The sequence below is a fragment of the Nitrospirota bacterium genome (assembly GCA_026387665.1).
Classification (GTDB): domain Bacteria; phylum Nitrospirota; class Nitrospiria; order Nitrospirales; family Nitrospiraceae; genus Palsa-1315.
On record JAPLLG010000005.1, the window covers coordinates 57,672 to 115,342 of the forward strand.

General features: G+C 59.0%; 52 protein-coding genes (1 of these 52 only partly in view). 26 read left to right on the top strand and 26 right to left on the bottom strand.

Annotated features, from left to right (window positions below):
* The 9 genes from NT179_03550 to NT179_03590 all read right to left on the bottom strand — a co-directional run.
* Window positions 1-197, bottom strand: partial view of a hypothetical protein gene (locus NT179_03550; protein MCX5721090.1) — the 5' end (the start) only. It extends 586 nt beyond the left edge of the window; the window shows 197 of its 783 coding nt (coding positions 1-197); it begins with the start codon at window positions 195-197; the stop codon falls past the left edge of the window.
* Window positions 198-261: 64 nt separating this feature from the next.
* Window positions 262-1,623 (bottom strand): DNA repair protein RadA, encoded by a 1,362-nt coding sequence (gene radA, locus NT179_03555; GenBank protein MCX5721091.1) that lies wholly within the window; start codon window positions 1,621-1,623, stop codon window positions 262-264.
* 155 nt (window positions 1,624-1,778) lie between these two features.
* On the bottom strand, window positions 1,779-2,471 hold the full coding sequence (locus tag NT179_03560; GenBank protein ID MCX5721092.1) for a hypothetical protein: 693 nt from the start codon (window positions 2,469-2,471) through the stop codon (window positions 1,779-1,781).
* A gap of 251 nt (window positions 2,472-2,722) precedes the next feature.
* On the bottom strand, window positions 2,723-3,586 hold the full coding sequence (locus tag NT179_03565) for a hypothetical protein (GenBank protein MCX5721093.1): 864 nt from the start codon (window positions 3,584-3,586) through the stop codon (window positions 2,723-2,725).
* 47 nt (window positions 3,587-3,633) lie between these two features.
* Window positions 3,634-4,101, bottom strand: coding sequence for a thioredoxin-dependent thiol peroxidase (gene bcp / locus NT179_03570; protein ID MCX5721094.1), 468 nt, complete (start codon window positions 4,099-4,101; stop codon window positions 3,634-3,636).
* A gap of 111 nt (window positions 4,102-4,212) precedes the next feature.
* Entirely contained in the window at window positions 4,213-4,689 is a 477-nt protein-coding gene (locus NT179_03575; protein MCX5721095.1) for a hypothetical protein, read from the bottom strand.
* The gene (locus NT179_03580; protein ID MCX5721096.1) at window positions 4,676-4,951 is read right to left on the bottom strand and encodes a DUF507 family protein; all 276 of its coding nucleotides are present in this window, start codon (window positions 4,949-4,951) and stop codon (window positions 4,676-4,678) included. Before NT179_03580 ends, NT179_03575 begins: the two co-directional genes overlap by 14 nt.
* Window positions 4,952-5,048: 97 nt before the next feature.
* Window positions 5,049-5,330, bottom strand: coding sequence for a DUF507 family protein (locus tag NT179_03585; protein ID MCX5721097.1), 282 nt, complete (start codon window positions 5,328-5,330; stop codon window positions 5,049-5,051).
* Between the two features lie 2 nt (window positions 5,331-5,332).
* Complete coding sequence (locus NT179_03590) at window positions 5,333-5,716, bottom strand: cyclophilin-like fold protein (GenBank protein ID MCX5721098.1); 384 nt, start codon at window positions 5,714-5,716, stop codon at window positions 5,333-5,335.
* 107 nt (window positions 5,717-5,823) lie between these two features.
* Between NT179_03590 and NT179_03595 the strand changes: the two genes are divergently transcribed.
* From NT179_03595 to NT179_03630, 8 genes are all read left to right on the top strand, one after another.
* On the top strand, window positions 5,824-6,630 hold the full coding sequence (locus NT179_03595; protein MCX5721099.1) for a ribonuclease H-like domain-containing protein: 807 nt from the start codon (window positions 5,824-5,826) through the stop codon (window positions 6,628-6,630).
* Window positions 6,627-7,385, top strand: coding sequence for a protein phosphatase 2C domain-containing protein (locus NT179_03600; GenBank protein ID MCX5721100.1), 759 nt, complete (start codon window positions 6,627-6,629; stop codon window positions 7,383-7,385). Before NT179_03595 ends, NT179_03600 begins: the two co-directional genes overlap by 4 nt.
* 156 nt (window positions 7,386-7,541) lie before the next feature.
* Window positions 7,542-8,375, top strand: a complete 834-nt coding sequence (locus NT179_03605) for a nuclear transport factor 2 family protein (GenBank protein MCX5721101.1) — start codon at window positions 7,542-7,544, stop codon at window positions 8,373-8,375.
* Between the two features lie 77 nt (window positions 8,376-8,452).
* Window positions 8,453-9,454 carry a hypothetical protein gene (locus tag NT179_03610; protein MCX5721102.1) on the top strand — a complete coding sequence of 334 codons (1,002 nt, stop codon included), beginning with the start codon at window positions 8,453-8,455 and terminating at the stop codon, window positions 9,452-9,454.
* Between the two features lie 342 nt (window positions 9,455-9,796).
* Window positions 9,797-13,972: a PAS domain-containing protein gene (locus NT179_03615; protein MCX5721103.1), complete on the top strand. Its 4,176-nt coding sequence runs from the start codon at window positions 9,797-9,799 to the stop codon at window positions 13,970-13,972.
* Between the two features lie 205 nt (window positions 13,973-14,177).
* Window positions 14,178-15,356 (top strand): ATP-binding protein, encoded by a 1,179-nt coding sequence (locus tag NT179_03620; GenBank protein MCX5721104.1) that lies wholly within the window; start codon window positions 14,178-14,180, stop codon window positions 15,354-15,356.
* Window positions 15,357-15,380: 24 nt separating this feature from the next.
* A complete protein-coding gene (locus NT179_03625; GenBank protein MCX5721105.1) occupies window positions 15,381-16,796 on the top strand; it encodes a sigma-54 dependent transcriptional regulator in 1,416 nt (471 codons plus the stop codon).
* Between the two features lie 195 nt (window positions 16,797-16,991).
* Window positions 16,992-18,143, top strand: a complete 1,152-nt coding sequence (locus NT179_03630) for a response regulator (GenBank protein ID MCX5721106.1) — start codon at window positions 16,992-16,994, stop codon at window positions 18,141-18,143.
* A gap of 166 nt (window positions 18,144-18,309) precedes the next feature.
* Here NT179_03630 and recN read toward each other — a convergent pair whose 3' ends face one another.
* The 10 genes from recN to moaC form a co-directional block, all read right to left on the bottom strand.
* A complete protein-coding gene (gene recN, locus NT179_03635; GenBank protein MCX5721107.1) occupies window positions 18,310-19,989 on the bottom strand; it encodes a DNA repair protein RecN in 1,680 nt (559 codons plus the stop codon).
* Window positions 19,990-20,022: 33 nt separating this feature from the next.
* Window positions 20,023-20,370 (bottom strand): thioredoxin, encoded by a 348-nt coding sequence (gene trxA / locus NT179_03640; protein MCX5721108.1) that lies wholly within the window; start codon window positions 20,368-20,370, stop codon window positions 20,023-20,025.
* Window positions 20,371-20,553: 183 nt separating this feature from the next.
* Window positions 20,554-23,004: an LPS assembly protein LptD gene (gene lptD / locus NT179_03645; protein MCX5721109.1), complete on the bottom strand. Its 2,451-nt coding sequence runs from the start codon at window positions 23,002-23,004 to the stop codon at window positions 20,554-20,556.
* Window positions 23,005-23,020: 16 nt separating this feature from the next.
* Entirely contained in the window at window positions 23,021-24,316 is a 1,296-nt protein-coding gene (locus NT179_03650; GenBank protein MCX5721110.1) for a bifunctional folylpolyglutamate synthase/dihydrofolate synthase, read from the bottom strand.
* A gap of 99 nt (window positions 24,317-24,415) precedes the next feature.
* Window positions 24,416-25,252 carry an acetyl-CoA carboxylase, carboxyltransferase subunit beta gene (gene accD / locus NT179_03655; protein MCX5721111.1) on the bottom strand — a complete coding sequence of 279 codons (837 nt, stop codon included), beginning with the start codon at window positions 25,250-25,252 and terminating at the stop codon, window positions 24,416-24,418.
* Between the two features lie 113 nt (window positions 25,253-25,365).
* Complete coding sequence (locus NT179_03660; protein MCX5721112.1) at window positions 25,366-26,073, bottom strand: urease accessory protein UreH; 708 nt, start codon at window positions 26,071-26,073, stop codon at window positions 25,366-25,368.
* A 49-nt stretch (window positions 26,074-26,122) separates the two neighbouring features.
* Window positions 26,123-27,190, bottom strand: coding sequence for a GTP 3',8-cyclase MoaA (gene moaA, locus NT179_03665; GenBank protein ID MCX5721113.1), 1,068 nt, complete (start codon window positions 27,188-27,190; stop codon window positions 26,123-26,125).
* A 56-nt stretch (window positions 27,191-27,246) separates the two neighbouring features.
* Window positions 27,247-27,699 (bottom strand): molybdenum cofactor biosynthesis protein MoaE, encoded by a 453-nt coding sequence (locus NT179_03670; protein MCX5721114.1) that lies wholly within the window; start codon window positions 27,697-27,699, stop codon window positions 27,247-27,249.
* A 205-nt stretch (window positions 27,700-27,904) separates the two neighbouring features.
* Complete coding sequence (locus NT179_03675; GenBank protein ID MCX5721115.1) at window positions 27,905-28,171, bottom strand: MoaD/ThiS family protein; 267 nt, start codon at window positions 28,169-28,171, stop codon at window positions 27,905-27,907.
* Window positions 28,172-28,177: 6 nt separating this feature from the next.
* Entirely contained in the window at window positions 28,178-28,669 is a 492-nt protein-coding gene (moaC, locus tag NT179_03680; protein MCX5721116.1) for a cyclic pyranopterin monophosphate synthase MoaC, read from the bottom strand.
* 758 nt (window positions 28,670-29,427) lie between these two features.
* On the opposite strand from moaC, the gene NT179_03685 reads away from it, so the two are divergent.
* The 5 genes from NT179_03685 to NT179_03705 all read left to right on the top strand — a co-directional run bounded on the left by NT179_03685 (window position 29,428) and on the right by NT179_03705 (window position 33,058).
* Window positions 29,428-29,895 (top strand): hypothetical protein, encoded by a 468-nt coding sequence (locus NT179_03685; GenBank protein ID MCX5721117.1) that lies wholly within the window; start codon window positions 29,428-29,430, stop codon window positions 29,893-29,895.
* Window positions 29,896-30,055: 160 nt separating this feature from the next.
* Window positions 30,056-30,790, top strand: coding sequence for a hypothetical protein (locus NT179_03690; GenBank protein MCX5721118.1), 735 nt, complete (start codon window positions 30,056-30,058; stop codon window positions 30,788-30,790).
* Window positions 30,791-30,954: 164 nt separating this feature from the next.
* Window positions 30,955-31,260 carry a hypothetical protein gene (locus tag NT179_03695; protein ID MCX5721119.1) on the top strand — a complete coding sequence of 102 codons (306 nt, stop codon included), beginning with the start codon at window positions 30,955-30,957 and terminating at the stop codon, window positions 31,258-31,260.
* A 2-nt stretch (window positions 31,261-31,262) separates the two neighbouring features.
* Window positions 31,263-32,213 (top strand): dihydroneopterin aldolase, encoded by a 951-nt coding sequence (folB, locus tag NT179_03700; GenBank protein MCX5721120.1) that lies wholly within the window; start codon window positions 31,263-31,265, stop codon window positions 32,211-32,213.
* Complete coding sequence (locus NT179_03705; protein ID MCX5721121.1) at window positions 32,210-33,058, top strand: PHP domain-containing protein; 849 nt, start codon at window positions 32,210-32,212, stop codon at window positions 33,056-33,058. Before folB ends, NT179_03705 begins: the two co-directional genes overlap by 4 nt.
* An 81-nt stretch (window positions 33,059-33,139) precedes the next feature.
* Here the strand turns inward: NT179_03705 and NT179_03710 are convergent, their stop codons facing one another.
* From NT179_03710 to NT179_03720, 3 genes are all read right to left on the bottom strand, one after another.
* Window positions 33,140-35,407 (bottom strand): diguanylate cyclase, encoded by a 2,268-nt coding sequence (locus tag NT179_03710; GenBank protein MCX5721122.1) that lies wholly within the window; start codon window positions 35,405-35,407, stop codon window positions 33,140-33,142.
* Between the two features lie 449 nt (window positions 35,408-35,856).
* Window positions 35,857-36,870 (bottom strand): hypothetical protein, encoded by a 1,014-nt coding sequence (locus NT179_03715; GenBank protein ID MCX5721123.1) that lies wholly within the window; start codon window positions 36,868-36,870, stop codon window positions 35,857-35,859.
* A 128-nt stretch (window positions 36,871-36,998) separates the two neighbouring features.
* A complete protein-coding gene (locus tag NT179_03720) occupies window positions 36,999-37,412 on the bottom strand; it encodes a secondary thiamine-phosphate synthase enzyme YjbQ (protein ID MCX5721124.1) in 414 nt (137 codons plus the stop codon).
* Between the two features lie 112 nt (window positions 37,413-37,524).
* Here NT179_03720 and NT179_03725 point away from each other — a divergent pair, with 112 nt between their 5' ends.
* The 6 genes from NT179_03725 to NT179_03750 all read left to right on the top strand — a co-directional run bounded on the left by NT179_03725 (window position 37,525) and on the right by NT179_03750 (window position 43,964).
* A complete protein-coding gene (locus tag NT179_03725) occupies window positions 37,525-39,294 on the top strand; it encodes an adenosylcobalamin-dependent ribonucleoside-diphosphate reductase (GenBank protein ID MCX5721125.1) in 1,770 nt (589 codons plus the stop codon).
* A 120-nt stretch (window positions 39,295-39,414) separates the two neighbouring features.
* Window positions 39,415-40,164 carry a hypothetical protein gene (locus NT179_03730; protein ID MCX5721126.1) on the top strand — a complete coding sequence of 250 codons (750 nt, stop codon included), beginning with the start codon at window positions 39,415-39,417 and terminating at the stop codon, window positions 40,162-40,164.
* Between the two features lie 51 nt (window positions 40,165-40,215).
* A complete protein-coding gene (locus NT179_03735) occupies window positions 40,216-40,911 on the top strand; it encodes an HAD family phosphatase (protein MCX5721127.1) in 696 nt (231 codons plus the stop codon).
* Window positions 40,912-40,923: 12 nt separating this feature from the next.
* Complete coding sequence (gene hpnD / locus NT179_03740; protein MCX5721128.1) at window positions 40,924-41,793, top strand: presqualene diphosphate synthase HpnD; 870 nt, start codon at window positions 40,924-40,926, stop codon at window positions 41,791-41,793.
* Window positions 41,790-43,115, top strand: a complete 1,326-nt coding sequence (locus NT179_03745) for an FAD-dependent oxidoreductase (GenBank protein MCX5721129.1) — start codon at window positions 41,790-41,792, stop codon at window positions 43,113-43,115. The genes hpnD and NT179_03745 overlap by 4 nt, the downstream gene beginning before the upstream one ends.
* A gap of 210 nt (window positions 43,116-43,325) precedes the next feature.
* A complete protein-coding gene (locus tag NT179_03750; GenBank protein MCX5721130.1) occupies window positions 43,326-43,964 on the top strand; it encodes a uracil-DNA glycosylase in 639 nt (212 codons plus the stop codon).
* Window positions 43,965-43,989: 25 nt separating this feature from the next.
* Here NT179_03750 and NT179_03755 read toward each other — a convergent pair whose 3' ends face one another.
* The 4 genes from NT179_03755 to tldD are packed head-to-tail and all read right to left on the bottom strand — an operon-like array spanning window position 43,990 to window position 47,966.
* A complete protein-coding gene (locus NT179_03755; protein ID MCX5721131.1) occupies window positions 43,990-44,439 on the bottom strand; it encodes a hypothetical protein in 450 nt (149 codons plus the stop codon).
* Window positions 44,440-44,455: 16 nt separating this feature from the next.
* Window positions 44,456-45,163 carry a dienelactone hydrolase family protein gene (locus NT179_03760; GenBank protein ID MCX5721132.1) on the bottom strand — a complete coding sequence of 236 codons (708 nt, stop codon included), beginning with the start codon at window positions 45,161-45,163 and terminating at the stop codon, window positions 44,456-44,458.
* Window positions 45,164-45,171: 8 nt separating this feature from the next.
* Window positions 45,172-46,539, bottom strand: a complete 1,368-nt coding sequence (locus NT179_03765) for a metallopeptidase TldD-related protein (protein ID MCX5721133.1) — start codon at window positions 46,537-46,539, stop codon at window positions 45,172-45,174.
* A complete protein-coding gene (tldD, locus tag NT179_03770; GenBank protein MCX5721134.1) occupies window positions 46,536-47,966 on the bottom strand; it encodes a metalloprotease TldD in 1,431 nt (476 codons plus the stop codon). The genes NT179_03765 and tldD overlap by 4 nt, the downstream gene beginning before the upstream one ends.
* 198 nt (window positions 47,967-48,164) lie before the next feature.
* Between tldD and NT179_03775 the strand changes: the two genes are divergently transcribed.
* The 7 genes from NT179_03775 to NT179_03805 all read left to right on the top strand — a co-directional run bounded on the left by NT179_03775 (window position 48,165) and on the right by NT179_03805 (window position 57,502).
* A complete protein-coding gene (locus NT179_03775; protein MCX5721135.1) occupies window positions 48,165-48,953 on the top strand; it encodes an isoprenyl transferase in 789 nt (262 codons plus the stop codon).
* A gap of 20 nt (window positions 48,954-48,973) precedes the next feature.
* Window positions 48,974-49,846: a phosphatidate cytidylyltransferase gene (locus tag NT179_03780; protein ID MCX5721136.1), complete on the top strand. Its 873-nt coding sequence runs from the start codon at window positions 48,974-48,976 to the stop codon at window positions 49,844-49,846.
* A gap of 10 nt (window positions 49,847-49,856) precedes the next feature.
* A complete protein-coding gene (locus NT179_03785; protein MCX5721137.1) occupies window positions 49,857-51,017 on the top strand; it encodes a 1-deoxy-D-xylulose-5-phosphate reductoisomerase in 1,161 nt (386 codons plus the stop codon).
* Window positions 51,018-51,042: 25 nt separating this feature from the next.
* Window positions 51,043-52,428: an RIP metalloprotease RseP gene (gene rseP, locus NT179_03790; GenBank protein ID MCX5721138.1), complete on the top strand. Its 1,386-nt coding sequence runs from the start codon at window positions 51,043-51,045 to the stop codon at window positions 52,426-52,428.
* 106 nt (window positions 52,429-52,534) lie between these two features.
* The gene (locus NT179_03795; protein ID MCX5721139.1) at window positions 52,535-54,235 is read left to right on the top strand and encodes a proline--tRNA ligase; all 1,701 of its coding nucleotides are present in this window, start codon (window positions 52,535-52,537) and stop codon (window positions 54,233-54,235) included.
* A gap of 206 nt (window positions 54,236-54,441) precedes the next feature.
* Window positions 54,442-56,769 (top strand): ATPase, T2SS/T4P/T4SS family, encoded by a 2,328-nt coding sequence (locus NT179_03800; protein MCX5721140.1) that lies wholly within the window; start codon window positions 54,442-54,444, stop codon window positions 56,767-56,769.
* A gap of 448 nt (window positions 56,770-57,217) precedes the next feature.
* The gene (locus NT179_03805; GenBank protein ID MCX5721141.1) at window positions 57,218-57,502 is read left to right on the top strand and encodes a hypothetical protein; all 285 of its coding nucleotides are present in this window, start codon (window positions 57,218-57,220) and stop codon (window positions 57,500-57,502) included.
* Window positions 57,503-57,671 lie beyond the last annotated feature (169 nt).

The following is a 57,671-nucleotide window of genomic DNA, read 5'->3' on the forward strand; positions in this document are numbered from 1 at the left end:
GTGCCTTCCACCCGCGACGCGATCGGGAGGATCCCGCCCCGCACCTTCGCGCTGAAGAGGCCCTTCATCGTCTGAAGCGCCGCTTCTCTCTGACTCAACAAGGCCGTCAGCCCCTCCACCGTCGCCAGCGGAGGACGAACCTCCTCCCGCGGCGCAATCAACGCGCAACCCGCGAGGAGCGCGAATGTACAATTCAAAATGAAAAATGCAAAAAGACTCCGCCCAACCATTTTGCATTTTGCATTTTGCATTTTTATTTGGCTACGCCAACACAACATCTAACGCCTCTCCCACTTCCCTGATCCCGATCAATTCAATCCCATCGATCGGTTCCAGTTTGGCCAAGTTCCGTTCCGGCAACAGGCAGCGTTTGAATCCCATTTTGGCCGCTTCACGAATCCGCATCTCTGCCTGACTAATCGCGCGCACTTCGCCCCCAAGGCCGACTTCGCCCAAGACCAACAGGCCCGGCTCGATCGGCACTTCACGCAAACTCGATGTGACCGCCGCCACAATGCCCAAATCGATGGCCGGCTCGTCAATATGCATCCCCCCGACGACGTTCACATAGACGTCTTGCCCGGACAGATGCATGCCCAGCCGCTTCTCCATGACCGCAAGCAGGAGTGAGACTCGATTCTGCTCCACGCCATTTGCCATGCGTTTCGGCATCGCATAACTCGTGGAAGAGACCAAGGCTTGCAACTCCACCAGAATCGGCCGCGACCCTTCGAGGCTCGACACCACCACCGACCCTGTCGTGCGCTGGGACCGTTCCGCCAAAAATAACTCGGAGGGATTGCTCACTTCCTCCAGGCCTGAGTCTTTCATTTCGAAGACGCCGATCTCGTTGGTCGACCCGAAGCGATTCTTCACCGCTCGGAGGATACGGAAACTGTGCCCCTTGTCCCCTTCAAAATAGAGCACCGTATCCACAATGTGCTCCAGCAACCGCGGCCCAGCGATGGCCCCTTCTTTCGTGACATGGCCGATGATGAAGACCGGCACGCTGCTGCGCTTCGCGTACCACATCAGTTGGCCTGCCACCTCCTGCACCTGGCTGATGCTGCCTGGCGCGGACGTAATCTGTTCTGTGTAAACCGTTTGGATTGAATCGATGACCACTGCGGCAGGCTGGATCTCCTGCGCCGCCTTGAGGATTTGTTCGAGGGAGGTTTCCGCCAGGATCAGCAAATTCGGATGTTCGATGCCGAGCCTCTGCCCGCGCATCTTGATCTGCCTCGGAGATTCCTCCCCCGAAACATAGAGCACCGGTTCGTCCTTCGACGAGAGGCGCGGGAGAGCCTGGAGCAAGAGGGTCGTCTTCCCGATCCCAGGATCGCCGCCGATCAGGATGACCGAACCGGGAATGACTCCCCCGCCCAACACCCGATCAAACTCGCCGATATGGGTCAGCCGCCGGTCCTCACCCACCACTTCAATCTCGGCAATTGGGGTGGCCTTGGCCTGGGCAATCTTCATCGCAGCAGGCCGGCCCTTGCCGGTCGGCGCCTGCCGCTCCTCTTTCATGGTATTCCAGCCGCTGCAATCAGGACAGCGACCAAGCCACCGAGGCGCCTGATGCCCGCAAGCCTGGCAGGAAAAACTCGTTTTCGCTTTCATTCAGCGAAGCCTCGATTAAAGGAAAAGTCGAAGGTCCAAGGTCCAAAGTCTGAAGGCTTATAGTAAAGGATAGAGGGGGTGAATGGAAGATACGGGAGTCGCTCAGTCCGACCCCTTCTACTTTCTCTCCGTCGCCTGAAGCGAAGGGTTGTGAGTCATTTTGTTGTATCAGCTTTCATCATCGCAATGAGCTCGGCGGAGAGCCGCTCCAACTTTCCTTTGACTTCCTGGTAATCGGGATCTGATATCTGGAGACCATTCCTTGCATCCAAGACACGATCAAGCTCGGCGTACTTTTCGGAGTACTTGCGGGCCTCCGCTGCTTCAGCGGGAGAGAGTTCCAGGACATCGACCAAAGCCTGGATCTTTTGCCGATACCACTCGCGCTTGGCTTCCCAAGTCTCTTGACTGCCCATGCGACCCTCGGAGGCACCAGTAAAAGCAATCACTTGGGCCAGAGGCAAAGCAATGGCTTTCAGCTTTTCTTCCCGGACGAACAACTCCTTCTTGGTGTCCTGCAACTCGCGCAGAACAAGACGAAGATTCTTCAGGTCGAGCTCCTGCAGACGACCGAAACCGTGAAGAACGATTCCAAGAAGGGCGACCGCGGCTACAAGAAAGCAATAGGACGCCTCACCAATGAGACCTAGGTAGAGCAAGGCGGTGAAGACAATGAATGCTATGGTAGAAATTACTAGCGGCATGCTTTTCATTATGACCCCAAACTGTAAATTCGGCTGATCCGCATAAAATGAGGAGTTGTGATTTTTATCCGTATAGCACGCATTGGGATTTCTTGTCGAAGATCTGCTAACCCCTCTGCCTTCCAAGGCCTCTTCATTTTCCATTTCCTCCCCCCACCAAAGTGGAAGGCATCTCAACAAGCGGGTGACCGGGTTGCCCTTTACTGCGCGCGTCGGGAAAGAACTTGGACTGTCACTCCTCAAGGGGAGCAGCCGGACGGTTCTTCACTGCGCGCATTGAGGGACCACCCTTTCATCGTGGGGCCTCAGCGAGCAAGAAGAATGGTCCGGCTGCTCCCCTCCTCCCCTTCTGAGGCCGCGCGTTGCGCGAGCAAGAAGGGCAATCCGGTCGCCCGCTACAACTTCCGCCGCACGTCCTTCCACTCCTTCACCACCTTCGCTTTGCGCGGCGCCTCTCCCTTGGCCGGCTCCGGCACCATCACGGCATCGAGACGCCTTTGCAGGAATGTTTCGGCAAAGGCCTTCGTGCGCCCCACTCCGACTTTCAACGTCTTCCAGCCGTCCGCATGCAAAGCATCGAGCTTCACCCCAAGCGCTGCCGGATCGGATGGCAGCACGAGAATATGGCCGACCGGAAACTTTCGATCCTTGAGCCATTGTCTGGCTTGGGCGCTCGCCTGGCTGGTGGAACCAGCCGCCTGATCCTGCGTCACCACATAGAGCAGGCTGTAGTAGAACTGCGTGACCTTGCCGAGCTCCTCCGCTGCATCTGGCATCGGGCTCCTGCCCTCCGCTTCCTTCCCTGGCCAGATCAGGGAAGGCCCCTGCCCGACGGGATCCTCCATGAGCGATGCCATCTCCACCGCCATGATCGGACCGCGCCGTTCCCATACGGCCAGATTTCCATCAGCCTCGATCGCGGCGACTCTCGGACTATTTCCGATTCGCACGGTGAAAGGGACCGACCCTTTGGCCTTCGGGGTATAGGAAAAGATGGCTCGCCCATCTCCACCAGTCACTGCAGTCGCGACGACCTTGCCCGCGATAAGCAACTCCAGTGGCTCCCCCCCCAGAACAGCCTCCGTCTTGAAGCCCTTCCAGGTAAGCGTCGCTTCAATGGTGGCCGATTGATTGGGAGATGTGAGGCGATCCTGAACCGTCAAGGTTCCGGGAATCTTCTCGGCAGCAAATAGGGTGGTGGTCGCAGTCCAAACGAGGAAGAAAATGAAAAGACCGGCTCTGCGGAAGAATACGCTCATATGCCGCATAGCCATTCTGACATGAGGAGGAAGGGAATCGATCCGACTTAGGCCTTGAGGGCAGCCAGCACCTCATCGACATGCCCCGTGACCTTCACTTTTCTAAAGATCGCCTTCAACTTGCCGGTCTGGTCGATCACAAAGGTGCTGCGTTCGATGCCCCAGTACTTCTTGCCGTACATGCTTTTCTCTTTGTAGACCCCGTAGGCCGTCGCCACAACCTTGTCCTCGTCGCAGAGCAACGTGAACGGCAAGGTAAATTTCGCGATGAACTTCTGGTGGGATTTCTGGCCGTCGAAACTCACGCCCAGGACCACGCCCCCCGCCTTTTTGATCGGCGTGATGTTATCGCGAAAGTCGCAGGACTCCTGCGTACAGCCTGGCGTACTGTCCTTGGGATAAAAATACAGGACCACCTGCTTGCCAAGGAAGTCCTTCAGCTTCACCGGCTCTCCCGATTGATCGGGAAGCGCGAAGGCGGGCGCCTTACCACCGATTTCAAGTTCTGTCGCCATCTCAGTTCTTTCCCTTTGACTAGCGTCACACGTCATTCGCAGACGATCATACTGGCTGACTTACGAAATACGTTTCACGCTTCACGAACGACGGCCCCTTCAAGCAAAAGATTATCGAGGGCCGCTGCCAATGCCAGGCCTGCCTGTCGCGATGGGATGTTCTTTGTGCGCCTTGGGAGCGTCCGGGCTGCCGAAGGGGCGGAGCGCAGGCGAATCCCAGATCACTTTGTCGCCAGGAGCCAGGTTGGCCGCTTCCAGAAACTGCTGGCGCGCTTGCTCCGTGTCGCCCAGGACATTCAACACCAAGGCGTAGTTATAATGCGCCGGCCCCGATTGAGGCGCCGCAGCGATCGCTTGAAAGAAATACTTCTTTGCATCCTCGAACTGGCTCGCTTGATAAGCCTGCGTCCCCTGTTCCGTCAGCGTCACGGCTTGCGGCTTCACCCCTGACTCGAGCGCCAGCGGGGCCAACGGCTTCACCTTGGGCTTGGCGCAGGCCACAGCCCCGACGAGTAAGAAGACCACGCCCAACAGGGACAGGAATTTCATCGCGCCTCGACGGTCCATCAACACCTCACGGTTTTGCATATTTCCGCATCTCTTCTTCGAACGTTTTTCGATAGAGCACGTCCCACTCAGCACTGCCCTCGACGATCCCCCGCGAGTAGGAGGCCAGCTTGGCCTTAACCCTTCGATCAATCTCTGCCTCTTGCGCCAACTCGGAGGCCAGCACCTTCTTAATCTCTTTCAGGACCCGCCCATCCTCGGTCTGAACCGTCACAAGCGGGCTTTTCTTCACCACCTGGAGAATGACGTGGGAGAGATGGCTGATCTTGTCTTCGCTCAACATACAGAACCCGTGAGACGTGAGACGTGAAAGGTGAGAGGTGAATCGTACGGAGTTGGACGGCCGCGCATGTTACGTTTCACATTTTACCTTTCACGGCCTAGAGAATGATGCCCCGCTCCCGCGCCAGCTTGGTCTTGACCATCGTGAACATCCGCTGAAAATCCACTTGCCCCCGCTCGATATCTTGCTCGTAGGCTTTCAACAGCTGCCGCACTTCGGCGTTCAAACGGTCTTCGACCGACAGTTCCTCGACGATGGCATGATCGATCTGCTCGACGAAGGCCTTGCGATCCCCGACGATCGCCACCTGCCCCTCCTGCTGCAATCTGGTGGCCACCGATTCGGAAATGTGTCGCACCCGTTCTTTCGAAAGTCTCATCGTTAGATCTTCTCGATCTTGATAGTCGGCACGTCCATCACCCGCCGCAGCACCGAGGCATCTCCGACAATACGACCGATCACATTGACCCGGTCGGCCGGGACCGGATCCTGCCCCATGCTCATCGGGGTGCGTCCGAAGAAAATCGCCAGGACCTGCCCCGCGCCCCAGAAGGCGACATCGCCGACTTTGACTTGATTCGTCGCCGTCTCCCGATGGTCCTTCACCCCGGCCAATTTAAAATAGAACTCTTCGCCCCAGGTGTTGACCGGACTTTCAACCGGCAGGGCCGCATAGACTTCCTGCGCCGTCTTCGTGGATTTCAATTCCGCATCAAGCTGCACGGAGCCGACGGTAATGCGAATTTTATTGGGAAGGTCAGCCATTAGATTCCAATCGGCGCCTCGTGGCGACCATGAGATGAAAACCCGCTCAGGCCGCGGACTTTAGCTTGTTTATTCGGTGAAATCAAGGCTACAATCCATACCATCACATGCTCACATCATCCTTCGTACTCCTCAAAGGTCTCGGCCAAAGCTCCGAACGCCGCCTCTGGCAGGAAGGCATCCTCGATTGGGGCTCCTTCCTCCGATCGCCGACCCTCCCCGGCATCTCCTCGAGCAGAAAAGAATGGTATGACGGCGAACTCGCCGCCGCCCAAACGCGGCTGGCAGCAGGCGACGCGCAGTTTTTCGGCACCTGTCTCAAAAGCCGGGAACACTGGCGCCTCTTCGAGACGTTTCGTCCTCGCACGCTCTATCTGGACATCGAAACGACAGGACTCTCCGCCCGCGAAGGCCATGTCACGGTAGTCGGGCTCTATCGCAACGGACAGATGGCAAGCCTGGTCCGAGGGGAAACGTTGACGGAAGAGCGGTTGCACGCAGAGCTGGAGCAGACCGACCTGTTCGTCACATTTTTCGGCAGCGGATTCGACATTCCCTACTTGCAGGCGAAGTTCCCCCGGTTGAATTTCAAGAAACCGCACTTCGATCTCTGCTTCGCGGCGCGCAGGCTCGGCCTGCAAGGCGGACTGAAACATATCGAGCGCGAACTCCAGATTGACCGCGAGGCCGATGTGGTGGGACTCGACGGATGGGAAGCCGTTCGCCTCTGGCACCAATGGACAACTGGAAGCGAGGCCGCCCGCGATCTATTGCTGCGCTACAACGAAGCCGATACCAAAAACCTCGAGCCGCTCGCAGCCCTGCTCTACGACCAGATGGTCGCGCGATTCGGCCCCTCCTCCATAGGATTTCCTCCGGCCAGACAGCAAGAACCGATCGAGGTCGCTCCATGATGCAGGCCCAGTCATGGACCGGAGTCGGACGAACCGAAACCGGCTATGTCCGGACGTCGAACCAGGATGCCCTCGCCCTCCTGAATGATTATGGCGTCTGGATCGTGGCAGACGGAATGGGTGGTCGCCCGGCTGGAGATCTTGCGGCCCAAAGCGCCGTGGCCATCGCCACCCAACGGGCGCGCGAACGAGCCTCCCAGCTTCGCGAACACCAGCTCGCTGCCGCCGCATTCGTCACCGATCTCGTGACGAACGCCAATCAGCATATCCATGACCTTATGCTGGCGACACCATCGCTGCAAGGGATGGGCACGACCTTCGTCGCCCTGGCCATGACGCCAGCCCCCATGCCCATCGCCCACATCGCCCACTTGGGAGATAGCCGCGCCTATCTCTATCGGACGGGACAGCTCAAGCAATTGACGCGCGACCATACCCTCGTCGAGAACCTGATGCGGGGCGGCCTGATCGATGCGGCCACAGCCCTCACCCATCCTGAGCGCCACATCTTGACCAAAGGCCTGGGAATGGACGTCGAGATGCAACCGGACCTCGCCTCCACACCGGTGACCCCGCACGACCTCCTCATCCTCTGCAGCGACGGGCTCACGAAAATGCTGGAGGACGCGGCCATCGCGTCAATACTCTCCCGTGCGGACGGCGATCCCCACAAGGCCTGCCACGACCTGATCGAGCAGGCCCTGAGCCGAGGGGGAGAGGATAATGTGACCGTGATCGTCGTGGCCTATCATTAAGGTCGCTCTCACGCGCGTCGTTGACAAGACAAAACCGGCTGTGTAGCCTAAAACTTCAACTAGTATCTCCTCTCCAGCATAGAGGGGCCATCACATCAAGAGGCTCTCATGTCCTGTATTGCTCGCAGTGCTGTGTTCGCCATAGCATTCTGCTTGATGACCGAATACACGCCAGTCAGTTTGGCCCATGAATCGACCGGTCCTGAGGCGGTCATCCGCACCCTAGTCCGTGCCAACGCCGAGAAGGATATGCCGACCCTCTCTCGCCTGATGGCGCATGATTCGGATATCACCAGCTACACCATCGGTGGACGGAAATATGTGGGGTGGCCGGAGTTCGAGCATGACATGCAAGAGGAGTTTTCCTCCGTGGTCAAGCTCGAGCTTCCTATTCATGAGCTGAAAGTCTGGACGAAAGGAACGCTCGCCTGGTTTACCATGGAGCTGGACTACATCCGTTTTGTGGGAGAGGGACCGGATCAGCGGAAAACGGTGCTGCCGCTCCGGGAAAGCGGTGTCCTGGAACAGCGCAAAGGGCAATGGATGCTCTTGTCCTGGCATGAGTCGTTCCGAACCATGCCACTGATTACCCCTGTGGCCCAGCGGCACAGTACGGCTTCACCGCAATACTTGACCAGCAACGCGCAACTGCCGTCAACGCCGGACCTGAGCGGGGAATGGGAAATTCTCGAAGTTGAGGACAACAAAACCTACAAGGCCACCCTGGATAAGGCTGGCAACGGACCCTATACCCAGCATGGTGGCCGCTTCACCACCACGAAGTATGCCGACCGTCTCTGGCAAGGCACCTGGCAGCAACCCGCCAATGACCGTGACGGGGAATTTGAAGTCTTGCTCTCAGAGGATGGCACTCAGGCGAAGGGCGTATGGTGGTATTCGCGGGTCGGCAGCCAGAAAAACATTCCCCCTCGTGAACACGGCGGGACCTATGTCTGGAAACGATTGACCCCACTGCCATCCACACGATGAGACCTGCGCACGCCACAGGCCTAAGCGAACATCGCATCGCATATGTGCGTGATCACTTTTCATTCATGGGAGACTGTATGCGGCAGACACTCCTCACTCTGATTACCAGCATCTGCCTGGTGACCCCTGTCTTCGCAGACGGCGGGCATGCTCACCATGCCGTCCCGACACTTAAGAATCAAACGACCACGACCGTCACGATTCAGGACAATGTCGTGACGCTCACGTTCGGTCCGATCGACCTTCCGGCCTCTCATGAGGGAGAGCTGGCATCGTCGATGCCCAAGCATAACTTTCAGCTTCCCAAGGATATGTATATGGTGGGGTATAAAACTGCGGTCTTCACCAAAGAAGGAAAGCCCCTCCCCAAGAACTATCTCCATCACGTCCTGATGCTCAATAACGACAAGCCGAGCGTCTCATGCCCGGGCGAACCGTTGTTCTTTGCTGGAGCAGGGCTGGAGATGACCGAGACGCGTTTTCCTGACGGCTACGGGGTCAAGCTCGCCAAGGGCGATCACCTCATGTCGATTGTCGCATTTTATCATGGAGCGCCGATCACCAAGGACGTGATGGCCACCTTCACCATCTATATGGCTCCCGAGGGCGCCCCCATCAAAGAAATGGACGTGTACCAGGTGGGGGTCAACATCGTATGTTTCAGTAAGTTCTCCCAGCGGGGCCCGAACCAGACGGATGAAGGGATTGAGATTCGATCCGGAGTCCGAGTCCACAGCGCGCCACTCAAGTTCTCCATGGATGGCTGTGTGAAGTTCGCCTACCCCCATGGACATGACGAACTCCTCATGATCGGGCTGGACAATACGACCAAGAAACAGACGCTGCTACGGACAGTTCCTGACGTCGCACAGGACGGGACCTTTCTCCAGTTTCAACCGCATCAAGTCTATTCGGACAGTCAGGGGTTTCCAGTCACGAAAGCTGACGACTATGAGATGGTGATGGTCCATCACCATCCCTTGCAGAAACACGAAGCGCAACATGGCATGGGAAACTATTTACTCTACATGACCCCTGGCGCCTGTCCGGCGACACCCAGCGCGTCTCTCGCCAAGTAGCGGCATCGCGCGCATCCAGTCCAGCCATACGGTCTGGGTTTGGTACCGCACCGATCCCTTGCAGCACCCGCACCTCGTTTTGATCGAATCCTGCTCAATTCTATCCGTCCGTGCAGTCCATGGACCGCCCCCTACTAAAGAGGGGGTATTTTTCATGAATATTTACAGAGGTTTACTCTCAACCTATGCTATTCACATCTGTGCCATTAGACGGGGGCAAGTCCTGTCCTGATAAAGAGCAGATACAAGCCGACGCAGGTCACGTGACAGCAGCCCTCTAATATCGGTATTGTCACTGCGAGGTGCGCTTACGTGGTTCCCCTAAGCAGCAGGGATATCTCGATGCCTCACAGTGAACCGATCATAATCCTGCTTATCAGCGAGCATGCTGAGGTCGTCAAAACCCTCACCCTCAACCTGCGTGGGCTTTTCGCTGGCTGCAACATCGAAGCCGTCTATTCCGCCGACGAAGCACGAACCTGGACCTCGGCGCGCGAATGGACGTTCATCCTCATCGATGACGAATGCCTTGATAGTGCCCCCTCACTGCCAGGCGAGCTCAAAGGCCGCGCGCCCTACGCAGCCATCATCCTGTACAGCGACCGCATCGAGTCACCGTCTGCGCTACGCGCGCGTCAAGCCGGCATTGATTGTGTCCTCTCGAAACAATCGCCCGTCTTCCTCACAGAACTCCTCTCCTGCGCCACGCAAGCCATCGAAACAGGCCGCCTGCGAGCAGCCCTGGACCATGCCCAGGAGCGCCAGCGCCGACTCATCGAATCATGCAATGACATCGTCTACGAGTTGGATCCCGCCGGCCGCTTTGTCGCGCTCAGCTCCAGCATTACGCCCCTGCTCGGCTACTCGCCTGACGAACTCATCGGATTGCCCTACACAGCCCTTCTGCCTCCCGACCAACAGTCCGCCGCTCAGCATCATGTCAACGAACGCCGTTCCGACGCACGGAGCTCCAGCTGCACCGAATTGATCTTCAGCGCAAAATCCACGCAGAATAGCGGACCACGGCGCCTCACGGTGGAGGTCAGCGCCAAAGGCCTGTACGGCCCCCTCCACCGGTTTCTCGGCACAGTGGGATGGATCCGAGGCCGCTCTCTCTCCACACAACAAGACCGCACGATTGAGCAACTGCGCCGGCAACTCCAACAGGCAGATGAACGGCTCGCGCTGGCCCAGCGAGTTGCGCGGCTCTCGCGCCAGCTACAGGGTCCTCTGGCCTCACTGCTGACGGAATCCCAGCGGCTGTTTGCCACCACTCGCGACACAAGCCTACAGGGCCAATTCGAAACCCTCGCAGGCCACGCAGTTCAAGCCGCGACACTTGACGCACAGTTGACCCACGCCCTTGAGGACATGGAACGGAGCGCCCCGGGACTCACGATCAACGATGTGCTTGACGACCTCCTCACCTCCGCCACTCCGCCGATCGTGGATGGGTCAGGCCTCCTACGGAAGCTCTCTCCGCACCTGACTCACCTCGTCGGCGATCGTGAGCAGATCACGACCCTCGTACGTCATCTCTTGCACTACGCGCAAACCTATCTCCTGACCGTCGGCCGCGCACATCAACTCATCCTCAGCACAAACGTAGCCGGACCTCCCGCTACCTCGGCAGATTCTCTCTCCCTCGCCCCCTCTACTGCAGTCGAGATCGAACTGCTCGAATCAGACCTGGTGAGACCGGCAGGATCTGCGACGACATTGCCACAGCCCCTCGATCTACTCACGTTCGATCAACTCACCCGCCAACTCGGCGGCAGCTTAGATCTGTCAGCGCCGAGTGGGGGCCCCTTTCGGATGCTCCTCCGTCTGCCGGGTGCCTCTCGCCCCCCGCGTGAAATACGTCCGCTCCCAGTGGCCGTCCCTGCGACACCGCCTACTCCCGAACCCGCAACGAAAAACGAAGCGACGGCGCCAGCTCCGTCAACTGATGCCAGCAGTCCACAACAAGAGAGGCGACAAACAGCGCGAGTACCAACCACCCTACCTGCCGCAATCATCATCGGGGCTGCGACCTGGAATGGCACCCTTTCCAACATTGGCCTCGGCGGCGCCTGCGTCACGTTCCCCTGTGACGTCCCAACCCTCTCGCCGCAAGAAGCCCATGTGGCATTCAAAACGGCTGTCGGCAATCTTGCTCTGCACGGCAGAGCGCAGATGCGCCCCCTCTCACTCCACACCGAAACAGAGGCCGCGCAACTCATCGTGACCTTTGAGCCCCCTCGACACGCAGAGGGTGCCGTCCGGGCCTTGCTCGTCCAAGCCGCTCAAAAACATACGATGCCCTTCTCCCTTGAATTGCGGCTGACAGCGGAACAGCCACCAGTCCTCCCTGCCGCCAGCCAATTGAAGACGACAGAAGAAGGAGACTACAGCCCCCGCGAGGCCATCCGGGTGGCCGTACAACTCCCGGCCAGGCTTCACGTCAGAGACGCAAGTGGCAGAAGCCACCATCTCGACGCATGGACCACCAACCTCAGCCGAAACGGCGCCTGCCTCCATCTCAACGCCAGGCCCGAACTCCTCAGCGGTATGGCTACGCTGCATTTCGCCGCCACACAAAGCCAGAACCACCCAGGAACCCATGACCCGAGCGCACTGGACGCGACATTACCCGCCCGATTGATCTGGTCAGCTCCGGATCCCACAACGCCGGGCGAGCTTTCACCCCCGGCGTCAGACCCCGCGCTTCAAGTCGGCGTTCAATTCCAGGACTCCACGCCCTACGCTGAGCGTGAAGTGAACCGTGTCGTCCGGCAACATTTAACGGCGCTGAGCGAGCCGGACCTCTCCTCGCAACAGACATCGATCGTCAGCCTCCCGCGCGAATGTCACAATCCGCGCAGCCAGACAATAGTGATCTCCGAGGATCATCTGCGCCCAGCACTCCCACCGGACGCACCCGTCATCGTTATCGCCCCAGGATACGGCCAGACGGCGGTGGACGCCATGATGCTGTCCTACTACCTGGCGCACCACCGTCTCCGCGTCTTGCGATACGACCACACCAACCATGTCGGGCTCAGCGACGGAGAACTGCGGCAGACAACCTTGCGGAACATGCAAGACGATCTTCTGACCGTCGTGGAGTTCGCGCGCCACATGTGGCCGAGCGCTCCACTGATTGTCATGGCGAGCGACCTGACGGCGCGAGTGGCGCTCAAGATGGCCGGGCAAAGCCGCCCTCTCGACCTGCTGCTCCTGATCAACCCGGTCGTCGATGTGCAGGCCCTGCTCGCAACCGTCTATCGCCATGACCTCGTGGCCGATCACCGGAAGGGAGTCCAGCGCGGCATCGCCAATCTGCTCGGACTCAACGTCAATCTGGATCATTTCATCGACGACATTGAAGTCGGGCACTTCACCGATCAGGCCTCCACCATTGTAGACCTGCGCCTCCTTCATACTCCGTCAGCCATTCTCACGGTTCCTCATAGCCCGCTTGGGCCGTGGCCTCCTGCCAGCCTGCCTCAGGCATTTCTCGCCGAACTAGGACCCCAGATTTCTCTCGTGCCCATCTCGGCCCCGCTGATCGGCCAGGACTTCCCGCTCAATGAGCCACATTCTCCGGCCTTCCGGCAGGTCCTGGAGCAGATTGCCGCCACGATTGTGCTGCCAGCCACTCCAGCCGAACTCAACGAGCACACCAGTCACGCGCTGCGCCATCAACAGCGCATCGAGATGGAACAGGCCAGGCTCCGCCACAATCCCTCCCACCTCACACGTGAGGCCTTGTGGTTTGCGCATCTACACCAACTGCCCCAACTTGAACACCTCCACGAATACGAGAAGCTCTTGGATGATCTCTACCAGCTCCTCAGCCCGCTCGAGCCAGGCTCCCGGCTCATGGACGTGGAAGTCGGCCTCGGCGATTTCGTCCAGGCCACGCTGATACAGGAGGCAGACCGCTCACGGCAACGCGGAGGAAGCCCGGCCCACCCTATTCACATGATCGGCGTGGGACGCTCTCTCGACTCGCTGACACAGGCCCGGCACAGTCTTCGTGCATTGCAGCGGAAACTCGATAGCGGCGTCGCAAGTCCCCTCACCAGCCCGCTCCCCCTGGCTGCCGAATGGGTGCATGCGAACTGGACAGAGAGCCTTCCCTTTAAAAACGATTCACTCCATCGCATCGCCTGCAACCTGTCACTCCCCTTTGTCCCTTCTCCCCTGGCAGCGGTTCGGGAGCTCTATCGCGTCCTCCATCCCCAGGGGCGCTTGGTCCTCACCGTCTTCCATCCTGCAACTGACCTCTCCGTCCTCTATCGCCGCCACCTGCAGCGCACGAATCAGAACGACTTTAGTCCAGAAGCCGAGATCCTCCTCCATTATCTGGGTGAACTCCGAGAGGCCATCCGGCAGGGGCTGCTGCACATATTTGACCAACAATCACTGACCTCGCTCCTCCTCCGCGCCGGCGACGTCACACCCACTATCCTTCCCACTCTTGATGGGCAGGCCCTCCTCGCGATCATCGAAAAAGATAAATCCGCTGGCTGAACCTGCCATTGCCATGTATACTCTGCGTACATCTTTGAACACATAGACGCGTCATGGCCCGTCGGCCCTTCACGTGGCAGGACAAAAAAGGCCAGCGCGCACATAGCTCGTCATGACACCACAGCCCTCACAGACAAAAACTTTACCGTCTGACTCCAGTGAGTCCCTGAAGATCGTCACGCAATTTGCAGCCGATCTGGGCCCCATGACAGATTTGAACATACTCGGGGATCGCATCATCCACGCGCTCTCCCACGCCATCGCTACCGCACAGGGGGCGCTCTTCATTCTGGATCGCGAACATGCCTGTTACCGCCGCGCCAACATGATCGGCGCGGACGCAGCCACGCTGGGTCCTGCCACCCTCGCAGGGGACCATCCCCTGCCCCGCCACCTGCTCGCAGCCAATCGGATCATGGCAAGGACCGATGCGCAAGAAGACCCCCAGGAAACCAGCACCGATGCGCACGCAGCCCTGGAATCCCTGCATGGAGCCTACGCGGTGCCCCACCTCAGCAAAGGCCGGCTCATCGGCTTCTCCCTTCTTGGAGCGGCAGCGGCTTCGCCCGAAGCGCCAGCCCAGACACAGCCCTTACTCGCCGCATTGGCACAGATCGCCACGAATGCGCTCGACACCCTGATCTTGTCCCAAGACCTCCATCGCTCACTGGGGCTCATCAAACGCACGGACAGGATGAAATCTCTTGAGACCATTGCCGGCGGCTTCGCCCATGAAATCAGAAACCCCCTCACCTCGATTAAGACCTTCATCCAATTGGCGCCTGAACGAAAAGACGACCCGGACTTCATTCAGGAATTCAGTAAAATCGTCCTGGGCGACGTCTACCGCATCGAACATCTCATCCAGAAAATCCTCGACTACTCCCGCTATATGGAGCCCACGCTGGCGGACGAGGACGTCAACGACCTTGTGGCCTCCTGCGTGCATTTCATCGATGTCAAAGCCGACAGCCGCAAAATTACGATTGAGAAAATACTGGCGCCGGACCTGCCGCGCGTCATGCTGGACCGGCAGCAAATCAAACAAGTCCTGATCAATCTCTTGATCAATGCCGTCGACGCAATCGGAACCCAGGGGGGACGATTACGCGTCCAGACCAGCAAGCTCGTGAAGCCGACAGGAAAAGTCTGGGTCCAGATCGATATCGAAGATACCGGTGAGGGGATCCAGGAAGACAACCTTGAACATATTTTCGACCCGTTTTTCACGACGAAGCCCGAGACGGGAGAACACGAAGGAACGGGACTGGGCCTAACGATCGTCCATCAAATTATTCAAGAACATCACGGCGAGATCCGGGTCAAGAGTTCAGTCGGTGTCGGCACCACGTTCTCCGTGTGCCTACCCGTGCTACCCGCATAGCCGCCAACCCCTATGGACACCAGCATGAAAAAACGAATCTTGTTGATCGACGATGAGTCCCGAGTCCGGGCCTCCCTGAAAGCGGTCCTGGAGCCGACCTACGAGACGATCCAAGCCGCCGATGCCCAGGAGGGACTGGAGCTGTTTCGCAAGGAAGCCCCCCATCTGGTCCTGCTGGACGTAATCCTGCCTGGCACCGACGGGCTGGCGCTGCTCCAAACCCTCCGCGCCGAGGACCGTACGGCCCCAGTCATCATGCTGACTGGCACGAAATCCGTCAAAACCGCTGTCGATGCGATGAAGTTCGGCGCGGCCGACTACCTCTCGAAACCCTTCGACGTGGAAGAGCTCCGCATCATCGTCGAGCGCGCGCTCACGGGCCAGGAGCTCCAGCGGGAAGTCACGCAACTCCGGGCGCAAGTCGTTCGGCGCTATGCCTTTCACAACCTGATCGGCAAGAGCCAGCCAATGCAGGACATCTACACGAAAATCGAACAAGTCGCCGATAGCCGCACGACCGTCCTGATCACCGGCGAGAGCGGCACGGGCAAGGAACTGGTCGCCAAGGCGCTGCACTACAACAGCGCCAGACGCGAGCGCCCCTTCATCGCGCTGAACTGCGCTGCCCTGCCTGAAACGCTCATCGAGAGCGAGCTATTCGGCCATGAAAAGGGTTCGTTCACCGATGCCACGGCTCGTCGGGTCGGGCAATTCGAGCTCGCCAATACTGGGACGCTCTTTCTCGACGAGATCGGGGATCTGAGCCCCATGACCCAAGCCAAGCTGCTGCGCGTCTTGCAAGAACGGGAATTCACCAGAGTCGGCGGCGTACAGTCGATCAAGGTGGATGTGCGTATCGTGGCGGCCACGAACAAGAATCTTGAAGAGCTCGTCCGCAAAGGGCAATTCCGCGAGGACCTCTACTACCGCATCAACGTCATTGCGCTCTATCTGCCCCCGCTTCGCGAGCGAGGCGAAGACGTCCCCCTCCTCGCCAAGCATTTTCTGTCGAAACGGATCGAGGAAGAAAACCGCCCGCCCCAAGAGTTCTCCAAGGATGCCATCGACCTCTTAAGCCGCTATCCCTGGCCCGGCAATGTGCGGGAGATGGAAAACATCATCGAGCAAGCCTTCATTTGGTCCAAGGGATCGGACAGCATCACCCCCGAACATCTCCCGACCATTCTCAAAAACGGCACCAGCACCACGTCGCTCCGCGACGACACCCTGGCAGGCCGGCTGTCGCTCGAAAAAGCCGTCATGGAATTCGAGCGGGAAATTATCCTGGATGCCCTCAAACGCACGCACTATGTCCAAACCCATGCCGCCAATCTTTTGGGCATCAGCCGACGGATGCTTAAATACCGTATGGATACATTGAAAATCGGCCGACCCGACAGCGAAGCCGGCGCCGAACCTCAGGCGGTAATAGAGGAATAGCACGGCACGTAGTGCTGTTTCTCACATAGGGGAATCGTAACTAGGCAGCTATTGTACGTAGTATTTCTTTCAGGTACACTCCGCAGGGCCTCAAGCATGAGCCCATCACACTCCATTTAAATCAGGGATCCTAGCGCGCGAAAACAACACGACGGTTGCCAGCCATACGACGCAGTGCACGGTAGAGGACAGACGATGGACCTACCAGCGACTCCTGCCCCGGAGGCCCAAAAACCGAGCTTGCTCATTATCGACGACGAGCGAGGGCCCCGCGACGCGCTGACGATGATCCTCCGCCACCGTTTCACGATCCTCACAGCGGAATCAGCCAGTGCCGCCCTGGCCGTCCTCAAGTCCCAACCGATCGACCTCATCACGCTCGATCAAAAACTTCCGGATCGTCAGGGCCTCGACCTCCTCCAGGAAATCAAACAACACTATGCCACTGTTGAGGTCATCATCATCACCGGATATGGAAGCCTGACCTCTGCCATGGAAGGGAGCCGGCATGGAGCCTCCGGCTACCTGCTCAAACCCTTCAACGTCACGGAAGTCCTGTCCCTCGCCAACCAAACGATCAACAAGAAACAGCGGCTCGATTTTCTCAGGAATTTCCTCAAGACCTCGACCGGTCTCTGGGGATCAGAGATGGAATGTGCGCTGGGCTGGAAAACCTTACTCGCGGGATACCAGGCAATCGGAACAACGGTGCTGAACCAGCCCTCCCACACGGACGAGAGGCCCAACATTCTCCCGATCCTCTCCGACCTGCTAGAGGCTAAGGATCGCCAGCTGCTCCTCCACTCCAGCCGAGTCAGTGCCTACGCCACACTCGTGGGCCACCGCCTCGATCTGACGCGTACCGAGCAGCAATCGTTGGCGTGGGGGGCCTTTCTTCACGACATCGGCAAGATTTCGCCTGAGACCGCTCACCCTACTGACGAGGCCATCGCTGTGGCAGGAGAGGCACTGGGGGATCCGCAACATTCAGAACGGGGAGCGAAACTGATGTTAGCCTTGGGGTTTGCCGCCGAGGTGGGACAGATCATTGCCTATCACCATGAACGATGGGATGGCTCAGGCCATCCCTATGGATTGAAGGAAGACGGCATTCCGAAACTCGCCCGCATCGTCTGTCTGGCCCAAGCGTTCGACCATCTGACTGCGGAGCACCCGGGACGAACGCCCCTCTCGCTTGATGAAGCCTGCCAACGGCTGCGCGCACATGCAGGGACCCACTTCGAACCAACGCTGACAGAGCTCTTTGTGCAGACAGTCCAGGAAGGCAAGGGCTCCCTTCCTGCCATGGCGATTACCGCCACTTCAGCCCTCCGCGCCAGCCCCTAAACAGACTGCGCAGTTCCGACATGAAGAGAGCGCCCTGCAGGATGCTCAAAAAGTTCGTCCAGCAAGGCCGCAGCCGACGAACACACCGGAGGCGTAGCCTCTGGCTACGTTGAGGATGCGTTCAAAGCGAGAACGAAGCTGGCGGACTGTTTCAGCATCCTGCAATTCATTTGGGCCGTTTCGCCTTCGCCCCTGCAATCAGCTCCGCCGCCGTTTCACGCACCTTCTTGGTAATGGTCAGCCCGCCCAACATTCTGGCGATTTCCTCTTCCTGCCCCATCCCTGTCAGCACTCTGACCGACGTGGAGGTCCGTTGACTCTCCTGCCCCTTTTCCACCAACAGATGATGTTCCGCCTGGGAGGCGACCTGAGGCAGATGGGTGATGCAAAACACTTGATGAAACGAGCCGAGCTTCCGCAATCTCGTCCCCATGGCCGCGGCCACAGCTCCACCCACGCCTGTATCGACTTCGTCAAAAACCAGAACCGGAACTTGGTCCATCTCGGCCAGCACAGTTTTCAGTGCCAGCATGATGCGCGAGAGTTCTCCGCCGGAGGCCACGCGCCCCAAGGGTCTCGGCGGTTCACCGAGATTGCTGGAGAGGAGGAACTCCACGCGATCCCGACCGACCGGCCCCAGCCCCTCTTCCGACTCATCGCTCGAGACCGTGATCTGAAATACCGCCTGCTCCATCTTCAGCGCCGCAAGCTCCGCGCCCACGAGCGTCGTCATGCGCTTAGCCGCGTCCATTCGCTTCTTGGACAGCTGCTGTGCCAGCGTACGGAGGCGCCGCGCCTCCTCCTCCAGCCGCGCGGCCAATTCAGCGGTTCGCTCCTCACGGCTGTCCAAGAGCTGCAGCTCCTCCTGCACCCGCCTGCCCATCGCGAGGACCGCCTCGATCGATTCCCCATACTTTTTCTTCAACCGCTGAATCAGCTCCAACCGGTCCTCGACGAGTGCCTGTCTGTCCGGATCTGCCTCGAGCTGTTGCGCATAGTCGCGCAGCCGCCCGGCCAGGTCTTTCAGTTGAATCGCGGACTCCGTCGCGGCCTGCTCACAATCGCCCATCGCCGGATCGGTCTGGGCCAACTCGGCCAGCGCCCGGCCGATCCGCCCCAGCCTGGTGAGCACCGCCTGTTCATCCTCTTGCAGCTCGCCATGGACCTCATGGGCCAATTCTCTGAGCCGATGCGCATGGACCAACCGCTGCCGCTCGTGTCGAAGCTGTTCCTCTTCATCGGGCAGCAGGCAGGCCTGTTCAATCTCCTGAGACTGAAATCGCAACATATCTTCAATTCTCGCCCGATCGACGACTTCGCTCTGCAGCTCAGCCAACTGCGTGCGGAGATCCTTCCAGCTCTGGTAGGCCTGTTCATACCGTCCTCGCAGCTCATAGAGACGCCCGAACGCATCCAGGGCATCGACCTGTTTGGCCGAGACCAGCAAGGATTGCTGCTCATGCTGTCCATGAATATCGATGAGCGTGCCCCCGAGCTCTTCAAGCACACGCAGGGGGCAGAGGCTGCCGTTGACGTAGACCCGGTGGCGGCCCGATCGTGACAGCACACGCCGAAGGATCAACTCCGACTCATGCTGACCGATGAGATCTTGCGACCGAAGACGCCGAATGAGCGGATGGGTATCAGGGAGATGGAAGGAGGCTTCGAGCTGCGCCTCCTCTTCGCCGGAACGGATCTGGTCGGTCGAGGCGCGCCCGCCAACCAGCAGGGCGATGGCATCAATGAGGAGAGACTTGCCGGCTCCGGTCTCCCCCGTCAAGACCGTAAAGCCGGACTGGAATTGGAGATTCAGCTGCTCAATGAGCGCGAAATTGACAATGCGCAACTCGGAGAGCATTGCGGGGGGTGACTACATTCTTTAGGCTGAGCCGGCTGGTTGCGCCAGCAGGGAATCGATCATTTCCTTGAACTGCCGCTTCGGCCGCGCGCCGACGAGCTTTTCCACGACCTGGCCATTCTTGAAAAATAAAATCGTCGGGATGCTCATGACCTGATAGCGCCCGGCCACTTCCGGATTTTCATCGGTGTTGAGCTTCCGCACTTTCAACTTGCCTGCATATTCTTTGGCCAATTCTTCGATAATCGGAGCGACCATTTGGCAAGGCCCGCACCAGACGGCCCAGAAGTCGACCATCACCAGTTCAGCGGATTTCATGACGTCTGCGTCCCACGTTGCGTCTTCAACTTTCAGTGCATCACCAGCCACGTCGCATGCCTCCTTGCTGAGTAGAGAAAACCATCCAGAATCGATAGGGCATCGTATACCAGCCCTCTTTGAGGAGTCAAACCCTGGAGCCTGCATGGCCAGGACGCTGCAGCGCACCATCAGGGATGCAGCAAAGAGCATCCCCCGCGACAAGCACCCGTGAACCGCCAGTCAGACAACCGGTCAGAATCCGCTCCCGGCCATCCCAGGCTGAGGCATGGCCGATTGGGCGCGCCCATAAGGGCCTCCCGGCGCAGCCCAGGGCAGACCTTTCTCCCCGGTAAGCAGGGGGCTGAGAATACTGCGGAGCACCGCCGTACCGTAGTTCTCCGTCCAGCCAATCCCGGTCAGGCTCAACATAAAATTGTACTGGGCGCGATCCGGGAACTGCAGATAAAAGAGCCCCAGAGACCAACACTTGCAGGGATTCTGATAGAGGGCGACGACATCATACTCAGGACTCTTGCCGTGCTTCACATCGTAATAGCCCTTGGTCCCGATCGTCCAACCCCAGGGGGTGCGAAAGCCGCCGCCCGCCGTCACAAACTGGATCTCTTCCGTCGGCGCATAGACCTCATTAAACGAGATCGGGTTCCAGACGTCGCCTCGGCGCGCACGGTTTCCGTCCCGGGAATAACGCTGTCCAACCTCCGCATACCAATAGTTGGACTGCTGAAGCCGGAAGTCCGTGTTGAATTGGCTCATCGTGGACCGGTAGGGATCGAAGAACGTATCGACGGTCAGGTACTGATTGAGGGCGGGCAGCTGACCCGCTCCAGCCCCTGCGCCCCGGCCAAACGCGGCCCCGGCCAACTGAGCCGGCGAGGCCTGAGGAGTGGTGTTGCCGATCACCGCCCGCATCCAGAGATCGGAAAATTTCTTTCCCTCAATCGCCACCGTGGCTGGCTGGAGCGGTTGCGTCAGCGATCCGAGCATCGGGGCAGCGCCGGGCGTGAAGTCACGGGCTCTCGTTTGCGCGGCGCCCACGTGATAACTCTGGGCCATCGTGAAATCCAGCCAATTGAAACTGCTGCGACCCTCTTGTTCCAACAGCCGACTGCGAACCGCATAGGTCATCAAGCTTTTCTTCGGCAGATCGTCCACCTGATCGATCTGCGTAATCTTCGACTGGTCGGTGGGAGGCACATATTCATAGACCAGGCTCGGCTCAATCGTATGCAGGAAGGATCCACCGTCTCCCACACCGAACCGGCGGCTGAGCTTAGACGTCGCATCGATACTCGCCCAAAAGGTTTCCCGATGCTGGCTACTATCCGAATTGATGCCTCGCGAGTAATAGGACTCCCGGACCTTGGCTTGCGGCGTCAGGCCGACGACATGTCCGAGGTCGATCACATCGGTTGATATACCCGGCAACAGGTCCACCCGATTTACCTTGAAACCTTCATCGCGATAGAAGTTCACATAATTGGTGTCCAGCCCGAACAGGACGGGCGAACTGAGGAGCGGCGTGTTCGAAAGGCTATAGCCCACTTCCGGCATGCGCTGAAAGGTATCGTTACCACCGGATTGAAGAGGCTGCAGGTACTGGCTGAGAAAATAGAGATTCCCATGGGACAACCGCTGCGTGGCCAAGAGGTTATTTTCGCTGCTGGGGAGCGCCCGCTGGGTACCGGAGTTACTGAGCTGCGACATATAGTTTGGATCGGTCACCAAGCTCACTTGGGCGCGCAGCAACAAATCAGGGTTGAACTGTTGGGTATGGGTTCCGCTGATAAACGCACGGAACTGCGTCGCCTTGCCCCCGACCTCGCTCACACCGGAAACCTGCGGCAATTGGGTCTGTTGCAAGGCACTGACCAGCCATTGCCCCTTGGATTTCGGGTCCAGCACATAGCGATACTCCAGATCGCTCCCGTAACCAAGGCTACTGTAATAGGAGGGCGAGATCGTCAGATCCTGGCTCGGATTGATGGCCCAGTAGAAGCTTTCTTGCAAATGCATGCCAAATCGATTGTCGTAGGTGACATTCGGAATGAGGAGCCCGGTCTGCCGGCTAGAGAGGGGATAGGTCAAGGTGGGAATGGGAAGCACCGGCACATCGTTCACATCGAGCCATCCATCGCTAAAGGCCACGTGATCGCCGGTGACCAGGTCCAGATCCTTGAACCGAAACCGCCAAGCGGGAGTTTGGCCATCCAGGGCATCGCAATTCGTGAACCGGCCTTCCTTCACCCGATAATGGTCCTCTGAAAACCGCTGGAGGAGGCGCCCCTCCACCAAGGTGTTCGTGGACTTGAGATAGATCTGCCCATGCGTCAGGACTCCGGCCTCCGTATTGACATTGAGTTCAAGCCGTTCCGTCACCACGTCGGCCTTCGGATCGGTAAGCCGAACGTGGCCCGTGGCAATCACGACGCCTGGCAAGGCGTGAATGGTCATGTGATCGGCCGTCAGATGCACCGCACCCTGATCGACCACCACCGAGCCATCGGCTTCGTAGACCTCTTGGTCTTGCAGATAATCGATTCGTTCGGCCGTGATGTCGAGCGGAAGCGCACCGGACGTGGTCGCCGTGGAGACGGGAGCGCCACCATTCTCTGCGGCAATCCCGGCAAGCGGAACGAGCAGTCCCAGGATCAACCAACCGACCAGGCATCGACACAACTGCATCACGTTCCTTACCATGTCATCCCCGAAGAGGCGAGAGACCGCAGCCACGGAACCATGCCTGACATTCCCCTACAAGCATGAGCGAACCAGTCACGCAGACCAGATCCTCTGGCCCTGCCAGCTGCCTGGCCAACGCCATCGCCTCACTGAGCGACGATGCGACATGGGGAGAAGGAAACAGATCGACCAGCGCGGCTCGGAGCTCCTGCACAGTCGCAGAGCGAGGAAGATCCGCTTGCGTCAAGACAACCTCAGCGACAAGCCCCCTGAGCGGTTCAACAAAACCTCGATGGTCCTTATCGCGCATCATGCCCAGGACCAGAACGACACGGCGAGAGGGATGGGATCGAACAGAATGGGTGAGGTAGTCGGCCAAGACCACGGCAGCAGCGGGATTATGCGCGCCATCCAATAGGATGGTCGGATGGTGATCGACCACTTCCAATCGCCCGGCCCAGTTGACCGCACGGAGTCCTTCACGCACCGATTCGGCCGTGACCGCAATCCCTTCAGGGACCGCAGCCTCCAGAAGCGCCAAGGCACAGGCGGCGTTATCCAATTGATGACGGCCCTCCAGGGCGCAGGTCAGCCCGTCATATTGCAGGCCCAACCCGTGATAGGAGAATTGCGAGGGCGACTCCCCCTCGGTGCGGAAGTCCTCATCCATACGAAACATTGGGGCCTGCCGTTCCTGCGCCACCTGTTCGATCGTCTGCCGGGCCTCCTCGTCGAGCCGCCCCAACACGACCGGCACCCCCTGCTTGATAATGCCGGCCTTCTCGAACGCGATCGACGAGAGCGTCGTCCCCAAATAGTCCTGATGATCGAGCGCAATCGTCGTCACCGCGCAGGCCATAGGCATGACGACATTGGTAGCGTCGAACCGGCCGCCCAATCCCACCTCCAGCACGGCCACCTCGACCCCCGTCTCGGCAAAGTGCTGAAAGGCCATCGCCGTCGTATATTCAAAAAATGTGGGGGAGAGATCCGGTTGGCAGAGAGCCTGCAGTTGTTCGGTCAATTGCGCCACCTGCGATTCCGCGATCATCTCGCCGTTCACGCGGATCCGCTCCCGGAACTCCACGAGATGGGGCGAGGTGTAGAGCCCCACCCGATAACCGGCCGACTGCAACACAGCGGCGGCCATGGCTGCAGTGGATCCTTTGCCATTCGTGCCGGCGATATGGAGCGTCCGGTATCGGGATTGCGGCACCCCGAGTCGTCCCATCAATGCCGTCATCGTCTCAAGCCCCAGCTTGATGCCGTGTTTTTGCAGACGATACAAATAGGCCACGGCAGAAACATAGGTCATGCTGTAACCAGGACGGATGGAAGATTAGCCAAGATGCTTCATGAGCCTCAAGACCGGGAAGTGAACAGCCAAGCCCTAAACCCACCGAGGAACTTCAGCTTAAAAATGCGCCACGAGCGTGCTCAACGTCTCTTTCAGTTGCTTGCGTTCCACGATCATATCGATCATGCCGTGCTCCAAGAGAAACTCCGCCCGCTGGAACTGATCCGGCAGCTGCTGTTTAATCGTCTGCTCGATCACGCGGGGACCGGCAAAGCCGATCAAGGCCTTCGGTTCGGCAATGATCACATCACCCAGCATGGCGACGCTCGCCGTCACGCCCCCGAACGTGGGATCGGCTAACAGACAGATGAAGGGAAGCTTGGCCTCGCCCAACTTGGCGACAGCAGCCGAAGTCTTGGCCATCTGCATCAGGGAGAGAATCCCCTCCTGCATCCTGGCTCCTCCGGAGGTCGTGACCAAAATGACCGGCAACTTCGTCTCCAGCGCGCGGTCGATCGCCCGGCAGATCTTCTCCCCGACGACTGACCCCATGCTGCCACCCATGAAACTGAAGTCGAACACGCAGAACACCACGCGGCGGCCGTTCATCTTTCCTTCGCCGATCACCATGGCATCTTTACGGCCGGTCTTCTCCTGGTGCGCCTTCACCCGGTCCTTGTAGGATTTCGTGTCCTGAAAACTCAGCGGGTCCTGGGGGGCGAGTTCCGCATCCCACTCTTTGAACGTCCCGAGGTCGGCCAACAGCGCAATCCGCTCCAGGACGGAGATCGGGAAATGGTAGTCGCACTTCGGACAGACCTTATTGTTCCGCTCGACTTCTTTACGGTAGATGATCTCCCGGCAGTGGTTACACTTGAGCCACATCCCTTCCGACAGCTTGGATCGCTTCGAAGGTTCCGTCTCAGTCGTTTTTTGCTTTTTAAACCAAGCCATTGGGGCTCCTTTCAGTCCGATGCGGGACTGCCCTTCTCATGAGGCGGCAGAATACCATAGCCGTCAGCATGACGCACGTAGATTTCCCATATGGGAAGATGACGATGTGGGGGTTAAAACAGCTGCCCACCGAAGGCGATCTGCAGCATGATGGTGAGTCCGACTGCCACACTTCCAAGGCTGGCCAGCCCCTGCACCGCGAGAAACACAGGACGCCCAAGATTCAACGACCACAGGACCGGAAGACTCACCACCATGCCGACCAGCATCATGCCCAGAATCGAACCGGCCCCGAACACAGCAATGTAGATGAGGCCCTCCGACACCGATCGGGCGGACGACAACACGATCAACAAAAGCGCCGCCGATCCGGCCAGGCCATGGGCCATGCCGATGCAGAAGGGGCGGACGGAATCGCGCCACCAATGGCCATGCCCGTGATCTTCGGCCAGCGCATGACTGTGCAAATGCAGATGCTGCGTCCCGTCATGCTCATGCCGGTGCACATGCCAGCGCTCCCGGACTAAACGCAGCCCGAGCATACAGCCCAGAAGCACGAGCATCGCGCCGACGCCAAACTCGGCCGCCAAGGCAATCGGCTCCGAGACCGGCACCCGAAACACCAGCACCACCGCCCCGACCAGCAACAAGATCGCCGTATGGCCCAGCCCCCAGCTGAAGCCGATCATGCCGGAGGCGCGAAACGAAGGCCGCTGCGCCAAGACCGTGGAGACGGCAGCCAGATGGTCCGTGTCCAGGGCATGACGAAGCCCCAGCACAAACCCGAGACCGACAATGGTGAGGAATTCAGTATCCAACATGGGGCATCAACAGGGAGCAGCACAACGGCGCAAGCGGCAAGGTGGGACGTCAGCCGCCTCGGGCATGCATTTCGAGATGGGGGTCTTCGCGCAGTTTCTCAATCCCGATCAATCCTCCGACACGCAATCCGTCCCGCTCAAGCGCCTTCCGCTCTTCTGCGCCCCGGTCGCGGCGGCCTTCCCAGCCGGCGCGGATGAAGGCCCGCATCGCGTCGGCAGACGCGCCGGCGCGAAGGGACTTGCGCAGATCCGTGCCCTGCGTCGCATACAGACAGCGGTACCACATCCCGTCGGCGGTCACCCGGCTGCGATCGCAGGTCGCGCAGAACGGCGTGGTCGTCGAAGGAATAATCCCAAAGGTCGTCCCATCCGGCAACACAAATCGTTGTGCCGGCGCAGTCCCCCGCTCAGCCATCGGCTCGATCGTCCCATACCGCTCGCCCAGGATTGTGAGCATCGCTTCCCGGGACAGCACTTTCTGCTGCGACCATTCGTTCGCGCCACCGACGTCCATATATTCAATGAACCGGACTTCCGCCTGCACCTGCTTGCCAAACTCGATCAGCGCCACCAGCTCATCGTCGTTGAAGCCGCGGATCGCCACCGTATCGAGCTTCAAGCCGGTGAAACCCGCGCGCGCCACCGACGCAATGCCTTCCATCACACGCGCATATTCGTCGCGGCGGGTCAGCTGGCGAAACCGCTCCGGCCTCAGTGTATCGAGGCTGACGGTCACGCGGTGCAGTCCGGCGTCAAACAGCGCCTCAGCCTGGTCCGCCAGGAGAATCCCATTCGTCGTGAGGGCGATATCCGTGATCTGCCGGTTCTGGACCAACAGGCGAATCAACCTGGGCAAATCTCGCCGCAGCAGCGGCTCTCCGCCCGTCAACCTCACACGGTCCACGCCCAGATCGGTGAAATAGCCGGTCAGCGTCGCCATTTCCTCAAGGGTCAGCACATCCTCGCGCGGCAGCCAGACATAGTCTTCCTCCGGCATGCAGTACTTGCAGCGAAGATTGCACCGGTCCGTCACGGACAGGCGCAAACTGCGCAGCGGCCGGCCAAAGGCATCGGCAGCGGGAAGAGGAGCAGCACTTGTTGGTAACTGGTTAGCCACGGCTTTCTCGATGTACCTGAAAACGTTTCACGTCGTACGTTTTACGTCTCACGCCTCTAGGGGTGTTCCTCCACCCAGACTTCGCCTTCCGGCGTATGCTCGAGTTTCCAGATCGGCGTGATCTGTTTCAATTCGTCGATCGCCCACTTGCAGGCTTGAAAGGCCGACGCCCGGTGCTCAGCCCCCACCACGATCAGCACGATATTTTCACCGATGCCGATTTCGCCATAGCGGTGCAAGATTGCGACTTCGATGATGTCGAAATCCTTCAGCGCCCGCTCACGGATCTCGCGGAGCTTCTTCTGCGCCATGCCTTCGTAATGTTCGAAGGTGATGCTGTCCACATCCCGCCCCTTGGAGCGGTCACGCGCCGTCCCCAGGAAAATCGAAATCCCGCCGATGCGCTTTGAACTCCCCCGCACCCGGTTGATCTCCGCATCCACGGAAAAATCTTCCCGCTGCACACGGACAAACTGGGTATCGTCACTGAGAGGCTGCTGTGCGCTCATCCTTATTCCTCTTACCTAACGTAGTCCACTACCACTGAGTACGTGCTCAGCAGGATGTTCAAACAGGCCAGCTTCTCACCCTCCCAACCCTGGCGCGCCGAGACGCGCCTTGTCCCCAGCAAGGCCGCAGCTAGCGAAGAGGCGAGGCGTACGTTTCGGTACGTTGAGCCTCTGAGCGACGCGAGAACGATGCTGGCGGACTGTTTCAACATCCTGCCGGAGCTCCCCCTGCAAACGGTGGCAACAATGCAATCTCGTCACCATCCTGAATCGTCGTCTCTTCGTGGGCGATGTCATGATTGACCGATACGAGGACCTTCTTCTTCTGAATCAACTCGCCGATCTGCGGATATTGAGCCGTCAACAGCGCCACCAGATCCTTCACCTGCCGCGCCCCGTTCAGTTCCAGCGACAGTTCGCTGAGATTCTTGGCAAGCGACTTGGTCATGCCGAAGAGGCGAACGGTAATCATAGATGGCTAGGCCTTAGTAAAGGTGCCGGACTTGCCGCCCGACTTGGCCAGCAAGCAAATATCGCCAAAGCTCATCCCGCGATCGATGGCCTTGCACATATCGTAGATGGTCAGGGCCGCCACGGTGGCAGCGGTCATCGCTTCCATCTCAACCCCGGTTTGCCCGGTCGTCTTGGCCGTGGCCAGAATGGTGATCGAACAGAGACCGTCGTGATTCGGCTGGGATTCTTCTCTGAAGGAGATATCGACGCTGGTGATCAGCAGCGGATGGCACATGGGAATGAGATCCGGGGTCCTCTTGGCCCCCATCACGCCCGCGACCTGCGCGACGGACAAGACGTCGCCCTTGGCGATCTTGCCCTGCTGAATCTTTTCGAGGGTTTCGGGAAGGAGAAAGACAGTGGCTTGAGCCGTGGCAGCCCGTTCGGTCGAAGCTTTCGCTCCGACATCGACCATGCGCGCCCGGCCTGATTCATTGAAATGCGTAAATTCTGCCATTTTGTCAGCTGAATCAGCGCGTTAAGGCTCAACCCCAGGCGGGGATTATAGGGGCCGGTGGAAAGGGCAGTCAATAGAGGCGCAGGGCGGCCTGGATGGTCCCTTTCGCTCGCTGAACGCGCACGATAAAACCGTGCTCGTTCAATGCGCGCGGTGAGGGACCAATCCAGGCCGCCCTGCTGAGGGGAAAGGGGGGGGAGGCTCGAACACATGGGAATGAAAAAGGAAGGGCGGCTCCAGTAATCCTCTGTGCTCGCGGAACGCGCACGCTCGGAAGGTGCTCATCCGACGCGCGCAATGGAGGATCACTGGAAGCCGCCCTTCCGAGAGAGGAGTAGCGAAGCCTTCACCTTTGCAGTAGACTTGCCTACAACTGATTGCTGAGTCCGCCTTGCCGTGCTACACGGGAAGACTGCAGCGAACCTACTTAGATGATTAGTTCGCACAAAAACATGTCCTCCCAACCCTCACAGCGTCAAATAGCAATTGCGGAACCATCCGTAAAATCGCTCTTAATCCAGATGAGATTCAACGGACAGCCCCTCAGTACAGGAACCGGCTTCGTTGCAAACGCTCCTCGAGGACCAGTCCTAATTACAAACCGGCACAATCTAACAGGGAGGCATCAAGAAACAGGGCAACCGCTATCATCGACAGGCGGGATACCCAACGAGGTTGTAATTTTCCACAACCGAGCAAATCTCCTTGGACAGTGGATATCCAAAATTGAGTCCTTGCGTAATAGCAACGATCAACCTTTGTGGATCGAACATCCGGATTTGGGCGGACGTGCAGACTTTGTTGCCCTTCCCCTCACCCAAACCGATGGCATACAGCTTTATCCATACACGCTGGGTGTTGGAGATCCTGCAATCTTGATCGCTCCGGCAGAAGTAGTGAGTGTCGTTGGTTTTCCTTTTGCACTCACCGCGGGTGGTTATCTCGCTGTTTGGGCAACCGGCTTTGTCGCAACCGACCATGATATCAACTACAACGGCCTGCCAGTATTTCTAATCGACTGCCGAAGTAGACAGGGCCAATCAGGTTCTGCTGTCATTGCTCATCGACCGGGAGGGGCAGTGGCCACTGAGCAAGGCGTAACAGTCGGTGGCGGTGCAATGACGCGATTTCTAGGTATCTACAGCGGGCGCGTAAACGCTGAATCGGACCTCGGGTTCGTTTGGAAGGCTACAGCGATTCGACAATTGATAGATACCATTGTGTAACGAGGCTCGCAAAGGAGCGGGGGTCTTAATTACCCCATTGAGCTGTCAGGCGAAGACTCCCGAGCCCTTCATTCCCCGACTTCGCAGACGATCGTGTTTGCTGCCTTGCGAGATACGCTTCACGAACGACGGTCATTACTGAGACACAGAGGAGATGTCCATGAAGAAAATTCTATTTGGAATCGTCTTGCTGGTGCTGGTCGGGATTGCTGGCGGAATCTGGTGGGTCTACCGGTCGCTGGATTCGCAGGTGGCTTCGGCGATCCGCACCTACGGGCCTGAGATTGCCGGGGTGCCGGTCTCCCTCTCAAGCGTGAAGATCGGGCTGGCCGATGGCTCCGTGGCATTGCGCGGCTTGGTGGTGGGCAACCCCAAGGGCTTCAAAACCGAGCACGCGCTGTCGCTCGGCGAAATCAGCATGAGGCTCGACATCGGCTCGCTCACCACAGGCGTGATCCAGATCAAGGAGATCTCGATCGTCAAGCCAGACGTTACCTATGAATATGCATCGGGCGGGAGCAATCTCGATGTGATCCAGCGCAACATCAAACGTTACGTCGCCAAGCATCTCGACGGCACAAGCGGATCGAAGAGCACGGAGCCGGGCAAGAAATTCATCATCGAACATATCGACATGACGAACGGCACCGCCAACGCCAGCGCGGCGATTCTCAGCGGCAAGACGATATCGGTGTCATTGCCGGATCTGCACCTGAAAGATATCGGCAAAAAATCGAACGGCGCAACGGCGGGCGAAGCGGCACAGCAGATCATGGACGAACTCACTGATAGCGTGAAAAAATCTGTGCTCCCGCTCAATCTCGGCGACGTCACCGACAGCATCAAGAAAGGCGCAGAGACGGCGGTTGATGCGATCAAGGGTCTCTTCAAATAGTCCTGTTGGCGGGCCTTTTCAGCCGCCGCTATGGCCTCCTGACTTTAGGAAGATCACGAGCGTATAATGCCGCAGGCTTCGTCGTGAGCGATGAAGCGAAAGTTCGCGCGAGAAGGATGCTTAAAAAGTCCGTCAGCGCTCTGTGAGACGTAGAAGGGAAGATCGTGAGCAATCTAGCTAAATTCGATGTGATCCGCCTCTACCTGCGTCAGCAGTTTCCCAAGCATCATATCTCTGACTTCGAAGAAGGCACCAGCCGCGCCCAGGTCTTCCGGATCGACGGGCCTCATGGCCATCCCCTCCATTACGCGGTCCTCGGGCTGGACTTTCTCCTCGGTCAGACTGCCGAAGGTCTGCAACAGACGCTCGTCTCATCCGGGCTGGGAGACAAGCTGAAGGAAGCAGGCGCCTCCCCTGTGACGGTCTCGAAAACTGGCTTCAGCATTCAAGGCGCTATCGCCATCGCATAGTCATGGCCGGAACCATCATCATCGAACGGCTGGAGTTTCAGGGGCGCTGCGGCGTGACGCAGGAAGAGCGCCGGAAGCCTCAGCCTTTGGCTGTGGACCTGGAACTGACTTGCCAGACTGAACCGGCTACCGCGTCGGACGACATCCAGCACACAGTCGACTATGCGCAGGTCACCAATCGGATTATCGAGCTCGCCGCGACGCAGGACTTCTCGCTGCTGGAAACCTTCGCAGAACGAATCCTCTCCATGCTCTTTGCAGAATTTCCCGTCGATCGCGCCAAGATCTGGCTGCGGAAGCTGTCGCCGCCGCTGAAGCCCGTCACCAGGTCGGTGGGAGTGCAACTCGAACGGTCGCGTCTGGCTCACCAGATTCAAGGTGGAGAACCAACCCCTGCCCGCTTTCTGACTCAGCAACTCCACCGACTGCCGAAGGGCAAGGCGCTCGACCTCGCATCGGGCTCCGGACGCAATGCCCTCTATCTCGCCTCGCAGGGCTTTCAGGTCGAGGCCATCGACCGGGATGAACAGGCCCTGGCAGAGCTTGCAGCCACGGCAAAGCAGCGGAACCTTCCGAACCTCCACGTCCACACAGTAGATCTCGAACGAATAACCACTGAGTGGCCGGAGTTGCCGAAGCAGACCTACGATGTGATCGTGGTGTTCTTCTATCTCCATCGCCCGCTCTTTCCCGCCCTCATCGAATCGCTGAAACCGAATGGGGCCTTGCTCTACGAAACCTTCACCATCGACAATCATCTGCGGCACAAACATCCGCGCCGATCTGAATTTTGCCTCGCGCACAACGAATTGCTCCGGCTCACCTCCGGTCTCCGCGTCCTGTCCTACGACGAAGGCGAACATGATGGCAGCCAGGGACCAAGCTCGGTCTTCACGGCGCAACTCGTCGCCCAGCGAGTAGGCCCCGGCGACCTGCCAGAGGCATCGGCATGAGCCGCATCGATCTCCACCTCCATACGACCCACTCGGATGGAAGCTTCTCGGCGTCTGAAGTGGTCCGGCTCGCCCACCAGGCGAAGGTGACCACGCTGGCCATCACGGACCATGACATCGTGTCCGGCATTCCCGAAGCCATCGCGACTGGAGCGGAGTTGGGCATTGAAATCATTCCCGGCGTGGAGATCAGCTCCCGCGTAGGCGAGAACGAGCTCCATATGCTGGGTTATTTCTTAAACTGGCAGGATCCAGAGCTGAGCCAACGGCTGGCCACCTTGCGCGAAAGCCGGCATAGCCGCAATCCGCAGATCATCGAACGGCTGCGCGCATTGGGGCTGGACGTGACCTATGACGAAGTGAAGGCGCTGGCCGGGACGGACGCGGTCGGCCGTCCGCATATTGCGCGGCTCTTGATGGAGAAGAACTATGTCACGTCCGCCAAAGATGCCTTCGATCGGTACCTGGCGAACGGGCGCCCGGCCTATGTCGCGCGGGAACTGCCCCCGCCGGCAGATGCCATTGCCTGGATCAAGGCCGCAGGCGGCGTAGCGGTGTTGGCCCATCCAACCTGGGCCACATCGGTAGGAGAAGAACTGGAGCCACTCTTAGCGACCCTGAAAGCCGCGGGGCTCGGCGGCATCGAAGTCCATTACAGCACCCACACGAAACGGCAGACAGCGAAATATCTCGGCCTGGCCAAGAAGCTGGATTTGTTGATAACCGGCGGGAGCGACTTCCACGGCATCACCAAACCGGATATCGAAGTGGGAATTGGGCGAGGAGGCCTGAAGGTTTCCGAAAAGCTCTTAGACCCGCTCAGGAAAGCCGCTTCCATCCAGTAACCAACCCCCCTCACAACGAAGAAGCCCTCTTCCCTCTTGAGACACTTCACGGACGGGAAACGGCAGGCTGTGAACCGGCCACTATGCGGCGGGGAACGGCTCAGCCTTTTCCTGATGCCTGTTCAGCGCCGCCTCCCGCAAAAGATCATCGGGAGTCTCAGGCGGCGTGTGGCTCACAGCGACACCGATGCGGCACTCGATCTTCATCGGGATACTAATCCTGGATTCCACCTGAGCGAGCTTGTTCTTCACTCGATCTATTATCACAGCCACCTGCTCCACCCCGGCATCCACCAGCAGCACCGCAAACTCATCGCCCCCATAGCGGGCCACGAGATCAGTCCCTCTGGTTGACTCGACAAGCACATCCGCAACTGCGCGGAGCACTTCATCCCCGATGCTATAGCCGAAGAGATCATTGATATTCTTCAAATGAACGATGTCGGTCACCAACACAATGACGCGGCTTCCGCGCCGGCGTATTCCCGCAACCAACCGTTGATACTGCTCGCGAAACGCTCGCCGCCCCATCAGCGCCGTCAGGGAATCCGGGGCCGTGAGTGCCAGGAGGCGGGTCGCGCTGCCCAGCCTGGACGCCATCGCCCTGAGCATGGCCAGGGCCAGCCCCGGCGATTCTTGCAACGTGCGCAGGAACGGCTGTGGCGGGAACAACAGGCAACGGGTCTTTCCCATGGTGATCACCGTCGTCGGCCGCATCTCTCCCAAGAAGGCCCCGACCTCACCGAACAGCTCCCCCTGCCCCAACTCCGCAACAAACCGATAAGCCGATGGCGCATCAAGCGATGCTTCCACCACCCGCACATTGCCCGAAAGGATAAGGAAGATCCGGTCCGTCGGTTCACCTTGCCGGACCAAGACAGTCCCGGACTGGTAGACCTCCTCAGTCGCTTGCGCAAACAAATATCCCATCTGCTCCCGGCTCAGAGCGTGAAACAGCGGGACCGCCGCCAGTATCTCCTCATAGGTTCCAGCAAACCGATGCCCCGCCACTGGAACCTCTCCCGCTGACAATGCTTGGCCTGGCAGAGTCTTTCGAAAGGCAGCAAGCGAACGAGAGAGCTGGGCCCTCACACGAGCGCGCAACATCGAAGGGTTGAACGGCTTGGCCACATAGTCGGGATGGAAAACCGCGCCCAGCTGCATGGCACGATCCTGCTTGCTCCCCTCCGTCAGGACCAGGGCCGGCAGGCCCGGTTCATTGAACCTGCCACGCAGTTCCTGGATCAGCCAGTCCCAGTCACCGTCCGGTGCGCAGGCATCGATGATCACCAGATCGGGAGGCAGGCTTGCCGCACAAGCCAATGCGCTGTGGCTATCGGGCGCCGTCAATAGGACCAGTCCGTCTTCCGCAAGCATTTGGGTCATGCGGCCAATTTCCGTCTCATCAATACTCACCATGAGCACCCGTGCGCCAGCGATAGGCCGCCGCTGCAGCGCGGACACTGTGCTGACCTCGTGCCCAACCTGTCCACCCTGCACCTCCAGGTCAAAGCCCTCGGCTGCGGCAAACACGTCGAGCGAAGCCTGACGTTCGGTGACCAACGCGCGCGCCGCCAGCGCGAGGCGCTCGACCTCGTCATCGTCATGCAGGGGATCATGGTGAAATAGCGCCAGGCGCCCCACTTCGGCCGCCAGCGCGACCTCTGTCGCATAGCTCGCGGGGCTATGGCCCCATCCAATCCGGCCCTGATATTCCACATCACTGTATTGCGCATCGTGGATGAGCAGATCCACTCCCTTTAAGAAAGTAATGTGCCGTTGGTCTCCTGGATGAACGAGACCTGATCGTGCGGGATCAGCAAAGGGTTCATGGTTCGACACATAGGCCACCGTGGCGCCTCCGTCAGAGATACGAAACGCGAACGCGGATGCCGGATGATTCAGATATTGGGTTTCGATCACAGCCTTCCCCAACCGGAAGAATCCTTCTCCCAGTTCGAAGTAACGGATCCGCCCCATCAGATCGCAGAGCGTGGGAGAGAAGTTGGTGCGGCACATTTGGCTGGCGAGGGCCGCTTCCAGCCCACGTTGAAATCCGGCTGGAGCATACATGCTCACGTCAGTATCAGGCCAGAGTGACTGGAGGAAAAACGGAAGCCCCTGAATATCATCCCAGTGCGTATGTCCGATAAGCAGATTGAGTTTCAATGGCCGAGGCGAACGATGGAGCTCCAGGCTCAAGGCCTGGGCGCCGGTCCCGCAATCCAGAATAATGATGGTGCCGTCAGCGGTCCGAAGCTCCACACAGGGTGTGTTGCCACCGAACCGTATCGTGTGCCGCCCCGGCGTCGGAATGCACCCGCGAGTACCCCAGAAACGGACTCTCATGGCGCACCTCCCCTCATTCAGTTACGTTTCCACTTTGTGGAGATAATCATGCATCGCCCTTCTCCTAGCGACGCCATGACTTCCCGGCCCACATAACCAACGTTGCACCAGGCGTCCATCACTCTCACAGAACGACCACCGCCTCGACGTAATCGCGTCACCAGATCACACGAAAAATAAAAAACCCCCTCGCGACATCTTTTACATTTAACGCAGTGAGTAGGTCCCTCTATACCTAGAGACACTAATGAAGCTTTTATACCTAGACACAGGCGAACTCTATCTACCCATCCCTACGAAATCAAGCACGCAGATTGGCGGCGAGGCAGCCAGGGCAGCACAGCACGACCCGTGCCATCCAATGGCTAAGGTGAAGCAGGAGCTAGGGATCCTGATTACTTTTATGGAGCTATTAGGGGAACAAGTACCGGTGGAGGACGAGAAAGACCTTAATTTTCTGGCGCTTCGACGATATGGTTTTCAAACCTGGTGCAACCCTCGGCGAGGAGCCGGTTGGTCAGCATTTCTCCAGGCCATTCAATAGGCAAGTCAGCCGTGAAGACCCACACATCGGGAGAGGTCCAGACGGGACCATGGTCTTCGGGCAACTCGGGATCGAACAGATCGGTCCAGACCGGCATGTAGACGCCGTTCCCACATTGGGTATGGAGATGGACGATCGTACGGGCACGGACGAGGGGGTCCAGATCGCGCCAGACTGCGGCCGTCTCATCCGCCAGCCGATGGAGGCGGACAGCGTTTTGCGCGTCGAACATGGCATAGGCGGCGTAGACCGGCGCTTCAAGCATATCGGGAGCCAGAGCCAGCTCGGGACATTGCTCCACGAGGCCTTCGAGGAGGGCCCGGCGATGCCGATCCTCCAGCGCATCCGGCAATCCGGAATCCGGTACACCGATCAACTCAAAGAACAGAAACGCGGTGCTCTCGACCGGCGGATAGAGCCGGGCTGCAATGGACGTGGTCCGCTGGGAATCCGCCACCGAACTCAAGTGATCGTTCAAACCCTGAAGGCTGAGAGGCTCCAAGGTCGAGTCGGTGAGTAACCGGGACTCCACCCGCACCACGGTCCCGGCGGAGAGACGCAGATGGCGATGCAGAAGATCTGCCGTCGCAACCGGATCGATCTTGAGCTTGAGCGGATGGGACAGGTTGGCTTGAAGAGGCAGTTCCAAGGCCGCCATGATGGCATAGGACAGTTTTTCATCGGTCGGCCCATCGAGAATCACGGAACAGGAGGCCTCCGCGAGCAGGTCGAAGAGCCATTCCGCCATGTCTTCATCCAGCGCCGCCAGCACTGTGAGGAGATCGTACTCCCGTCCCTGCTCCAAGAAGGCTTGCAGCGTATCGATCGCCGCATCGGTATCGCCATGGTCATGGCGCCGGGCATTGATCAAATGGACGAGATCGCGCGTGAGGGGGTCAGGACGAGACCAACTCAACATATAAACACACTCCTCACCATATAACCGTGCATCACTGCTCTCATGTTGCCAAACTTTCCCCTATGGTAGCAAGCAATTCACTAGTTTATTCCGACAGGGTCCAGACCAGCGATCACATAACCGAAGGCTCACGCGCCAATCACCTTCACCAACACGCGTTTTCGCCTCATCCCGTCAAACTCCCCGTAGAAAATTTGTTCCCAGGGGCCGAAGTCCAAGCGGCCTCCGGTAATCGCCACAACGACTTCCCGACCCATCAGCTGACGCTTAATATGGGCATCGCCGTTATCTTCGCCCGCTTCATTGTGCCGGTAGGTCGCGCCCTGAGGAACCAGCTCTTCCAGGAATCGGTCATAGTCCTTGAGCAAGCCCGATTCGTCGTCATTGATATAGACGCTCGCGGTGATGTGCATGGCGTTGACCAGCACGAGCCCCTCTTGGACGCCGCTCTTCCTGACCGCCGCCTCAACCTGCTGCGTGATGTTGAGATAGGCGCGCCGCGTCTTCGTTTCAAACCAGAGCTCTTCGCGATAGGATTTCATCATCGTCGGCCAGTGGGTGCTCATTCTGCCGAACCGGACGAGCAAGATGCAAGCAGGACACAATCACGGGGCCCCTCGTTCAATCAGGCCGATACCTGTATATAATGGCGGCATGGCCGTAAAGAAGACGACACCCTCACGCCCGCCGCGCACGCCGCGATTGCAACTGTCCGACCATGCCACGACCGTCCTCCATGGACGTTACCTGGCCAAGAATAATGTAGGAAGGATCATCGAGACCCCGGCGCAGCTCTTCTGGCGTGTGGCCACCGACATTGCCCAGGCGGAGCGACTCTACCCCCAGGCCAGCCGGCTGCCCCAGGCGGCCCAGCGCTGGTACGATTGCATGGCCCGGCGCGACTTTCTTCCTAATTCCCCCACGCTGATGAACGCGGGACGACGGCTCCAGCAACTCTCCGCCTGTTTCGTCCTCCCGGTCGAAGACTCCCTCCTCTCCATTTATGACAGCCTCAAACATCAAGCCCTTATTCACCAATCAGGCGGCGGGACAGGATTCTCCTTTAGCCGCGTACGTCCGCACAACGACTTGGTCGCCTCGTCGAGCGGCGTGGCCTCCGGGCCCATTTCCTTCATGCGCCTCTTCAACCTCTCGACGGACGTCATCAAGCAAGGCGGAACCAGACGCGGCGCCAATATGGGCATCCTCCGGATCGACCATCCGGACATCCTCGACTTCATCTCGCTCAAACAGACGCCGGAGGAAATGACGAATTTCAATCTCTCCGTCGGCATGACCGACTCGTTCATGCAGGCGCTCGCACGCCAGCGCACCTTTGCCCTGATCAATCCCCGCACCCATAAACCGACCAAGCGGTTCCCGGCCCAGCTCCTGTTCGATCGGCTCGTGGAAGCGGCCTGGGCCAGCGGTGAGCCGGGACTGATTTTCCTCGACACCATCAATCGCGCCAATCCGACCCCGCATCTGGGCGCCATCGAGTCGACCAATCCCTGTGGCGAGCAGCCGCTACTGCCCTATGAGTCCTGTACCCTCGGCTCCATCAATGTCGCGAACTTCGTCACGCGCACATCTGCACAACCAGCCATCGACTTCGCCAGATTGGCCGAAACCATTCCCCTCGCCGTGCGCTTCCTCGACAGCGCCATCGATCGCAACCGTTTCCCCCTTCCCGACATCGACCGCATGACGAAACGCACGAGAAAAATCGGGCTGGGCATCATGGGTTTTGCGGACCTCCTGATCGCGTTGAACATCCCCTATAACTCCGACGCCGCGATCCAGACCGCTACGGCACTGATGAAGTTCTTTCAGGAACAGGCCCATCGCGCCTCCGCAGACCTCGCCAGGGCGCGCGGAGTCTTTCCCGCCTATCGGGGCAGCCAACTCCAGATCCGGCACCAGCGGCAGCGCAACGCGACCGTCACCACGATCGCACCGACCGGCAGCATCAGTCTCCTCGCCGACTGCTCGCCCGGCATTGAACCGATCTACGGAGTCCAGGTCTCCCGCCGCGTCATGGACGGAGTGGTCCTCACTTCGCAACATTCAGCCTTCATCCGCCGCGCGCAGGCACTCGGACTCGACCTCGACCGGCTCCAATCCGACTTGGCGGCTCAGCCCTCCATTCAACAGCTCACGTCGATTCCGGAAGAGCTCCGACGGCTCTTTGTCACGGCGCATGACGTCTCGCCCGAACAGCATGTGCGGATGCAAGCGGTGTTTCAGCGGTACAGCGACAGCGGCGTCTCGAAAACCATCAATCTGCCGGCTACGGCGACCAGGTCCCAGGTGGCGGAGGCCTTTCTCCTCGCCTACCGACTCGGATGCAAAGGCCTCACCGTCTTCCGGTCCGGCAGCCGGGAACAACAAGTTCTCTCGTGCCATCCTTCGCAACCCTGCTAGCCAGCGGCTTCCTACGGGCACAAGCCCTCGCAAAATTGACAGCACTGGGTGATGATGATAAGTATTTTCGAAGCTTAATTGACCGACGCGTAATTGGATCGCTCAGCAGGGAGGTGCTCGATGGCTACGCTCGTTGGGAACCTGACCTCAGTCGGGAATCCTTTTCATTGGACCCTCCTCTTTGCCCGCCAACCGGACCCGGACTTGGAGTTTACGGAAGAGGAGCTCGATCAGACGACCGCCACGAGAGCAACCGGCCCACTGCCTCCCCACAAGAAATCAGGAGGCAGCCGCCCGATCCTCTGGATCTTGCTATTGCTCCTCGTCGGCATGGCCTACCTGGCCGTCATGAAGCCGGAGATGCTGGCAGCCTGGTTGAACCCCTACCTGGGCGAACATGCGCCACAGCCGACAGTGGCCATGCAGCCGAAACCGGTGCCTCCGGCGCTCGTGATTCCAGCTCCGCCAGAGGCTGCACCAGAGCCCCCAACAACGCCAAGCCCGAATGACGAAGTCTCTGCCCCCGCGGCCCAGACGAGCACTCCCGCCACAACTGTGGCCCCTACAGCCCCGACAGCCGTTCTCCCCCCAGTCGCAGCAAAATCAGCTACGCCGGCCGAGCCCCTCCCTGCCCCTCTGTTCGGCGAAGGACAGAAAGTGACCGTCACAGCAAATCCGAATACGCCAGGCGGAAGCATTCTGCTATACGAAGATGCCTCCGGCACCAAGCCAGGGCCACTCGTTCGCGCGGGAGTGGCCATGACCGTCCTGGACGGCGACCTCCAACCAAGCGGCTGGATGTACTGGGTGCGCACCGACGAGGGAATCAAAGGCTGGGTATCGGAGAAACGTCTTCGAGTGAAACGCTAAGCCTCACATGTTTGCTCGCGCAGACCGGCCCACATTATCGATACAAGCCTCATGAACACACTCTCAGCAATCATCTTTGACTTCGACGGAGTCATCGCGGACAGCGAGCCCCTCCATTTCGCCGGCTTTCGCCTGACGCTGGCGGAAATCGGCATCAGCCTGACCGAATCGGACTACTACGCCAACTATCTAGGCTATGACGATCGCGGCTGCTTTATCGCAGCGCTGACGGCCCACCAACGTCCTGCCGACCCCTCGGTCCTCGCGCCGCTGATGCAACGGAAAGCACAGGCCTACCTGGAATCGGTCAAGGACCATCTGGTCATTTTCCCCGGTGTGCGCGAGTTTGTGTCCGAAGCCGCCGCCACCTATCCCTTGGCCATTGCGTCCGGCGCGCTCCGCCATGAAATCGAGTTCATCCTTGAACAGGCGGGGCTCCGAAAAGCCTTCCTCCACATCACCGGCGCGGAGGACGTCACCAAGGGGAAACCGGACCCGGAGCCTTTTCTCCATGCCCTGGCTGCCCTGAATCGACAACGCCCGAATCAGACCATTGCCCCGGACTCCTGTTTGGTCATCGAGGATTCCATCCCGGGCCTGCGCGGCGCAAAGGCCGCAGGCATGAAAGTCCTCGCCGTCGCGAACACCCACACCATCCAAGATCTGCATGAAGCCCATGCAGTCGCCCAGAGCCTTTCACAGATTCGCCTCAGCGAACTCCGTGAACGCTTGTGGCCACAGACATAAGAACTGAGCACTATGACCTTACTCTCCGCGGCGAAAGCGCAAACCTACTGCACGACCCTCACCAAAAAGAGCGGGAGCAATTTCTATTACTCCTTCCTCTTCCTCCCCAAAAAACGGCGCGCCGCCATGTATACGATCTACGCGTTCTGCAAGGAGGTCGACAATGCCGTCGACGATCCTCCGGCGGGCAGCAATCCCTCCAAGGAACTGCAGCGATGGTGGGATGAACTTCAAGCCGCCTATGAAGGGACGCCGACCTTCCCTGTGACCATCAGTCTGGCGCACCATGTCAAAGAGCTGTCCATCCCGCGAGCCTACTTCGAAGAACTGATCAAGGGCGTGGGCATGGATCTCTCGGCGGCGCGCTACGCCTCGATGCAAGACCTCTCGCTCTATTGCTATCGCGTCGCGTCGGTCGTGGGCCTGATCTGCCTCCATATCTTCGGGCCGACATCGCCCAGGGCGCAAGACTACGCCGTCAGTCTCGGCATGGCCTTCCAACTGACGAACATTCTGCGGGACATCGGGACAGACGCGGCCCAGGGCCGCATCTATCTGCCGCAGGAAGACCTCCAACAATTCGGCTGCACCGAGAAGATGATTCTCCAGCAACAAGAGAATGAGGCGCTCCATACGTTGCTCCGCTTCGAAGCGGCCAAGGCCCATGAGTACTATGCTAAAGCGCAGGCGGCGTTCAAGGCCCTACCGGCGCAAGACCGGCGAGCGCTGACCGTTTCGGAAATTATGCGGGCAGTGTATTTTCGCATCCTGAAAAAAATCGAGAAACCGGAGCATCGGATATTCGGCCCGCGCGTCCGGCTCTCCACAACCTATCGGCTGGCCCTGGCTGCCGGAGTCTGGCTCCGCTCACGATTCTCGTGACAGCCCCACACGCTCAGTCCGTTGTGATTCTTGGTGGAGGCCTAGCCGGCCTCACCGCCGCCCACCGCCTCGCCAGTCAAGGGCATCGAGTCACCGTCGTCGATCAGCCCACTCCCCTGGAAGGCACCACCACCGGCGGACAGCCTCACGACGAACCTGAATCTTTCACCCTCCTTGGCTGCCATCATGACACGCAAGCCTTACTGCGCTCCCTCCAGGCCAATTCGCCGCAGCCTGTCCCCATCGACATCCCGCTAGAATTTCGTCTCCCCGATCACGCGCTCATCCGTTACCCCAGGACCAGACTCCCTGCTCCCCTTCATACCTGGGTGAGCCTCCTGAGATTTACCGGCCTCCCCTGGAACGAACGATGGCAATTGGCATCCTGGCTGGAACGGCTGTGGGAGGGCGACGAGCTGCTGTCTGCCGACCTGGAGCAACGCACCGCCGACGAATGGCTCGCGACGCTCGGGCAAAGTACACAGACATGTCGTGTGGTCTGGAATCCTCTCGCGCAATGGCTGACCGGCAACGACCTCTGCACTCTGTCCGCCGAGGCCTTCGTAAATTCCGTGCGACCCCTGTTCCTGAACACTCGTTCCGATAGCCGTATTTTGATCCTGCAGAATTCTCCGCAAACCTGCCTCGTGCACCCGATCATCCAGGCTCTGACCAAGGCCGGCGCCACCATCCTGCGCAAGACTGAAGCCATCGAGCTTCGTCATGAACGAGATCGCATCTCCGGCGTCCTGCTGAAGGATGGCTCCCTGCTCCAGGCTGATTGGTACATCACAGCCCTATCCCCGCAGCAACTGACGCCCTTAATTCCGGAACGATGGCTGACCCGCTACGCCTATTTCCAGCAACTCACACTATTGCAGTCATCCGACAGCACCACCATCCTGGCGGAGACGGAACAACCCTGTGCCTCCCCTCGTCTTATTTTATTAGGCGACACGGTCTTTCACTCGGTACTCGCCACAAGAAGCGGACCAGATCGCACCAGCTTCTCTCTTGTCACGACCGACAGCCGGTTCGCACAGGCTCAACTGAGCCAAGACCTTGAATCGCTGATTCCTGACCTGCTCAGATCCTTGGGACTCCTCCGTCCCGGAAGCAGGATCGCGACAACTCGCCGACGAACGATTCCCCATGCCGTCCTCTCGCTCCGGCCAGGCACCAAACCCCACCGGCCCATCCAGCGCAGCCCGATCGCCAACTTGCTCGTGGCCGGTGCCTGGACCGATACAGGATGGCCGCCCAACCTTGAAAGCGCCATTGTCAGCGGCAATCGTTCTGCCGATGCCATCGGCCTCCGCTAGCAGGATGCTGAAAAAGTCCGCCAGCGTCGTTCTCGGCTTATCGAAATCCTCAACGTACCCCTGAGGTACGCCTCCGAGTTCGACTCGCCTGCGGCCTTGCTGGCCATACTTTTTGAGCATCCTGCGTTTTCGACCCCTACCTAGGCCGCGATTGACAAGCGTTCAGAAGCCTTCATAAAATAATTCCACATTATTATCGTGAGGCAAGCCATGACGCTCCAAGACCTCGCCACATCGCTGCACAACTGCCAACGGTGCAAACTCGCGCAGCAAGGCCGCACCCAAGTGGTATTCGGCGTGGGAAACCAACAAGCGAGCGTGATGTTCGTGGGGGAAGCACCGGGCTTTCACGAAGACCGGCAGGGGGAGCCGTTCGTGGGGGCGGCGGGCAAACTCTTGAACGACCTGCTGCAATCGGCAGGACTGTCACGCAGCGACATCTACATCGCGAACGTCATCAAATGCCGCCCGCCGAACAATCGAGATCCGGAACCGGATGAAGTCGAGACTTGCAAGCCGTTCTTGATGCAACAGATCGCCATGATCCGCCCGAAACTGGTCTGCACCTTGGGGAATTGGGCAACGCAAACCCTGCTGGAGCGGAAGGTGGGAATTACGAAGGTGCGGGGCCAGGCGTTCTATTTGAAAGACTTCGTCCTCTTTCCCCTGCTGCATCCCGCCGCAGCCTTGCACCAGGGCAGCATGCTCGAGCCGCTTCGTGAGGACTTCAAAAAACTACGGGAACTTCTCGACCGCCAGGTAAAGCAGGGCAAGCCCCAGGCCACTCAGACCGCAGCTCCCAACCGGGACATCGCGCTATCGCGTCCGGACCAAATGGAGCTGTTCTAACAGACTCGGATCATGGCCTAAATGATTATACGTTCTCTGCCTTGGCAGAAGAAGCTGACTCGGAGTCCGCCTCTGACTCCTCTGCTGGCTGTTCCTCTTCCGGCACATCGAACCAGGACACCAGCATCTCGTCCCACCAGGCTTCGTCGATCTCTTTCCCCGGATCGATGCCGAGAAACGCCACCTCGTCCTTCGTGATGTCGGGACCGACCACCTGGGGCTGAAACTTCGCCCGCTCGACGATTTCCTTCGTGGCATAGCCTCCGACAATCCAGGAGTCCGGATCGGCACGGCGGGATTTATAGGCCTTGAGCCCGAGTTTGAGATACATGAAAATCTGCTGTTGCGAAGGATCCCCGACGCCGGATTGCGGCAACCCCAGGGTCTTCTCGATCTTCTTGCGCCAATGTCGGTCGTCGTATCGCGACGTAATCAACTGGAGCATGGTCTTTCCAAGTTCGACATCAAGCGGCATGGTGCTGGTGACTCCTCTACGATCTCAAATACTGGTTGAAAAATGTTGTGGCGCGAATCCAAGCGTCTTGAGCCGCCTCAGGCCGATACACGGTCTTATCCGTATCCCGAAAAAACGCATGGGGCGCGCCGGGATAGGCCTTGATCTCACCGGACTTATGATACTTCTTGAGGCCTGCCGCGAGTCGCTGGACATCCGCCTTGGTAATCCAGCCGTCTTCCTCTCCATAGAAATACAGCACAGGAGCCGACAGCTGTTGCAGGGGCGCATCGGGATTCGGCACCTGCCCATAGAACGGCGCAGCGGCCTTGATGTCCCTATTCACACAAGCCAGCATGAGGGCATAGCCCCCTCCCATGCAAAACCCTGTGACACCGATCTTAGCGGCATCGACTTCAGGAACAGACTTCAAATAGGCGACGGTGGCATTTAAATCTTTCAAGCCGTCTTCCTGCTGCAGCGTCCCCATCAGCTTGCCTGCCTCGCCCGGATCGGTCGTGAGGGCATAACCCAGCCGCGAGTAGAGATCCGGAGCGATCGCCACATAGCCCTCAGCGGCATAGCGGCGCGCTACGTCCTTGATATGGTCGGTCAGCCCCCACCATTCCTGAATCACGATGATCGCAGGGCGTCGTTCCTTCGTCTGCGGGGCCGCCACATAGGCCCGCATCGTCACCTGGTCACTGGAATACTGGACCAGCGATTCTCTGATCGACTCGGCCATAGCTCCTCCTAGCTCCCCGCGACCATCATCTCGGCAATCTTGACCGTCGGGCTGGCAATGCGTCCGCGAAACACGAGGTCGCTGCCGACCATCTCGATCCCCGCGAACATGTCTTTCAGATTGCCCGCGATCGTAATCTCTTCGACGGGATAGGCCAGCTCGCCACCTTCGATCCAAAAGCCGGAGGCCCCACGGGAATAGTCGCCGGTCACCATATTGATGCCGAACCCGATCAGGTCCGTGACATAGAGGCCCTGCTTCACCGTCTGGATGATCTCTTGCGCCGTCTTCGTCCCCGGCGCGAGATAAAAGTTCGTAGGCCCAACCGATGGATTCTCACCGACGCTGCGCGAGGCGTTCCCGGTCGAGGCCATCCCGAGCTTTCTCCCGGAATAGGTATCGAGCAGGTAGCTCTTCAGGACGCCCCGCTCCACCACGGTCGTCTTTCTGGTCGGCAGCCCTTCTCCGTCGAATGGCCGGGAGCCCAAGCCTCCGACGATTCGTCCATCGTCATAGACTGTCACATAGTCAGGAGCCAGCGATTTATCTAATTGGCCTGCCAGGAACGAGGCGCCTTTGTAGAGGGAATAGCCAGACACGGCGCCACAGAGATTCCCCATCAGACTTCCCGCCATTTCAGCATCGAAGACGACCGGCACTCGCTGGGTGGCCACTTTCCTCGCGCCCAGCTTGCGGACCGTCCGCCTGGCTGCTTCCAGTCCCACAGCCTCAGGAGAATTCAACTTGGAAAATTTCCGTTGCACATCGTACCAGGAGTCCCGCTGCATGGCCCCGGTTTCCGGATCGGTCGCAACAGGCGAAGCCGACATGGAGAAACTGGAACTTTGGTACTCACCCAGAAATCCGTGACTATTACCCAGTACGACACGCCCGGAGGAGGAGTCGAAATCGCCCCCTTCGGAATTCGTCACTCGCTCGTCTGTCGACATGGCCGCAGCCTCGACCCGTTTGGCCAAATCGATCTGCTGCTCCGTATTCAGTCTGGTCGGATCGTAGAGGTCCAGATCCGGTCTCTCCCCCGCCATCTGATCCACTTCAGGCAAACCAGAGACAGGATCTTCCACGACGGCCTTCGCCAAGGTACAGGTCTCGGCGACGAGGGCGTTCAAGGAATCCGCCGAAAAATCTGACGTGGAGGTGCTGGCAGAACGTTTCCCGACGAAGACCCTCAAGCCAAGATGCTTTTCCCTCGCCTTGGTGAGCCGATCGACAGCGCCCAACCGGACTTGCACCGAAAAGGTGTCGCCCTCGGCAATAATGATGTCCGCTTCCGTCGCCCCACTCCGCTTCGCCTTGGCCAATAGATCCAAGGCCAGCTGGCTATAGCCGTCGCGCTGTTGTAGTTGCTGGTTCATCGCTGTGTCCCGCCCACGGTAATTTCATCGATACGAATGGTCGGCAGACCGACGCCCACCGGGACAGATTGCCCGTCCTTGCCGCAGGTCCCGATCCCCTCGTCGAGCTTGAGATCATGCCCGACCATGGAAACCTTGGTGAGGATCTCCGGGCCGCTGCCGATCAAGGTCGCGCCCTTGACCGGCCTCGTCACCTTCCCCCCCTCGATCAAGTAGGCCTCGCTGGCGGAAAACACGAACTTGCCGTTGGTAATGTCCACCTGACCGCCGCCGAACGACACGGCATACAAGCCACGATCGACCGAACGGATAATCTCCTCGGGATCCGAGGTCCCAGCCAACATAAAGGTATTCGTCATGCGCGGCAGCACCACGCTTTGGTAACTTTCCCGCCGCCCGTTGCCGGTTACGGGAATGCCCATGAGTCGCGCATTCAATTTATCGGTAATGTAGCCGCGCAGAATCCCGTTCTCGATGAGCGTGGTGCGACCGGTCGGAGTCCCTTCATCATCCATATTGAGCGAGCCCCTCCGCCCCGGCAGAGTCCCATCATCGACGATCGTACAGACATCGGACGCCACCCGTTTGCCGAGGAGGTTCGAAAATGCCGAGGTTTTCTTGCGGTTGAAGTCTGCTTCCAATCCATGACCAATGGCTTCATGCAACAAAATCCCTGGCCAGCCTCCGCCTAGTACGACCGGCATGACACCGGCCGGCGCGTCGACAGCAGAAAGGTTGAGGATCGCTTCACGGGCCGCTTCCCGCGCAAATCGTAAATGCCGGTCGCCCTCATGATAAAACTCAAACCCGACACGACCGCCCCCGCCGAATGAACCGGACTGGCGTTGCCCCTTCTCTTCGGCAATACAGGTGACTTGCAGCCGCGATAGCGGCTGGACATCCCCGATCAAGGTGCCGTCCGAGGTGGCGACCACCACCACTTTATATTCCGTGTTAAACGAGGCCATGACATTCTTGATGCGCGGATCATACCGGCGCGCCTCGGCATCGATCGCGTTCAATAGGGCCACGCGATCCGCCGTGGCGACTTCAACCTGTACCCGTTCAACCGGATAGAGATCGCGCGTCGGACGTTGACGGACCGGCGCAGGAACGGCCTGAGCCCCACTCGGCGAATTGGCAATGTAGCGGGCCGTATCGGCCGCCAGCTCAAGATCCTTTTTCGTCAGCTCGTCGGAATAGGCAAAGCCAGTTTTCTCACCCGCCGTCGCCCGCACCCCCACACCCTGCGACACACTCTTCGTGGCACGTTTGACGAGCGACTCCTCCATCGAAACGGACTCGGACACACAAGACTCAAAATACAGGTCGGCATAATCGACATCACGGACCTTGACCCGACCAAGCGCCGAGAGCACTTCGCCTTCGGTCAGGCCAAAAGATGCGAGCTGAACAAGTTCACCCATGGTTCGAGAATCCCTACTCGGTTGGCATGCAGATAGACGACGAAGTATAGCCGATCCCTTTCCGCAGGCGCAATGCGAACCTGCTCAACTTGTCGCTTTTACAGGACTTTTCGTTTGACTTTCCCTCTGCTCACCAGTAAACTTTGCTCGCCTACCGTAAGACTTTCCAAGATGAAGGATCGTGACCAGCAACACCCTATGAGTACAAACGAATCATCGGCCATGGACCAGCTGTCAGCCGAAGAGCTGGCCTCCAAGCTCGACCCAGCCCTCCTGCCGAAACACGTGGCGATCATCATGGACGGCAACGGTCGTTGGGCAGAATCACGGCACCTCCCCCGCATTGCCGGTCATCGGGAAGGGATCAAATCCGTTCGTGAAATGGTCCAGGCCTGCTCAGACCTTGGCATCCAAGCCCTGACCATTTACGCGTTTTCTCAGGAAAACTGGAACCGCCCCGCTCAAGAAATATCCTCGCTCATGGGCTTGCTCGAATACTTCCTGGCGGAGGAACGGACGAAACTCATCGAACAGGGTGTCAGGTTTCGCACGATCGGACGGCTCGAAGACCTCCCTGCCTCCGCCATCCAATGGGTCCGTGGCACGGAACAGGCGACCGCTCACCTCGACAAACTCCACCTCACAGTCGCCCTCAGCTACGGTGGCCGCACAGAAATCGTCGATGCGGTGCGGGAAATCCTGCGTGACGCGCAAGAGGGGAAACTGCAACCGGGCGAGGTGGATGAGGCACTGATCCAGCAACACCTCTATACCCAGGGGCTGCCGGATCCCGATCTCCTGATTCGCACCAGCGGCGAAACCCGCATCAGCAATTTCCTCCTCTGGCAACTGGCCTATACCGAACTCTATTTCACGACAACCCTCTGGCCCGATTTCCGTCGCCGCGAGTTCTTGCTGGCTCTCTTGGAATACCAGCGCCGCGAGCGGCGATTCGGTCGCGTCCTCAGCAGCACGATTTCCTCATAGTGGTCGATCTGAACCTCCAGATGCAAACAACGAACACCGGCCAACAGCCGACTCACCCAACGCCGGTTGCGGCAGCCCGGTTCGACCCCCGTCGGATCTATACAGTCCTGGTCCTGGCTCCCCTGCTGTATGCCGTCATTCGCTACCTCCCGCCCCTCGTGTTTTCAGGCGTCGTGGTGCTGGCGGGAGCGCTCGCCCTCTTCGAATTCTACCGATTGTGTTTCAGCGACCGCAGCCAGTCCTGGCTGATCGGAATCGGCCTGGCAGGATTCGCAGCCGTGATTCTCGGCGCTCATTGGCCGAACATCATCCTGCCGAGCCTCCTTGCCACATTGATCGGCATCATTTCCGTCCCCCTCTTCAGCCGCGCACCCCTCGAGCAGAGCTTGAGGGATGGGGCCATGACCCTGTTCGGCGTGCTCTACCTGGGACTCACGCTTGGCCCGCTCTCAATGACGAGACAGCTCCCTCAGGGTGAATGGCTCATTTTCTTTCTCCTGCTCGTGACCTGGGCCTCCGATACCGGCGCCTACTATGTCGGCACCCTCTACGGACGACACCGCTTGGCTCCCACGATCAGTCCGAAGAAATCCTACGAAGGCTTGGTGGGAGGCTTGATCGGTGCGATAATCGCCGCGTACATCATTCGCTGGTGGTTTCTCCAGGAGCTGTCCGCGCTTGACTGTCTGGTCCTGGGCACCCTCCTGACCATCACAGGTCTTTGGGGCGATCTGACCGAATCGGCCATGAAGCGTAGCGTCGGCATCAAAGATTCCGGCGGAATCCTGCCAGGCCATGGCGGCATGCTCGACCGGTTGGATAGTCTCTTGTTCACAGCCCCTGCCTTCTACTACTATGTAACGATGGTGAGCCGGCTACGGATCATCGAATGAGGACGCCGCTATGAAAACGATCGTGATCCTTGGATCGACCGGGTCGATCGGCACCAGCACCTTGGATATCGTGGACCGGTTCCCCGGAGAATTCCGCGTGGCGGGGCTGACCGCCGGCAGCAATGACGAAAAGCTCGAAGAGCAAATCCGCAAGTTCAAGCCCCGCATCGTGGCCCTCTCGGATGCCTCCGCTGCCGCCAGACTCAGGCAACGTTGCGCCGGACTGTCCGTCGAAATCCTGGATGGACCGGAAGGCCTGAGTCAGGTCGCCTCTGCGCCAGAAGCCGACCTGGTCATCTCCGCGATCGTCGGCGGCGCCGGCCTCGTGCCCACGCTGGCGGCCATCCGAAGCGGCAAGCAAATCGCCCTGGCCAATAAAGAACCAATGGTCATGGCGGGAAAACTGATGCAGGAGGAAGCGCGCAAACATCACGTGCGCATCTTCCCGGTCGACAGCGAACATAGTGCGATTTTCCAATCGCTGGAAGGCCATCGCAAAGAAGATGTCCGCCGCCTGATCCTCACGGCCTCCGGCGGAGCCCTCTGGCCCCTGACGAAAGAGGAGCTCCGCGACGTCACAGCCGAGCGGGCACTTCAGCACCCCAATTGGAAGATGGGCGCCAAAATCACGATCGACTCCGCCACCCTCATGAACAAGGGGCTCGAAGTCGTCGAAGCCCGCTGGCTCTTCGATATTCCGGAGTCTCAGATCGAAGTGATGATCCATCGGGAAAGCATCATCCATTCTCTGGTAGAGTATCAGGATCGTTCGATGATCGCGCAGTTGGGACTGCCGGATATGCGCACCCCGATTTCCTATGCGATGCAATACCCGGGGCGCCTGCCGCTCGATCTTCCCTCGCTGGAGTTGACCGAGATCGCGAAGTTGACGTTCTGCAAGCCGGATCACGATCGGTTCCCCTGCCTGGGACTCGGCTATGAGTCTCTGCGGATCGGCGGGACGATGCCGGCCACGATGAATGCCGCGAACGAAATCGCCGTCGATGCGTTCCTCAAGGGTGGCATCCGATTTACCGATATCGTGGAGATTATCCGCAGCACGATGGACGCTCACAGCCTTAAAGACGTGGATACGTTGGAAGAGGCGTTAGAGGCGGATCGTTGGGCTCGTGAGAAAGCCGAATCGTTAGTCTCGGCGTTGGCCCGCTAGTTTTAAAGGAGCATACACCTTGTTCATGGCATTCATCTGGTCCCCCGATACGCTCTGGTTGCTCTTGCAGAAAGCCTGGTGGTTCCTGGTCGTCCTGGGCGTGCTCGTCGCCTTCCATGAGCTCGGGCATTTCCTGGCCGCTCGCTGGGTCGGCGTCAAGGTCCTCAAGTTCTCGCTGGGCTTCGGCCCGAAGCTCTTCGGCCGCCAACTGGGCGAAACCGAATATCTCCTCTCCGCCATTCCGCTCGGCGGCTACGTGAAACTGTTCGGTGAAGACGAAACCGAGGCGACCACAGAGGCGGATCGCGCGCGGTCGTTTGCGCACCAACGCCTAGGGGGCAAAGTCCTGATCGTCGCAGCGGGGCCAGGATTTAACTTCATCCTGGCCTATGTCATTTTCTCCGCATGGCTCGCAACCGGCGCGCCGCTCTTCGTCCCCACGTTCCAAGACCTGACCCCCGATATCGAAGCGATGGTCCCAGGCTCTCCGGCCGATACGGCAGGCCTCCAGATCGGCGATCGCGTCAGCCGAGTCAACGGACAGGAGATTTCGACCAGGACTGAGCTGCTCGACGCCGTGGCGAAGAGCAAGGGCCAGGCATTGGCCCTTGAGGTCAAACGGGACGGACAGGTCAAAACGATGACGGTCACGCCCACCACCGCCCCGGGACCGCAGGCCTCGGCGCAGGAGCCAAGCTATTACCTGGGCGTCGAGGAGACACCGCCGCTGGTCACATCGGTCGTGCAGGGTTCTCCGGCAGCCAAAGCCGGCCTTCAAGCCGGGGACCATGTGGTCTCCATCGAGGGCCAAGCCATCCATACCTGGTCGCAGATGACCGGGATCGTGAAAGAACATCCAGGCCAACAGCTGAACGTCGAGGTCTTGCGGGAGGGGCACCGCGTGCCACTGACCATGACGCCCTCTACAGAGAAGGCGACGGTCAATGGTCAATCGGTCGAGGTCGGCAAGATCGGCATTTCAGGACCGGGCCGCTCGATCATGCGCTCCAGCACCCCGCTTCTCTCTCTCTATGACGGATTGAAAGCGACGTGGGGCTGGACCGAGCTGACCGCCATCGGCCTCTACAAGATGATCGTGGGGGACATCTCCAGCAAGAATATCGGCGGCCCGCTGACAATCGCTAATATTTCAGGAGAAGCCGCATCGCAAGGGGCCTCCAGCGTGATCTTTCTCATCGCCATCCTGAGCATCAACCTGGGCGTCCTCAACTTGCTCCCCATTCCCATTCTGGACGGAGGCCATCTGTTGTTTTTCCTGATCGAGGCCATCCTCCGGAAACCCCTCGGTGAGCGCCAGAGAGAAGTAGCGCAACAGGCAGGCCTCGTGCTATTAGTGGGCGTCATGATCTTTGCGTTCTGGAACGACCTTGAACGGATCTTCTCCCACTAGGCCATGAGCCGGAAAGTCTGAAGGTCGAACGTCGTCATGTCGGCACAACCAGTCCTCTCTTGCAGACGTTCGGACTTGATGACGTTCTGACCTTTCTCACACAACCATGCGAACCTCTCAAGTCTTAATCCCCACATTGCGGGAAGAACCGGGCGAAGCCGAAACTGCCAGCCATAAGCTCATGCTTCGGGCCGGGCTGATCCGCAAGGTGGCAGCCGGCATCTACACCTACCTCCCGCTCGGCCTCCGGGTCATCCGAAAGGTCGAACAGATCATTCGTGAGGAGATGAACCGGGCCGGCGCCCAAGAACTGCTCATGCCGATCGCCTCCCCCGCCGAGCTCTGGCAGGAAACAGGCCGATGGAATTTCTACGGCAAGGAGTTGATCCGCTTTAAGGATCGCCACGATCGCGAGTTCTGTTTGGGGCCGACCCATGAAGAAGTCATCACCGACCTCTTCCGGCGCGAAGTCCGCTCCTATCGGCAGATGCCGCTGAACTTCTATCAAATCCAAACGAAATTTCGCGACGAAATCCGCCCCCGCTTCGGTCTCATGCGGGGACGCGAGTTCATCATGAAAGACGCCTACAGCTTCGACCAGGACCCCGCGAGCGCCATGGTTAGCTACCAGAAGATGTACGATGCCTACCAGCGGATCTTCACGCGCTGCGGTCTCACTTTCCGCGCCGTGGAAGCCGACACAGGCCTGATCGGCGGCAGCTCCTCGCACGAGTTCATGGTGCTGGCCGAGACCGGCGAGAACACCATCGTCTACAGCGATACCGGCACCTATGCCGCCAACGTCGAGCAAGCGGAAGTGCTCCCCCCGACCGAGGTGGACACCGAAGCCCAACGCCCCCTGCAGACCGTGCAGACGCCACGCTGCCGGACCGTCGAAGAAGTCACGAAGTTTTTGAACGTCTCCCCTTCGCACCTCATCAAGACGCTCCTCTATTCGACGGAAAAAGAGACGGTGGCCGTGCTGGTGCGAGGCGACCATGAGGTCAATGAGATCAAAGTTCAGCGGCTCCTGCGCGTCACGGAGCTTGCGCTCGCGACGCCCGCCGTCGTCGAGCAAGTTACCGGCGCCCCGGTCGGGTTTGCCGGTCCCGTCGGGTTGAAAAACATTCGGATTATTGCCGATCACGCGATCAAAGCCTTGCGCAACGTCGTCGTCGGCGGCAACCAGCTCGACACGCACTATATCGATGCGAACTGGGAACGCGATTTTCAGGTCGAGCAGTTTGCCGATCTGCGCAGCGCCCGCGAGGGAGACCCCTCACCGAGGAAAGACGGGACGCTCAAAGCCACGAAAGGCATCGAGGTCGGGCATGTCTTTATGCTCGGCACCAAGTACAGCGAAGCCATGAAGGCCTCCTACCTGGACGCGCAGGGCAAAGAATGCCTGGCCGTCATGGGCTGCTACGGCATCGGCGTCGGACGCACCGCCGCCTCGGCAATCGAGCAGAACCACGACGCAAAAGGCATTATCTGGCCCTTCCCGATCGCGCCTTTCCATGTGCATCTCCTCCCGCTGACCCAATCGGCCCAGACTGCCCAAGTCACTGAACAACTCTACGCGGAACTGCAGGCGGCAGGACTGGAAGTGCTCTGGGACGATCGGGATGAACGGGCTGGCGTGAAGTTCAACGATGCGGACCTGATGGGAGCCCCCTTCCAAGTCGTCGTCGGAGACAAGGGCCTCGCCGAAGGAGTCGTGGAGGTCAAGACCAGAAAAGACGGCGTCAAGATCAAGTTGCCGCCAGCCCAAGTCGTAGCCCATCTCACTCGCGCTCAAACGAGCTAACAGCCAGACCGCCCTCCCATTCCGTCTCCCTGCCGTTGCGCAGGAAGCCCTAGGCTTAAAACTGCCTTTCCCTTGCCTTCCCTTCGCGATCAGCTAGACTGGCATTTGACCTCCACAGTAAAACCAATGTGGTCGCGAACGCTGCGCCCATTCACGCGCTCGAATCGGGCCCTAACCATTGTGTGTGAGCTGCGGGAATTCGCCGAATGCAGACCAAGCCCGTCACCCAAAACCTTCAAGGGCTGCAACAGGAAGTGGCATTCGCCGAGAATGTCAAACGCATCACAGACCAAATCCTGGCGACCAGCGATCTTGACCATATCCTCCTCGACCTGCGTAAAGAAATACTCGGCCTCCTCGACGCCGAAGACCTGACGATCTTCGCCTTCGATTCGGACAAAAAAGAAATTTTCTCCAAGGTCCCGCACCTCGACAGCGTCGAGGAAATCCGTCTTCCCATCACGGAACAAAGCCTGGCCGGGCTCTGTGCAAAATATCTCCGCCCGGTAAACATCGCCGATGCCTATGATCTCGCGGAGCTGCAAGGCGTCCATCCCTCCCTCCTCCACGACACCTCCTATGACAAGCGAACCGGATTCAAAACGACGCAGGTCCTGACCTACCCGATTGTGGCGGAAAATAAGTATTTAATGGGCGTCCTCCAACTGCTCAACAAAAAGAGCGGCGCACGTTTCACCAGAAAAGACGAAGAATCCGTCGCGGAAATCTCGAAGGCCCTCGGCATCGCCCTCTTCAATCTCCGCAAGACCACAAAAAAGAACCCGACAAAATTCGATCTGCTGCTCACAAACAACCGCATCACCCAACAAGAATTGGACAACGCGCTGGCTGAAGCCAAAAAGGGCGGCTCAGACTTCGACAGCATCCTGATTGAGAAACATAAAATCCCAAAGCTGGAGATCGGCAAATCGCTCGCCCAGTTCTACAAATGTCCCTACATCGAGTACAGCGATCGCACGATCGTGGACATCGAACTCCTGAAAAATCTGAATGTCGACTATCTCAAGAAGAACCACTGGATGCCCCTCAAGCGGGACCGCACCTCCATCGAGATTTTAACGGATGACCCGGGCGATCTCGATCGCGTGGCCGACATTAAGCGGACCTTCCCCGGCCTCACCATTCGCTTTGCCATCAGCCTCCGTCGTGACATCGCTCAATTCCTCGCCGCCGCCACAGGACAGGGACCAGGACCGGGAGATCCCAACAGCACCAGAAAGCTGGATGAAAATGTTTCTGACATCCTCGGCGAACTAGCCAACGAGGCCCAAGAGGAGGCGTCGGAGGATGCCGGAGGCGGACTCGACGAAAACGACAATGCCATCGTGCGACTAGCCAACCAGATCATCGCCGATGCCTACCGACAGGGCGCCTCCGATATCCACGTCGAACCCTACGGTGAAAAGCGCGAGACCATCGTCCGGTTCCGGGTCGACGGCGACTGTTTCGAATACATGAAGATCCCCCCCAGCTATCGGCGCGCCATCGTCTCGCGTCTGAAAATTATGGCCAGCCTCGACATTGCCGAGCGCCGCAAACCTCAGGACGGCAAGATCAAATTCAAGATGTCGGAAAACAAAGATATTGAGTTGCGTGTCGCCACGATTCCGACCGCGGGATTTAACGAGGACGTGGTCATGCGTCTGCTCGCCGCCAGTGAGCCCTTGCCACTCGATAAAATGGAGTTTTCCGCACGGAATCTCGCCGCGATCAAGGAGATTGCGGCACGACCCTATGGCATCATTCTCTGCGTCGGGCCAACCGGATCGGGAAAAACCACGACGTTGCACTCCGTCCTCGGCTTCATTAATACGCCGGACCTTAAAATTTGGACAGCGGAAGATCCGGTCGAAATCACCCAGTACGGACTCCGCCAGGTTCAAGTGCAGCCGAAGATCGGCTTCACATTTGCCGCAGCCATGCGTGCGTTCCTACGAGCCGACCCCGACGTCATCATGGTCGGTGAAATGCGCGATAAAGAAACGGCTGAAATCGGCATCGAAGCCTCACTGACCGGCCACCTCGTCATGAGCACCCTCCACACTAATAGCGCCGTGGAAACCGTGACCCGGCTCCTCGACATGGGCTGCGACTCGTTTAGCTTTGCCGATGCCATGTTGGGAGTCCTGGCCCAGCGCCTCACTCGCCGAATCTGCAAAGACTGTAAGGAGCAGTATGTCGGGACACCGGAAGAATATGAAGAAATCCGCCAGGGCTATGGGCCGGAACATTGGGACAAACTCGGCATCCCTCAGGACAAGACCTTCCTCCTGGCTCGCGGAAAAGGATGCGAAACCTGCAATCGCTCTGGCTTTAAGGGGCGGGTCGCGCTGCACGAGCTGCTGCTGGGATCAGACGGAATCAAACGTTTAATTCAGACAAAAGCCCGCACGGAAGAGATGGTGAAAGCGGCTATTGAGGACGGCATGACGACCCTCCTGCAGGACGGAGTGCAAAAAACCCTCCTGGGTTATACCACACTCAAAGAAGTCAAAGCCGTGGCCATCAAATAATCGGCTTCACGGTACCTACGAAAACCTTCGTTTCGATCGATCACACCGGCCCTCAACAAACTGCCCTGAGCTCCCCCTTTCGCCCAAGTCACGAGCAGACAAAAGCCGGACGTCACTGCCCCCACACTCACTCGAACGGCCAGGAAGACATGGAAAGAATGTCATGCTACGTGCCTAGCTAAATACCCTACTTTGACTACAGATTGCCCTCATGGTAATCTGTTCAATCGTACGAGTCAGCACTAGGTCATCGCGCAGCCCCATCTCACTCGCTTATCTCAGCGCGATTGCATCATCAGGACGTGCGGCTCCTACGTTCCATCATATTCTGTGCTCGGATGCCTGGCAGACAGATGGACGGAATGATTTCGGCATTTCTATCCGACCCCCTCATCTCCATCACACGTTTTCCCACGGTGGAGATGCCTGGTTCTACAAAGGAGCACTGATGAAGCTATCCACTGGGTGGCGAGCCGACAAGACGAGGAAGAACCGAGCGCGGGCGACGCGGAAGCCAAAAATCCGATGGGAAGTGCTCGGCCTCCCAATGCCGCTTGATACCAGCCTGACGACCTCGATGGAGGACATCCGCAAACAAGTATCAAATATGGCCAGCCGAGGGTTCGGTCAGGGCACTCGCTCCCGCACGGCTGAGCGAGAAGCAAAGACCACCGTGCATGCTCCAGAATCAACGACCAAGCGACGTCGTGGAGCGACGGAACCGTCGTCATAGTCTGGATAAAATCTAACGGCACGCGAGAGGCGCCTCACAACGAGTCGCCACGCAAAGGAGGGCACCATCGGACGAGCAGGAAAAACAACCATCGCAAAACGAGACCGCGAGAAAGCGAAACAGATTCAGCGGCGCGATAAAGACGCGAAGCGGGAACAGCGCAAGACCG

Coding starts and splice junctions, on each gene's coding strand:
- NT179_03590 (MCX5721098.1), bottom strand. CDS start 5,716: ATGGCTGACCTTCCCAATAAAATTCGCATTACCGTCGGCTCCGTGCAG.
- NT179_03610 (MCX5721102.1), top strand. CDS start 8,453: ATGCGGCAGACACTCCTCACTCTGATTACCAGCATCTGCCTGGTGACC.
- NT179_03775 (MCX5721135.1), top strand. CDS start 48,165: ATGAGTACAAACGAATCATCGGCCATGGACCAGCTGTCAGCCGAAGAG.
- NT179_03575 (MCX5721095.1), bottom strand. CDS start 4,689: ATGCAAAACCGTGAGGTGTTGATGGACCGTCGAGGCGCGATGAAATTC.
- NT179_03765 (MCX5721133.1), bottom strand. CDS start 46,539: ATGAACCAGCAACTACAACAGCGCGACGGCTATAGCCAGCTGGCCTTG.
- NT179_03625 (MCX5721105.1), top strand. CDS start 15,381: ATGAAAAAACGAATCTTGTTGATCGACGATGAGTCCCGAGTCCGGGCC.
- folB (MCX5721120.1), top strand. CDS start 31,263: ATGGCCGGAACCATCATCATCGAACGGCTGGAGTTTCAGGGGCGCTGC.
- hpnD (MCX5721128.1), top strand. CDS start 40,924: ATGACCTTACTCTCCGCGGCGAAAGCGCAAACCTACTGCACGACCCTC.
- NT179_03735 (MCX5721127.1), top strand. CDS start 40,216: ATGAACACACTCTCAGCAATCATCTTTGACTTCGACGGAGTCATCGCG.
- NT179_03795 (MCX5721139.1), top strand. CDS start 52,535: ATGCGAACCTCTCAAGTCTTAATCCCCACATTGCGGGAAGAACCGGGC.
- NT179_03670 (MCX5721114.1), bottom strand. CDS start 27,699: ATGAGCGCACAGCAGCCTCTCAGTGACGATACCCAGTTTGTCCGTGTG.
- moaC (MCX5721116.1), bottom strand. CDS start 28,669: ATGGCAGAATTTACGCATTTCAATGAATCAGGCCGGGCGCGCATGGTC.
- NT179_03760 (MCX5721132.1), bottom strand. CDS start 45,163: ATGGCCGAGTCGATCAGAGAATCGCTGGTCCAGTATTCCAGTGACCAG.
- NT179_03780 (MCX5721136.1), top strand. CDS start 48,974: ATGCAAACAACGAACACCGGCCAACAGCCGACTCACCCAACGCCGGTT.
- NT179_03710 (MCX5721122.1), bottom strand. CDS start 35,407: ATGAGAGTCCGTTTCTGGGGTACTCGCGGGTGCATTCCGACGCCGGGG.
- NT179_03660 (MCX5721112.1), bottom strand. CDS start 26,073: ATGTTGGATACTGAATTCCTCACCATTGTCGGTCTCGGGTTTGTGCTG.
- NT179_03730 (MCX5721126.1), top strand. CDS start 39,415: ATGGCTACGCTCGTTGGGAACCTGACCTCAGTCGGGAATCCTTTTCAT.
- NT179_03750 (MCX5721130.1), top strand. CDS start 43,326: ATGACGCTCCAAGACCTCGCCACATCGCTGCACAACTGCCAACGGTGC.
- NT179_03715 (MCX5721123.1), bottom strand. CDS start 36,870: ATGTTGAGTTGGTCTCGTCCTGACCCCCTCACGCGCGATCTCGTCCAT.
- NT179_03785 (MCX5721137.1), top strand. CDS start 49,857: ATGAAAACGATCGTGATCCTTGGATCGACCGGGTCGATCGGCACCAGC.
- rseP (MCX5721138.1), top strand. CDS start 51,043: ATGGCATTCATCTGGTCCCCCGATACGCTCTGGTTGCTCTTGCAGAAA.
- NT179_03690 (MCX5721118.1), top strand. CDS start 30,056: ATGAAGAAAATTCTATTTGGAATCGTCTTGCTGGTGCTGGTCGGGATT.
- NT179_03705 (MCX5721121.1), top strand. CDS start 32,210: ATGAGCCGCATCGATCTCCACCTCCATACGACCCACTCGGATGGAAGC.
- NT179_03605 (MCX5721101.1), top strand. CDS start 7,542: ATGACCGAATACACGCCAGTCAGTTTGGCCCATGAATCGACCGGTCCT.
- NT179_03585 (MCX5721097.1), bottom strand. CDS start 5,330: ATGAGACTTTCGAAAGAACGGGTGCGACACATTTCCGAATCGGTGGCC.
- NT179_03620 (MCX5721104.1), top strand. CDS start 14,178: ATGACAGATTTGAACATACTCGGGGATCGCATCATCCACGCGCTCTCC.
- NT179_03600 (MCX5721100.1), top strand. CDS start 6,627: ATGATGCAGGCCCAGTCATGGACCGGAGTCGGACGAACCGAAACCGGC.
- NT179_03580 (MCX5721096.1), bottom strand. CDS start 4,951: ATGTTGAGCGAAGACAAGATCAGCCATCTCTCCCACGTCATTCTCCAG.
- NT179_03720 (MCX5721124.1), bottom strand. CDS start 37,412: ATGAAATCCTATCGCGAAGAGCTCTGGTTTGAAACGAAGACGCGGCGC.
- NT179_03805 (MCX5721141.1), top strand. CDS start 57,218: ATGAAGCTATCCACTGGGTGGCGAGCCGACAAGACGAGGAAGAACCGA.
- bcp (MCX5721094.1), bottom strand. CDS start 4,101: ATGGCGACAGAACTTGAAATCGGTGGTAAGGCGCCCGCCTTCGCGCTT.
- accD (MCX5721111.1), bottom strand. CDS start 25,252: ATGGCTTGGTTTAAAAAGCAAAAAACGACTGAGACGGAACCTTCGAAG.
- radA (MCX5721091.1), bottom strand. CDS start 1,623: ATGAAAGCGAAAACGAGTTTTTCCTGCCAGGCTTGCGGGCATCAGGCG.
- NT179_03630 (MCX5721106.1), top strand. CDS start 16,992: ATGGACCTACCAGCGACTCCTGCCCCGGAGGCCCAAAAACCGAGCTTG.
- NT179_03565 (MCX5721093.1), bottom strand. CDS start 3,586: ATGAGCGTATTCTTCCGCAGAGCCGGTCTTTTCATTTTCTTCCTCGTT.
- NT179_03725 (MCX5721125.1), top strand. CDS start 37,525: ATGGCCGTAAAGAAGACGACACCCTCACGCCCGCCGCGCACGCCGCGA.
- lptD (MCX5721109.1), bottom strand. CDS start 23,004: ATGCAGTTGTGTCGATGCCTGGTCGGTTGGTTGATCCTGGGACTGCTC.
- NT179_03560 (MCX5721092.1), bottom strand. CDS start 2,471: ATGGAAAATGAAGAGGCCTTGGAAGGCAGAGGGGTTAGCAGATCTTCG.
- NT179_03615 (MCX5721103.1), top strand. CDS start 9,797: ATGCCTCACAGTGAACCGATCATAATCCTGCTTATCAGCGAGCATGCT.
- NT179_03675 (MCX5721115.1), bottom strand. CDS start 28,171: ATGATTACCGTTCGCCTCTTCGGCATGACCAAGTCGCTTGCCAAGAAT.
- NT179_03595 (MCX5721099.1), top strand. CDS start 5,824: ATGCTCACATCATCCTTCGTACTCCTCAAAGGTCTCGGCCAAAGCTCC.
- NT179_03650 (MCX5721110.1), bottom strand. CDS start 24,316: ATGACCTATGTTTCTGCCGTGGCCTATTTGTATCGTCTGCAAAAACAC.
- NT179_03800 (MCX5721140.1), top strand. CDS start 54,442: ATGCAGACCAAGCCCGTCACCCAAAACCTTCAAGGGCTGCAACAGGAA.
- tldD (MCX5721134.1), bottom strand. CDS start 47,966: ATGGGTGAACTTGTTCAGCTCGCATCTTTTGGCCTGACCGAAGGCGAA.
- NT179_03755 (MCX5721131.1), bottom strand. CDS start 44,439: ATGCCGCTTGATGTCGAACTTGGAAAGACCATGCTCCAGTTGATTACG.